The organism is Herbaspirillum sp. VT-16-41, from assembly GCF_001994935.1.
In the GTDB taxonomy this organism is placed as follows: Bacteria; Pseudomonadota; Gammaproteobacteria; order Burkholderiales; family Burkholderiaceae_D; genus Herbaspirillum; species Herbaspirillum frisingense.
In genome coordinates this window covers 1-52,830 of sequence record NZ_MUXB01000119.1, presented here as the reverse complement: position 1 = coordinate 52,830, position 52,830 = coordinate 1, and the positions used below count along the sequence as shown (strand labels likewise).

The following is a 52,830-nucleotide window of genomic DNA, read 5'->3' as shown; positions in this document are numbered from 1 at the left end:
AACCGGGAGTGGTTCCGCAGCCGGGCAGAGGCAAAAGTGCTGATTGAAAGATGGCGTCAGTTCTACAACGAGCGCAGGCCGCATAGCGCACATCAGTACCAACCTCCAGCTACGGTCCGTCGAGCCTGGCTGGAATCGAATATGATCGACAACCGACTCACTGCCTGACTGGCTACAAATTACCGACGCAGGTCACCCTCATCACCGGCCCGGATGCCTGACTGTTCATTGACACTCGCAAAGTCCCCTTCGACCCGACTGAGGCTGGTGAAGGTGGTGCATCGGGCCGATGCCTGGGCAGCCAGGGATTGCAGACGCTGATCGCGCATGTGCAGAACGCCATCATCGAGCGCGGCTTCACTACTACGCGCGTACTGGCACAAGCGCAGGATCTGAGCGCAGGCAAGCTGATACTGACGGTAATACCGGGCCGGTTAAACAAGGTGCGCATGGCTGAAGGGGCGGATGCGCGCGGCACTACCTTGAATGCCTTGCCGCTCTCCGAGGGGGACCTGCTCAATCTGCGTGATATCGAACATGGTCTGGAGAACCTCAAGCGTGTGCCCACGGCAGAGGCGGACATTCAGATCTCGCCTTCCGAGAGCGCGGACGCGCAAGCAGGCGACAGCGATCTGGTGGTGCAGTATAGACAGGCATTACCCCTGCGCCTTGCGGCCTCGCTGGATGATGGCGGCGCAAGGGCCACCGGCCGCTATCAGGCGGGCGCAACGATCTTCTACGACAACTGGTGGACGCTCAATGATCTTTTCTACGTCAGTCTGAACCGCAGCCTGGGGCGCTATGGTGACCGCGGCAGCAGGGGGCATACGGTGCATTACTCGCTGCCGTTCGGCTACTGGCTACTGTCGGCCACCAGTACCACCAGCTTGTATCACCAGACCGTGGCCGGTGCCTTCGAACCGGTAATCTATACCGGCCATGCAGAGAACAGCGAGCTCAAGCTGTCCCGACTGGTGCAGCGCGGTGCGGCCAGCAAGACCACAGTGGCTGGCAAGCTATTGCTGCGCCGCTCTTTTAATTTCATCGACGGGATCCCCCTGGAGCCTCAGCAACATCGCATGTCGGCCTGGGAGATCGGTGTGCACCACCGCAACTTCATCGGTGCGGCAGTCGCTGACATCAACCTGAGCCATCGTCGCGCCCTGGATCGCCAGGGCAAGCAAAGCGAAGATCCGCTGGATCTGCCTCAGATCGCCACCCGCTATGGTCTATGGCTGGCAGACGCTGCCTTGAACGCTCCCTGGCAGTTGGGATCGGCGCGACTCCGTTACAGCGGGAGCGCGCGCGCCCAATGGAACCGCGGCATATTGCCCACGCAGGACCAGTTCGCCATCGGTGGACGCTATTCGGTACGCGGCTTTGATGGCGAACTGACGCTGCAAGCCGAACGTGGCTGGTTCCTGCGCAACGAGGTCGCGCTGGCGTTGGGAGAGAGTGGGCAGGAAATGTACACCGGCATCGATACCGGCGCGGTATCGGGGCCGCTGGCGCAAAACCTGATCGGTCGCCGCCTGAGCGGTGCCGTGTTGGGCTTACGTGGGCAGGTCGCCGGGCTGGCATTTGATCTTTTCGCGGCCACACCGCTGGTCAAGCCGGAAGGCTTCCCGACGGCGATGTTGACCGGTGGTTTCAACCTGCAGTGGTCATACTGACCAGCTGACACCCGGCAAGCAGAATGGCGCGGGGCTGCCTTGAGCAGCCACCGCGCCATTGTTTATTCCTTATTGCGATTGCTCACAGCTCACTGCTGACGATAACGACGCAATCCGCGTACCGGCAACTTGTCGGCCTCGATCAGCGCCTTCTTCAAGGCGCGTTTGTGCAGCACAGCGCCGGCGATCAGTGCGACGGCAGCCAGGACGATGATGAGGACGTTGACCAGATCGAAGTTTTGCATGATTCCCCCCTGCGACAATTGACGGCTGATGAAACTCGGGCATGGCCCTTCCGGCTGAGCCGGACCCGCAACACGCCCCCGGTGGCGCCTGCTTGGCCTGTTTTACGCCAGGCTTGTGGAAAACATAGCACATGGTCGGGATAAGACAGTAAATCATATAAATAATTTCCTGAAATTTCCCATTCGCGCAACAAAAAGCACGATCGTTATATTTTTTCGACTTTTATCCTATAATCGTCCGACAAAAGCGGCCTTGTGCCTTGATATAACGACAACCAACGAGAGACGACCATGCCACCAGCCCCTGCTTACCCCAAAGCATTGCAAGATCTGCGCCTGCCCATCATCTGCTCGCCCATGTTCATCGCCAGTGGTCCCGCGCTGGTAGCGGCCCAGTGCAAGGCCGGGCTGGTCGGTTCGTTTCCCGCACTCAACGCCCGTCCGGCCGAGCAACTCGATGTCTGGCTGACCCAGCTGCAGGAAGAACTGGCGCAGTGGCAGGCGCAGCACCCGGAACGCAAGGTCGGTCCGATTGCGGTGAACCAGATCGTGCACCAGTCCAATGACCGTCTGGCCCAGGACGTGGCCACCTGCGTCAAGCATCAGGTCCCTATCATCATCTCCAGCCTGCGCGCACCTCCGCAGGAGATGCTCGATGCCGTGCACAGCTATGGCGGCATCGTGCTGCATGACGTGATTTCCCTGCGCCATGCCGAAAAGGCGCTGGAAGCCGGAGTCGATGGCCTGATCCTGGTGGCCGCCGGCGCTGGCGGGCATGCCGGGACGCTGTCGCCCTTTGCGCTGGTGGGCGAGGTGCGCAAGATGTTCAAGGGACCGCTGGTGCTGTCGGGTGCCATTGCCACGGGCGACGCCGTGCTGGCCGCGCAGGCCATGGGCGCCGACTTCGCCTACATGGGATCGCGCTGGCTGGCCACGCGCGAATCGAATGTCGATGAGGCCTATCGCCAGGCCATCGTCGACTCCTCAGCGGCCGATGTGGTGTACACCAACCTCTTCACGGGTGTGCACGGCAACTATCTCAAGAAGTCCATCGTCAACGCCGGGCTGGACCCGGACAACCTGCCCGAGGCCGACAAGACCAAGATGAACTTCGGCTCCGGCGGCGGCAGCAAGGCCAAGGCCTGGCGCGATATCTGGGGCGCCGGCCAGGGCGTGGGGCTGATGGACGACGTGCCTGGTGTGGCCGAGATGGTAGATCGGCTGGAGGCCGAATATCACGCCGCACGTACGCGACTGGCGCTGTAAGAACCTGCAACGCGACGTCGTGGTGGTTCAAGACAAGGCGGATGGGTGACCCCATCCGCCTTTCCCTTTTTGTGCAAGCCTGCACCAGCGCGGGGGAACGCGCCCAGTCCTGGCGCATCGAATGAACGAGTTCATCGCCCTGCCGCGCCCTTCCGGCGCGGGCTGTACGAATCCTCTGTCGGACAAATTCCTATTTTGCATCCTGCTTTGTAACTGGCGGCACTTCTTGTGCGAGGCCCGGTCGTATTTGTTCGCTTCCTGCATGCGCAAGGTAGCCGATGAGCTTGTAAGCCACTGTGCTCAAGCTCCTTGGTGCCGGCCCTGCGGCAAAAGAAGAGTCAACCATTTGATGCGAGGACCCCAACATGACCAGCTTCCTGAGAACCAGAAAAGATCGTCATCCCAAACACGACAAACCCCGACTGCCCCATGAGCAGGACCAGAATGCAGACCGTCAGGACCCGGCGCGTAGCGGCCATGCGGTAGACCGCCCGGAAATCCGCCAGGCCTACGACGATATCCGCAAGGGCCAGGTCGATACCGACCTGCGCGGCACCGGCGGTCTTGACGAAGTCAACAAGGGTGCGGGCGGCCGGGCAGCCGGCGCTCCGCGCAAGGAGCCCGACGAAGGTTGAGCAGGCGGGACGAAGTGCGGGCGCAATGCCCGCATCTCGCGCATCTCGCGCATCCGGGCGGGAGCGGGATTTCGGGACTTGGGGATTTGGAACTTAAGGACCTACAGACCCGAACGCGTAATCCAGTCCGAGAGGATGGCAAACAATTCCTGCGGCTTTTCCATCGGCGTCATGTGACCGCTATCGCCGATGATCTCCAGGCGCGATTGCGGTATCCGTCGCGCCATCTCTTCCGATTCCTCCACGCTGCGCAACCTGTCTTCGTCACTGCTGACGATGAGGACCGGGCACTGCAACTGTTGCAGTTCTTCCGCATTGCTGTCGCGCAGGGTCTGCAGCTGACGCAGGAAGACCTCCTTGCCGTTGGCCAGTGCCATGGACTGCAGCCGGTCCAGCAACGTGCGATCGGTGCTCCGTGCCGGATGCAGGGACGACGCCAGCGCCCGCGAGGTCAGGCCCTTGAAGGGCGTACGCTGGGCCATGTCGAGCTGGGCCAGCGTGCCTTGCGATTCACGCTCGGTCTGCGGGCGTGAAGAGGTGTTGAGCAGCCCCAACCCCAGCACACGCTCAGGCGCCTTCAGGGCAATTGCCTGGGCCACGAAGCCACCCATGGAAAACCCCAGCAGCACGAAGCGCTCCGGCGCCTGACGCAGGACCGCATCGGCCATGGCCTGGATGCCGATATCCTGGCCGAGGTCGCCAAAGGTCAGGGACCCCAGCGTGGCGAGATCGTCCTGCATGTCGTCCCACAGGTGTTCATTGAGCATGAAGCCCGGCAGCAGGACCAGGTTGCGCATCGTGATATTCCTTGCATCCGTTGTTTCAAGAGAGGCGCTATTGTAGGCGCCCGCGCCATCTACTGCAGCCACAGCGCGCGTCGGCTGGAGCCGGCCATGGCCAGGCACAGCACGCCCAGCAGCGCCAGCGCCGCCTGCAGACCCCAGCCATGCGCCAGGAAGCCGAACACCGGCGGTCCGATCAGGCTGCCGCTGTAGCCCAGCGTGGCCACCGCCGCCAGTGCCGTCGAGCCATGTCGGCCAGCAGCACTGAAGACGAAGGGAAACACCGCCGCCACGCCGGTGCCGGCAATGGCAAACCCCAGGATGGCCACGGCCATGCCGGGCGCGACCACCGCCAGCGCGATGCCGACACTGGCGACCAATGTGCCGACCCACACCACGCTGCGCGCGTCGTAGCGGGCCTTGAGACTGTCACCGACCATGCGCATGATCAGCATCATGCCGGCGAAGGCGGCGTAGGCCAGCGGCGTGGCCCCATCGCTGGCGCCGATGTGGTCCTTCATGTAGATGCCACTCCAGTCGGCCACCGAACCCTCGACGATGGCCCCGCAAAAAGCGATCACCCCCAGCACCACCAGATGGCCATGCGGTACCGCGAAGAGCTTGCGCTGCGGGTCGTGTTCCGGGCGGTCGTCGGGCAGGGCCACATAGGCCGCGTACAGGGGATAGAGGAACAGCGCCGCCACCAGCAGGAAATGCCACACCGGTGCGATGCCCAGCCCCGCCACCGCACTGGCAATCAGCGCGCCCGAGAAGGTCCCCACACAGAACCAGCCGTGCAGCATCGACATGATGGGCCGCCCGGCATCGCGTTCGGCCTGCGCACCCAGCGCGTTGATGGCGACGTCGAAGCAACTGGAGGCTGCGCCGTACAGGGTGCAGATCAGCATCAGGCTCGCCAGCCCCGGCGCCAGGCCCAGCAGCGGCAGCGACACCAGCAACGCCAGGCCGGCGTAGAGGGTGCTGTGGCGCGCGCCGTAGTGCCCGGTGATCCAGGCCGCCAGCGGGAACGAACCGACCGCGCCGATCCCGCCGCACAACAGCACCAGCGCCAGCGTGGCCGCGTCCAGCTGCAGATGATCCCGGATGGCGGGAATGCGTGCGGCCCAGGTGGCAAAGACGATTCCCAGCAGCAGGAAAAACAGGGGAATGGCAAACTTGCGCCAGATCAGGCGCGAAGGAGAAGCAGGACGAGAAGGGGACGGCTTGGTTGTCATCGATAAGTCAGGAATGTAAACTGCGCAAAAATCATTTCTTTCCTGAAATGAGTTTCAGTATTGCAAACCGCTATTATCCGACAACCGGGAAAGCGCATCGTCATGCGCTGTCGGACACCGCGGTGCAGGGCCACCCCCAGGGTGGCCATTCAGAAGCCAACGGACCTGCCAGCTTGCAAGAAGGGCGCATGCCGCCTTGCAGATCACGGATCGAACCGCACTCTGAGCGACCGACGCTGCCGGCGGCTGCAATCTCGCAGGGACAGGAATGCCAGTTTCAGAACCGAACAAGATCTATCAGGAAGTCATCGATGCATTGATCGCCATGCATCGGCTCACTGACGGCTATACGCCCAATCACGAGGACCAGACCGCCGAGCTGGCGGTCATGATCGGGCGGCATCTGCGCCTGCCCGCCGAGCGCATCGACGTGCTGCACATGGCGGCCCAGGTGCACGACATCGGCAAGGCCAGGATACCGCTGGAACTGCTCACCAAGCCGGGCCGCATCACGGCCGACGAATATGGCGTGCTCAAGACCCACGTGCAATTCGGCTACGAGATGCTCAACAAGATCAGCTTCCCCTTCAACCTGGCCGAGATCGTCTGGTGCCACCATGAATACCTCGACGGCAGCGGCTATCCGCGTGGCATCAGCGGCGACTCCCTGCCCTTCGAATCGCGCATCCTGACCGTTGCCGACATCGTCGAATCGATGTCGGCCGACCGCCCCTACCGCAAGTCGCTGGGCATGGCCGTGGCGCTGGAAGAAATCGAGCGCCAGCGTGGCAGCCGCCTGGACCCGGTGGTGGTGGATGCCTGTCTGCACGTGGTACAGGAACACAACTGGCGCCCCATCGCCAACTGAACCAACGCCTCCGCCCACCTCAGCGCATATCTCCCTGCTGCATCGGCTACACTGGGCACCATAACAAGACCGCCCGGAGACGCCATCCCATGACCAGCCACGCTGCGCATGCGCCCTCGCCCTTCATCCTGCGCCACCCCATCCTGACTGCCCTGGCCCTGTCGCTTGGCACCGCCGTGGCACTGGGCCTGGCGCGCTTTTCCTACGCCCTGCTGCTGGCGCCGATGCGTGCCGACCTCGGCTGGCCTTATCTGGTGGCCGGCGGCATGAATACCGGAAATGCCCTGGGCTACCTGCTGGGGGCACTGCTGACACCCATGCTGATGCGCCGCTACCAGGCACATCGGGTGCTTATCGCAGGCGCCTTCGGAACGGCGCTGCTGTCCTTCCTGCCGGCCCTGACCACGGACACGCTGCTGCAACTGCTGCTGCGGATGGTCACCGGCGTGACCAGTGCGCTCATCTTCGTCTCGGGGGGATTGCTGGTCAGCCGCCTGGCGGCGCTGCATGCACAACGTGCGGGCCTGCTGCTGGGGCTCTACTACGGTGGCACCGGCATCGGTATCGTCGCCGCCTCATTGCTGGTGCCGCCCGTGATGGACGCCGCCCTGGCGCAGGGCGCGGCCCATCCCTGGCAATGGGCGTGGATACTGCTGGGCCTGCTGGCACTGGTGGCCAGCATCGTCATGGCCTTGCCGGCAGCACTGATGCCGACCAGCCCGGCGCAGGCGGCCGGCCCCAGTCGTTGGCGGGCGCGCTCCCTGCAGTATGGGCTGGTCGGCTATCTCTTTTTCGGGCTCGGCTATATCGGCTACATGACCTTCGTGATCGCCCTGCTCAAGGAAGAAGGCATGGCACCGGCGCGCATCACGCTCTTCTTTGCGCTGCTGGGCGCAGCCACCTTTGCCTCCTCGCGCATCTGGGCGCGCATGCTGGACCGCTTCCGTGGCGGGCAGTCGCTGGCCATCCTCAACAGCCTGCTGTGCGTGGCCACGCTGCTGCCGGCCACGACCGACGCGACGGTGGCAGTGTTCGCCTCCGGCCTGCTCTTCGGGGGATGTTTTCTCTCTGCGGTGGCCTCGACCACGGCCATGGTGCGCCACAACCTGCCGTCCTCGGACTGGCCGGCCGGCATCAGCGCCTTCACCATCGTCTTCGCGGTCGGACAGATCATCGGTCCGTCCATCGTCGGCTGGATCGCCGATGGTGCCGGCGGGCTGCAACGCGGACTGGTGTTTTCCGCACTGATGCTGCTGGCCGGGTCCCTGGTGGCATGGCGCCAGCGGCCGCTCAGCTAAGGCTTGGGGACGGCGGACCGGCCGCCGTTCACCGTCGGACTTACTGTTGCCCCAGATGGCGCCCCAGTGCCTCCACCAGCGTGGCGCAATCCGCATCGGTACCGATGGTGATGCGCAGGAACTGCTTGATGCGCTCGGTCTTGAAGTGACGCACGATGATGCCGTCGCTGCGCAGCGCCGCCGCCAGGGCGGCCGCGTCATGTTGTGGATGACGCGCGAAGACGAAGTTGGCCGCCGACGGCAGGACCTGGAAACCCAGGCCTTCGAGCTGCGCCACCAGGGCGGTGCGGCTGGCGATGACCATGCCGCAGGTCTTCTGGAAGTAGTCCTCGTCCTCGATGGCGGCGGTGGCGCCGGCAATCGCCGGACGATCCAGCGGATAGGAGTTGAAGCTGTTCTTGACCCGTTCCAGTGCATCGATCAGGTCGGCGTGGCCGATGGCAAAACCGACCCGCATGCCAGCCAGCGCGCGCGACTTGGAGAAGGTCTGTACCACCAGCAGGTTGGGATAGCGCTGCACCAGCGGGATGGCGCTCTGGCCGCCGAAATCGATATAGGCCTCATCAACCACCACCACCCGCTCCGGATTGCCCTGCAGGATGCGCTCGATCTGGTCCAGTCCCAGCAGGCAGCCGGTGGGCGCGTTCGGGTTGGGGAAGATGATGCCGCCGATGGCCTCGCCCTGGCCGATGTAGTCGTCGGCGCGCAGCGTGAAATCCTCGGCCAGCGGCACGGCGCGATACTCGACCTGGTACAGGCCGGCATAGGTCGGATAGAAGCTGTAGGTGATGTCCGGGAACAGGATCGGCTTGCCATGCTGCAGCAGGGCCTGGAAGGCATGCGCCAGCACTTCGTCGGAGCCGTTGCCCACGAACACCTCGCGCGCGCTGATGCCGTCGGCGGCATGGCGGCGGGCGATGGCCAGCTTGAGCGGCTCGGCATCCGGATTGGGATACAGGCGCAGGCTGTCGCTGACTTCACGGGCGATGGCCTGCAGCGCCAGCGGCGACGGGCCATACGGGCTCTCGTTGGTATTGAGCTTGACCAGGCGCGCGATCTTGGGTTGTTCGCCGGGGGTGTAGGGCGTCAGGCGGCTGACGATGGGGCTCCAGAACTTGCTCATGAGAAATCGGCCCGCAGCGGGCCACACAGAATTGAGGGAAAGCGCAGATGGTAGCAAACTTGCCGCCGGGCGGCGGACTGCACCTCGGAAATCTCAGAAATAGGGCCGGTAGCGCGGCTTGCGCGCCTCATCCTGGCGCGACGGTACGACCTGCACGGGCGTGCTGCTGAGCAGCGAGATGGCGCGGCGGGCAATCTCCGGCGGCAACCCGATGGCTTCCTGGCAAGCCCGCTGCAGCGCCGCCAGCGAGGCAAATCCGGCCGCCGCAGGCGGTGCGCCTGCATCATCCATGCGCGCCAGCCCGGCCAGGACCCAGGCCACGCGCTGCTCGCGCACCAGGCTGCGCAGCGATTCCCCTTCGGCAAAAAGCAGGGCGCGCAAGCGCGCCGGGCTCATCTGCCAATCACGGGCAATGCCCTCGGCACGCCAGTCGGCCGCAGGTTGCGCGAAGATCGCGGCGGCCAGGCGACGTGCATGGGGCTTGCTGGCATCGGCCGCGCTTTCCATGTCGGCTGGGGATTGCGTCTCCAGCGCCAGCGACCAGACGGCCGGACGCATGCCCTGCGCCATCATGCGGGGATGGGCCAGGCAGGAGAAGCGCACGAAGGACGGGACGGTGAAGCTCTCGCCCTCCCTCAGTTCGATAGTGACATTGCCGCTCCTGAGCGTGGCTGCGCCCTTCCACACCCGCACACGCGCCGGCGCGGCGAAACGCAGTTCGCGCAATTGCAGGTGATGGTGGGTGACGATGGCCATGGGAATTCAGTTGCGGGAAGGTCGACCGATGGTATGCCAGGCCTGGCCGCCAGACTGTCGTTGCGGTGACAGGCTGCGCCGCCTCATAGCGAGGCCATGCCGAAGGCGCGCAGGCCATCGAGGTCGACCACGCGGATGCTCTGGTAGGAAATCTCTACCAGCCCCAGTTCGGCCAGGTGGCGCATGGCCTGGTTCACGCGCTGGCGTGACAGACCGGTCAGGAGGCCGATCTCTTCCTGCGACAGTTCCAGCACCTTGGAGGTACGTGGATACAGCATGGGATGGAACAGTTGCGCAATCGCCTGTGCCACGCGGGCATCCACATCCAGCAGACGCTCGTTCTGCACGGTGGCGATGAACTGGCCCATGCGTTCGTTGAGCTGGCCGATCACGAAGGCATTGAAGGGCAGGCTCTCGGCCATCAGGCGATGGAAGGTATCAGCCGGTACCAGCAGGATCTGCGAGGCGCGGATGGCGATGACGTCATAGCGGCGCGGCTCGCGCTTGATCACGCTGCCCTCGCCGCACCACCCGCCCTCGGGCACACCAGATAGCGTGCTGCTGCGGCCGTCGATGTTGTAGACCGCCAGCTTGATGAGACCCTCATGCACGCCGATCCAGTAATCGGAGCGCTCGCCCCGCCGGGCCACGAAGGCATCGGCGGCAAAGCGCGACAATTGCGTGGTCGCGGCCGCCAGCGCACGATGTTCGGCCGACAGGGCGGCGAACCAGTCGTATTGCTGCAGAAGCTGCGCCATCTTGCTGCTCATGAGGGGCTTGGGGGAAAGAGGAAAACGCCGGACATTGTCGCATGTCAGCCTTGTCGTCGTGATGACAAAGCGCAAGCCGGCTTCAGTGCTACCCTAGAGAACTGATCTGCGGCTGATAAAAAATGCACAAGGCCGCCGCCCCACCATCCCCGCCGCTAGGAGACAGACATGGCAGATTTCGACACCGGCCTCGGCCGCAACACCGCCAATTACGCGGCCCTCACCCCCATCGATTTCATCGCGCGTGCCGCCGCCGTCTATGGCAAGCGCACCGCCATCATCCACGGCGCACTGCGCCAGGACTGGGACCAGACCTACCGCCGCACGCGCCGACTGGCCAGCGCCCTGCAAGGCCTGGGCGTGGGCAAGAACGACACCGTGGCAGCCATGCTGCCCAATACCCCGGCGATGGTGGAGGCGCACTTCGGCGTACCGATGGCCGGCGCCGTGCTCAACGCGCTCAACATCCGGCTCGACGCCGAATCCATCGTCTTCATGCTGCGCCATGGAGAAGCACGGGTACTGCTGATCGACAGCGAATTCGCCGCACTGGCACAGCAGTTGCGCACGCAATTGCCAGCCCTGAAGATCGTCGAAGTCTTTGATGAACTGGGCCCGCCACCGGTGGCGGGTGAACGCTTCGGCCACCTGGAGTACGAAGCCCTGCTGGCCAGCGGTGACGAACAGTTTGACTGGCAGATGCCGGCCGACGAATGGGATGCGATTGCCCTGAACTACACCTCCGGCACCACTGGCGACCCCAAGGGGGTGGTCTATCACCATCGTGGCGCGGCCTTGAATGCGGTGTCCAACATCCTCGAATGGGACCTGCCCAAGCACCCGGTCTACCTGTGGACGCTGCCGATGTTCCATTGCAATGGCTGGTGCTTCCCGTGGACGGTCGCCGCACGCGCGGGCGTGAACGTCTGCCTGCGCAAGTTCGATCCCAAACTGGTGTTCGACCTGATCGCCGAACATGGCATCACCCACTACTGCGCCGCGCCCATCGTCCATGCGGCGCTGGCCAATGCGCCCGAGGGCTGGCGCGCCGGCATCCGCGGTCCGGTCAAGGCGATGGTGGCCGGGGCACCGCCGCCAGCGGCCGTGCTGGCCAAGATGGAGGCCATGCAGTTCGAACTGACCCACGTCTATGGCCTGACCGAGGTCTACGGGCCGGCGGCGGTCTGCGCCGAGCAGGATGACTGGAGCGGCCTGTCGGTGGACCAGCGGGCGGTGTTGAAGTCGCGCCAGGGTGTGCGCTACCACCTGCAGAGTGGCGTGACGGTGCTCTCGCCGGACACCATGGAAGCAGTGGCCGCCGATGGCGAAGAGATCGGCGAGATCATGTTCCGCGGCAACATCTGCATGAAGGGCTATCTCAAGAACGACAAGGCCACGCAGGAAGCCTTCGCCGGCGGCTGGTTCCACACCGGCGACCTGGGCGTAATGAATGCCGACGGTTACATCAAGATCAAGGACCGCAGCAAGGACATCATCATCTCCGGGGGCGAGAACATCTCCAGCGTGGAAGTGGAAGACGTGCTCTACCGTCACCCGGCCGTACTGGCGGCTGCCGTGGTGGCACAGCCGGACGAGAAATGGGGCGAGACCCCCTGCGCCTTTGTCGAACTGAAGGAAGGTGCCGACATCGGCGCGGCCGAACTGGCTGAGTTCTGCCGTGGCCACCTGGCCGGCTTCAAGGTGCCCAAGGCGATTTACTTCGGGCCGTTGCCCAAGACCTCTACCGGCAAGATCCAGAAGTTCGAACTGCGCAAGCGGATGAAGTCGGACAGCGCCATCAACGTCTGAGGCGCGTCGGCACCTTCACTGAGGCTTGCATCAGGCCTTGCGCACGGCGATGTGGTACAGGCCCCACGGGCATTGGCCGAAGCGCTCCGGCAAGGGGCGCGCGGTCATCTCCGGGAAGCTGTCGGCATCATAGACGGCCCACAGCGGACCGAGCCCGCCCAGTGGAATCGGCTTGCCATCCAGGTGGGTGGCGACGATGAAGCGGTACTTGGCAATATCGGCTGCGGACACCAGCACCGCATAGCCATCCACGGCGCGCAGGGCGCAGTTCTGCAGCGCGGCGGGGGCGCCACAGACGCGCAGCACCTCCGACAACAAGGGACCGCGCAGGCTATGGCGACGGCGGTCGTATTCCAGCGTAGGGTGGATTTCCACCGAAGGCAGGGCCGACAGGGCGGCAAAGTCGAAGGTATAGGCCTTGTCGAAACTCAGTTTCTGCTTGGCCATCATCTGATCCAGCGCCGGATCAAGGGCGCCGCGATTGCTGTTGCCGATGTCGCCGGTGACGGTCAGCAACACCGGCCCGGACCCACCGGCCTTCTTGTCCGCAGCCAGCGCCGGCAGGGCGGCCGGTGCGGCCAGCAGGGTGGCGCCCAGGCGCATGAACTGGCGTTTTTGCATGATGGTCCCTTCCTTGGATGATGAATGTGGCCGATTGTAGGCACATAACGGCCCATGAACAACGGCCCGCTTCCATCCGGGAGCGGGCCGCGTCGTTTCAGGCGAATATCAGGCGAATATCAGGCGAGTACAGTGCTCAGTCACGCGGCGGGCGACCGCGCCAGTAACCGGCCAGCAGCGAACCCGACAGGTTGTGCCACACCGAGAACAACGCGCCCGGCAAGGCCGCCACCGGGGTGAAGTAAAGCTTGCCCAGCGCAGCTGCCAGACCGGAATTCTGCATCCCCACCTCGATGGCCAGGGTGCGGCATACCGCTTCGTCGAAGCCGAGCAGGCGACCACCCCAGTAGCCACCCAGCAAACCCAGGCCGTTGTGCAGGATCACGCCCACCAGCACCACCAGGCCCACCGAGGCGATGCTGGCCTGGCTACCGGCAACCACCGCCGAGATGATCAGCAGGATCGCCACCATCGACACCAGCGAGAGGTAGGGTTCGATGCGGCGGATCAGGTTGCCGGCAAACAGGTTCAGCACCAGGCCCACGGCGATGGGCACCACCACGATCTGCACGATGGAGATGAGCATGGCATGCGCGTCGAAGTGGATGGAAGCGTCCACATACAGCTCCGTCAGCAGCGGCGTGGCAAATACCGACACCAGCGCCGACAGCGTGGAAATGGTGACCGACAGCGCCACGTCACCGCGCGAGAGATAGATCATCACGTTGGAAGCGGTACCGGAGGCAACGCTACCCACCAGCACCATGCCGGCGGTCAGGTCTGGCGGCATGCGCAACACCTTGGCGATGACCCAGGCGGCCAGCGGCATGACCAGGTAGTGCAGGATGATGCCGGCAGCCACCGGCGCGGGGCGCTTGATGATGCGCTTGAAGTCGTCCACCGTCAGCGTCACGCCCATGGTCAGCATGATCAGGGTGAGGAGCTGGGTGATGTACTTGCCCAGGGGCGTGAAGGTCGGTGGCGAGAAATAGGCGGCGGCGGAAAGCAGCAGCGCCCACACGGGGAAGAGGCGGGTAATCGTGGCGAGCATGTCAGGGCGGATGAATGATGGATACAGTCCTGGGACCCGATGGCAAACGTAGCCCGGGGAGCCAGGTGGCGCGAATTTTTTTATCGGGTGCGCGGATGACGCGAACGAGGAAGGAGAGATCATCGCGCCCGGGATAGGACGGCGGCCTCTTCTCGACCGGGCGCCTGGTGGGCGCGAGGGCGTGATTCTACCCGCGCAGGGCGTTTTCTGCCCGCTCCCGGGCCATGGGAACCGCTCCTATGGGGATGGATCACACTTGAAGGTCAACATCACCTTGGGCGGCATCACCCCGATCACGCCATCGGAGCGCTCACTGCCGGTCACGCGTGCGCGGCGCCCGCGCTGGCGACACCAGTCGTCGGCCTGCTGCAGGCCCTGGATGGCCACGCCCTCGTTGCCGTGCCAGCGCGAACTGGCCACCAGCAGATAGGTGTCCTTGTCGATCTGCGTGACCGGTTGCGAACTGGCGCAAGCACCCAGCAGCAGACAGATGGTCAGCACCTGGCGCGTCTTCATTGACGTTCCCCCCGAGGATTCCTGTGATGCTGGGATGGTAGCCATCGGCACGGGCCACGTCATGCATCCCTACAACTCTTTACACGCCATCCCTCCCGGCGAAAAAAACGCCGCTGACGTCAGCGACGTCCAGCGGCGTTTCCCGGGTACGGGTCGATCAGCGAGCGATCAGCGCGTGACCGGCTTGTAGCGGATGCGCTTGGGCTTGGCGGCTTCTTCGCCCAGACGCTTCTTCTTGTCGGCTTCGTATTCCTGATAGTTACCGTCGAAGAAGGTGACCTGCGAATCACCCTCGAAGGCGATGATGTGGGTCGCGATACGGTCCAGGAACCAGCGATCGTGGGAGATCACCAACACAGTGCCGGCGAATTCCAGCAGCGCGTCTTCCAGGGCACGCAGGGTTTCCACGTCGAGGTCGTTGGACGGTTCGTCCAGCAGCAGGACGTTGCCGCCCTGCAGCAGGGTCTTGGCCAGATGCAGGCGACCGCGTTCACCACCGGAGAGGTTGCCGACCACCTTCTGCTGGTCGCCACCCTTGAAGTTGAAGCGGCCCAGGTAGGCACGCGAGGGCATTTCGAAGCGGCCCACGGTGAGGATGTCGGCACCGCCGGAAACGTCCTCGAAGACCGTCTTCTTGTTGCCCAGGTCTTCACGCGACTGGTCCACCAGCGACACCTTGACGGTGGGGCCGAGCACCAGTTCGCCGCTGTCCGGCGTTTCGCGACCGGCCAGCATGCGGAACAGGGTGGACTTACCGGCGCCGTTGGGGCCGATGATACCGACGATGGCACCGGCCGGAATCTTGAAGTTCAGGTCATCGATCAGCAGGCGGTCGCCATAGCCCTTGCTGACGTTCTTGAACTCGATGACTTCATTGCCCAGGCGCTCGGCCACGGGAATGAAGATTTCCTGGGTCTCGTTGCGCTTCTGGTATTCGTATTCGGACAGTTCATTGAAGCGGGCCAGACGCGCCTTGCTCTTGGCCTGACGACCCTTGGGGTTCTGGCGTACCCATTCCAGTTCCTTGGCGATGGTCTTCTGACGCGCCGATTCGCTGGCTTCTTCCTGCTTCAGGCGGGCTTCCTTCTGTTCCAGCCAGGAGCTGTAGTTGCCCTTCCAGGGGATGCCGTGGCCACGGTCCAGTTCCAGGATCCATTCGGCGGCGTTGTCGAGGAAGTAGCGATCGTGGGTGATGGCCACCACGGTGCCGGGGAATCGCTGCAGGAACTGCTCCAGCCAGTCCACCGATTCGGCGTCCAGGTGGTTGGTGGGCTCGTCCAGCAGCAGCATGTCGGGCTTGGAGAGCAGCAGCTTGCACAGTGCCACGCGGCGCTTTTCACCACCGGAGAGCACGCCGATCTTGGCGTCCCAGGGCGGCAGGCGCAGCGCGTCGGCGGCCATTTCGAGCTGCTGGTTGAGGCTGTTGCCGTCGGCGGCGGCGATGATGGCTTCCAGGCGCGCCTGCTCGGTGGCCAGGGCATCGAAGTCGGCGTCTTCCTCGGCATAGGCGGCGTAGACGGCGTCCAGCTTGGCCTGGGCTTCGAAGACTTCGCCCAGGGCGCTTTCGACTTCCTGGCGCACGGTCTTCTCGGCGTCGAGTTGCGGTTCCTGCGGCAGGTAGCCGATGTTCAGGTTGGGCATCGGGATGGCTTCACCCTCGATTTCCTTGTCGATGCCGGCCATGATCTTGAGCAGGGTCGATTTGCCCGAGCCGTTCAGGCCGAGCACGCCGATCTTGGCGCCGGGGAAGAAGGACAGCGAGATGTCCTTGAGGATCTGCCGCTTCGGCGGCACGATCTTGCCGACGCGGTTCATGGTAAAGACGTATTGGGCCATGGTATGAGTTGCCAGTAAGAGGGAAACGATGAGCCGGTGCTCAGGCGCTGCCGGCGCCGGGCTCGGTCGAGCTTTGCGCGCGGGAGCGCATGTAGCGCCACAAGCCTTCGGCGGAGTATACCGCGAGCGCCGCCCAGATCACGCAAAAGCCGATGGCGCGGGCGCCGGTGAAGGGTTCGCCGTAGATCAGCACGCCGCCCAGCAACTGAATGGTGGGCGAGATGTACTGCATCAGGCCCAGCATGGACAGCGGGATGCGGCGCGCGCCATGGGCAAACAGCAGCAGCGGTACCACCGTGATGGGGCCGGACAGCATCAGCAGGACCTGGGCGCTGGTAGAGGCATGGGTAAAGGCATTGCTGCCGCGCACGGCATCGATGCCCAGCAACAGCAGCACCAGCGGCAGCATCAGCAGGGTTTCCAGCGACAGGCCTTCCAGCGGGCCCAGGTGGGCGGTCTTGCGCAGCAGGCCATAGAAGGCGAAGGACAGCGCGATCAGCAGCGAAATCCAGGGCAGCTTGCCGTTGGCGAAGGTCAGCCACAGCACCGCACCCAGCGCCAGCAGGACCGAGAGCCATTGCAGCGGACGCATGCGCTCCTTGAGGATCAGGTAGCCCATGAAGACGCTCATCAGGGGGCTCATGAAGTAGCCCAGGCTGGTATCGACGATGCGCCCGGCATTCACCGCCCAGACATACAGGGTCCAGTTGCCGCTCAGCAGCAGTGCCGAGAGCAGGCAACCGGCCACCACCCTGGGCTGACGCGCCACCTCCCCCAGCCAGCGCCACTGGCGCCGCCAGGCCAGCACACCCGCCAGGAACACGCAGGACCAGAACAGGCGCTGCACCACGATATCGAAGGAAGCAACCTCCTTCAACAACTTGAAGTAAAGCGGGAACAGGCCCCACAGGACGGAGGCGGCGACTGCGTGCAGCATGACGGTGACAGGAAAAAAGGAAGGCAGCCGCGACCAGCGCACATGACTACCAGGCGCAAGACTGATCGGGGCTGTGACAATCCGTCATTATTGCAGGATTCGCCTGGGGCGGCTTGCCCAGGCTCAACATGAGCCGCGTCAGCCGCGTCAGCCGCATCAGCCCAACCGCACTTCCACGCGCGTGTCCATGGCCATGACCTGGCAATCCTCGCTGGCCGCTGCGCGCTCGATCACCAGCACGTCGGCTGCGCCCACCGTGATCAGGGGGTGATGCCAGACGCCGCGCCGCAGCGTCACGCCCTGGCCGGGCTCGATCATGAAGGCGACGATGGCTGCCTCGTCGGGGGTGTCGCCACTGCCGGCCAACACCGCCAGGCAGCGACTGGCCCCCAGCGGGATGAAGCTCTGGCTGCCCAGGCAATGGCGCTCGAAGGCGCGCAGGGCATAGGGCGCCCGGTGGGTCTGCGCGTCGGTGCGGAACAGGGCCACGCAGGCGCGCCCGTCCTGCTCCTCTACATCCAGCCGGGCCACGTCATCGAAACGTTGGGTGGTGCCGAAGTTGATCTCACGCCCGGCCTCGCCCGGCGCGATCAGGTCGCCGTAGGGCGCAAAGGCCAGTGCCGTCAGCGGCTGCGCCAGCACCACCCGCGGCGTGGGCTCAGGCGCACTCATGCATCAGTCTCGCGGCATAGCGGATCAGGGAACGGTCGCTGCCGACCGGTGCGATCAGCGAGAATCCGAAGGGTGCGCCATCCAGGCGCATCAGCGGCAAGGATATCTGCGGGCAGCCCGACAGCCCGGCCAGGCAGAGCATGCGCACGGCCTGGTTGCGATAGTTTTCCAGGGACTGTTCGGAGTCGGTCAGCAGTGGCGCCACATCCGGCGCGCTGGGCAACAGCAGCACGCCATCCTGGCCCAGCAGGCGCTGGAAGACTTCGCGGAAGCCGGCGCGCACTGCACTATGCTGCTGCATCTGCTGCGGCGTGATGGTGGCCGACCAGGAGAAACGCTCGGCCACGCCCGGGCCGAGCTGGAAATCATGACGACGGATCTGCTCGCCATGGGCCTGCCAGGCTTCATAGCCCTGGATGTGGCGGAAGGCCCAGTACAGGGTATCGAAGGAAGGCGCCGCGGTCTTCACCGGTTGCGGGGTGCCGATTACGCCAGCCAGACGATCCAGCGTGTGCGAGAACACCTCCTGCACACGGGGCTCCAGCAGGGCCAGCACGTCTGCCGCCACCATGGTGCGTGGCTGCTCGGGCAGGGGCGCACTATCACGGCCCAGCAAGACCTCGCCGGCGCGGCTGAACACCCCCATGTCGCGGGCGAACCAGCCGCAGGTGTCGAAACTGCTGGCCAGGTCCATGACCCCGGCCAGCGATACGCGCCCATGCGTGGGACGCAAGCCGATCAGGCCGCAATGGCTGGCCGGCACGCGCACCGAACCGCCGGTATCGGTCCCCAGTGCCAGATCGGCCAGGTCGTTGGAGACCGCCGAGGCCGAACCGGAACTGGAGCCACCGGGAATGCGATCGGGTGCACCGCCGTTGCGCGGCGTGCCGAAGTGGGCGTTCTTGCCATTCATGGAGAAGGCCAGTTCATCGGTATAGACCTTGCCCACGAAATGGGCGCCGGCCTGCAGCAGTGCCTGCACTGCCGGCGCCGAAGAAGACTTGATGCCGGACATGGCCAGCATGTGCGGATTGCCGCAACCGGTGGGGTAGCCGGCCACATCGAAGATATCCTTCACGGCCAGGCGGACCCCGGCCAGCGGGCCGGCAGCGGCATTCTCCAGCGGCACGGGAGGATAGGGGACGAAACAGCGGGCGGAGACAGCAGCAGCGGCGTGGGCATCGGCGGTCATGCAAAGGTCCTTGTCAGGTCAGAGTGTTCGGGATAGTCGGGATGGTCGGGATGCAGGGCAGGCAGTAGCCGGCACTCAGTCGGCGAACTGTAGTTCCTGCGCACGCAGACAGCGTACCGCATGCTGCGCATCCAGTTTCAGCTCGGGGGGTTGCTGGTTCAGGCAATCCGGTCGGGCATGCGCGCAGCGTTCGGCGAAGGCACAGCCGGGCGGGAGATTGGCGAGATCCGGCGGCGCACCGGGAATGGTCTGCAGGCGCTGGCCCTTCTGCATGGCGCCATGACTGCGGCTTTGCAGCAGCGACATGGTGTAGGGATGGCGCGGCTGGGTCAGCAGCCGGGCGGCAGGTCCCTGTTCGACAATGCGACCGGCGTACATCACGGCGATGCGGTCGGCCACCTCGACGGCGGCGCCGATATCGTGCGTGACGAAGATGATCGACAAACCCAGCTCGCGCTGCAGTTCACGCAGCAACAGCAGGATCTGGATCTGCACCGTGGCATCCAGTGCGGTGGTGGGTTCATCGGCCAGCAAGACCTTGGGCGAGCACGACAGGGCCAGTGCGATCATGGCGCGCTGGCGCATGCCGCCCGACATCTCGTGCGGATAGGCATCCAGGCGGCGCTCCGGGCTGGGGATGCGCACCTTTTCGAACAGCGCCAGCGCCTGGGCGCGGGCCTCGGTCGCCGAGACCTTGCGATGGCGGCGGATGGTCTCGACGATCTGGGCGCCCACGGTATAGACCGGGTCCAGCGCCAGCAGGGGCTCCTGGAAGATCATGGCGACCGCATCGCCGCGCAGGGCCGAGAGTTCGCGCCCGTTCATGGCCAGCACGTCGCGGCCATCGACTTCCAGCCGGCCCTCGATGCGGGTGCGCGCTTCGGGATGCAGGCGCATGATGGAGCGCAGCGTGACACTCTTGCCCGAACCGGATTCGCCGATCAGCGCCACCACCTCGCCCTCGGCCAGTTCCAGGTCCACGCCGCTGACGGCGCGGATGGTCTTGCCGGGCGCCTTGAAGGTCACGCGCAGATCCTGCAGGCGCACCATGGATTGCTTGCCTTGTTCAGCCATGTTGGGGCTCCTCGATGATCATGCCGGCCTCGAAGGCGGTGGCGTCGTAACCACCGCCCGCTTCATAGCGCAGACAGGCCACGCCATGCCCGGGCGTCGCCTCGACGAAACTGGGGGCGCGCTGCTTGCAGACTTCCTGCGCGAACTGGCAGCGCGTATGGAAGCGGCAGCCGGAGGGCGGGTTGATGGGATTGGGCGGATCGCCCGCCAGCGGGGCTTCCTCGGTGCGGCGGGCAGGGTCCATGCTGGGCATGGACCGCAGCAGCGCCCGTGTGTAGGGATGGCGGGGCGCGTCGAACACCTGTTCGGCCGGACCGACCTCGACCACCTGGCCCAAGTACATGACCAGCACGCGGTCGGAGATGAAGCGCACCACGTTCAGGTCGTGGCTGATGAAGAGATAGGTCAGGCCGAACTCCTGCTTCAGGTCCAGCAGCAGGTTCAGCACCTGGGCCTCGACCGACTTGTCCAGGGCCGACACGGCTTCGTCCAGGATCACCAGGCGTGGTTCCAGGGCCAGGGCGCGGGCGATATTGACACGCTGGCGCTGGCCACCGGAGAGTTCGTGCGGATAACGTCCGGCGAAACGCTCCGGCTGCAGGCCCACACGCGCCAGCAGGCTGCGGGCGCGGGCGATGGCCTGGCGTGCCGGCAGGCCGTGCACGGTGGGCGCGAAGGCAATCGAATCCTCGATGGTCATGCGCGGGTTGAGCGAGGAATAACTGTCCTGGAACACCATCTGTGCCTGGCGCCGGAACTGGCGCAGGGGCAAGGCGCGCGAACCGACGGTCTGGCCGTCGAACACCAGCTCGCCGCTGTCCTGCTGGATCAGCTGCATCAGCACGCGGGCGGTGGTGGACTTGCCGCAGCCGGACTCGCCGACCACCCCCAGGGTTTCTCCCTTCAGGATGTCGAAGCTCACGCCATCGACGGCGCGCACGGCATTGGCCGGCCCCCGCTGGAAGGGCAGGCCCTGCTGCTTGAGCGGGAAGTGCTTGAGCAGCGCGCGCACGCCCAGCAGCGGCTGGCGCGGGCCGCCGATGTCTTGCTTGTCCTCGCTCAGGAGATGGGCAGTCAGGCTCATTGTTTGACCTCCATGGCCGAACGCAGGCCGTCGGACAACAGGTTGAAGGAAATCGACGTCACGAAGATGAAGGCACCCGGCAAGGCCGCCACCCAGGGCTGGGTATAGATGGCAGTGCGCAGGGTGTTCAACATCAGGCCCCATTCGGGCTCGGGCGGCTTCACGCCCAGGCCGAGGAAGGACAGGCCCGACGCCAGGATCATCGACACCGAGATCAGGCTGGTGGAATACACGAAGATCGGTCCCAGCACATTGCCCAGCACATGCGCCCGCACGATGGTGAAGGCGCCGGCCCCGGAGGCGCGTGCGGCATCGACATAGTCGCTGCGCCGCACCTGGGTGGTGACGCTCTCGGCGATGCGGGCGATCTGCGGCACGAAGACGATGGTCAGCGAGGTGAGCGCGTTGAAGATGCCTGCACCCAGGGCGCCGGACAGCGCGATGGCCAGCAGCACCGAGGGAAAGGCGTAGAGGATGTCGATGCTGCGCATGATGGCGGTATTGGTGAAGCCGCCCGCATAACCGGCCAGGATGCCCAGGGCGCTGCCGATCACGAAGGCCAGCAGCACCGGCGTGATCCCCATGAACAGCGACAGTCGCCCGCCCAGCAACAGGCGCGAGAACAGGTCACGTCCCAGTTCGTCGGTCCCCAGCAGGTGGCCGGCGGTACCGATGGGTTTCAGGCGCGCAAACATCGAGGTGGCGAAGGGATCACTGGGCATCACCCAGGGTGCGGCGACGGCGGCGAAGATCAGCAGCAGCAGGATGCCGGCGGCGATCATGGCACCGGGGTTGCGCACCAGGCGTGCGGCGACGTTGGCCCAGTGGCCGCGCGAGCGCCGCAGGGTAGCGCCCTGCGCATCGGCAGTGTCGAGGGCGGAGACGGGAGTGGTGAGATTCATGTCAGGCTCGCTCGATACGGGGGTCGAAGATGGTTTGCAGGATATCCACCAGCAGGTTCAACGCGACGAAGAACAGGGCCAGCACCAGGATGCTTCCCTGCAGCAGCGGCAGGTCGCGCTGGAAGATCGCCTGGTTCAGCAGGAAGCCGGTGCCTGGCCAGGAAAACACGGTCTCGATCAGGATCGAGCCACCCAGCAGGTAACCCAGCTGCAGGCCCATCACAGCCAGCGCGGTGGGGGCGGCGTTCTTGACCACATGGCGCAGCACACCGGCGTCGGACAGGCCGCGCGCCTTCAGGCCAACCACGAACTCCTGCGACAGGATGTCGGCCACCAGCGCCCGCACGGTGCGGGCGATGATGCCCATGGGGATGAAGGACATAGTGACGGCCGGCATGATCAGGTACTTCATGTGTTCCAGGTCCCACACCCACGCGCCAGAACCATCGGGCCCGGCCCCGGTGGCGGGCAGCCACATCAGCTTGGACGAGAACACGATCACCAGCACCATGCCCAGCCAGTAGTGCGGGACCGAGACGCCCACCACCGAGATGAAGGAAGCCAGCCGGTCGATCCAGGAATTGCGGAAGTAGCCCGCCACGAAACCGAACAGCGAGCCGAAGACGAAACCGATCAGGGTGGCCACGGCGGCCAGCATGAAGGTATTGCCGACCGCCTTGAACACTTCGGCGGCCACCGGCCGGCCGGTGGCGATCGAGCTGCCCAGGTCGCCATGCAGGGCGCGCCAGACCCAGCTCAGGAACTGCTCGGGATAGCTGCGGTTGAAGCCGTAGAGTTCCATCAACTGCTTTTGCAGGTCAGCCGAGGCATCCGGCGGCAGGATTGAGACCAGCGGATCACCCGGTGCGATATGGACCAGCATGAAACAGAGAAAGGCCACGCCCAGCATGATGGGCAGGGCGTAGAGGGTGCGTCGTATGAGGTAGGCGATCATGGCGGTTCCGGCGACGGGTCGGGATCAGCGGCACCAGCGCCGCAAACAGGGCAAGACAAGGGATGGTGCAGAAAACGTCAAGGTGCAAAAAACGTCAAAGTACGGGAAGCGTCAGCGGCGCCGGGTCGTGCAGGGTGGCGCCGCTGACGCGGTTCAGTCTCAGTCCATGCTCATGGTGGCGATATCGATGAACCAGCTTTGCGGCTGGACCACGCCCTTGACCTTGGCGGCGATGGCACGCGGACCGGTGTCGTGGGCCACCCAGACGAAGGGCGCCTCATCCACGATCTTGGCGTGCAACTGGGCCAGCAATGCATCACGTTGCTTGGGATCGAAGGTGGTGCGGGCCTTGGCGATCAGGGCGTCCACCTCCGGGTTGCTGTAGAAGCCCCAGTTGTTGGAGGTCGGCGGCGCAGCCTTGGTATCGACGAAACGCACCATGGCAAAGAACGGGTCCATCGAGGCGAAGCTGACGTTGATCGCATTGGCACCGTGCGCGCTCGGGTCCTTGGCGCCGATGCGCCAGTTGGTATAGAGCGTGTTCCACTCGATGACGTCGAACTGCACATCGAAGAAGCAATCCTTCAGGTTCTGCTGCATGAACTCGTTCATCGGCAGCGGTTGCATCTGACCCGAGCCGGAGGCCGAGATCTGCACCTTCACCGTCAGCGGCTTGGACGCCGAGTAGCCGGCTTCGCTCATGAGTTTCTTGCCGGCGGCAGGGTCGTACTTGATCTGGAAGCTGGGGTTGCCACGCCATGGGTGGCCGGGTTCCACGGTACCGGTAGCTTCACCCATGAGACCGCCCAGCAGCTGCTTCATGGCAGGACGGTTCACGCACAGGTTGGCGGCATGGCGCACGCGCTTGTCCAGCCAGGGCGAACCGGGGACGAAGGAGAGTTGCCACGGCCACACGTGCGGCTGCGGATTGGAATAGATCTTGAAGCCACGTGCCTTGATGGCGTCCAGCGCGTCAGGCGCCGGGGCCTCGATCCAGTCCACCTGGCCCGACATCAGGGCGGCGGTGCGCGAGTTGGCCTCGGGCAGCGGCAGCATCACCACGCGATCGATCTTGGGGCGGCGCGCCGGGTCCCAGTAGCCGTCATTCTTGACCACTTCCAGGCGCTCGCGCGGGACGAACTTGGCCATGCGGAACGGGCCGGTGCCGGACGCGTCAGCGGCGAAAGCGGCCCAGGCCTGCTTGGAGCGCTCGGCCTTGTCGGTCACCGAGGCCGGCACGGCGGCCAGCTTCTTGTCCCACTGCGCAGGCGAGGCCATGAACAGGTTGGTCAGGTTGATCGGCAGGAAGGAATCGGGCTCGGAGGTGGTCAGTTCCACGGTCAGATCGTCGATCTTCTTGGCGCCGCGCAGGGTGGGCATGCGCGAGGCAGTCACGCCGACCTGGCTGGGGTCGAACTGGGCGGCGTTCTTGTCCAGCACCTTGTTGACGTTCCAGACCACGGCATCGGCATTGAAGGCCGAACCGTCATGGAATTTCACGCCGGGACGCAGCTTGAAGATCCACTTGGTCTTGTCCTTGGCATCGACCTGCCACGACAGGGCCAGGTCGGGAATCAGTTCACTGGCCTTGTCGGCCTTGGACAGGTCCCATTGCGTCAGGCCGTCATACATGGGGATGCCGGTGAAACGGTTGCCCTCGAAGCCCTGGTCGGGCTGGCCCAGCGTGCGCGGGATGTCGCCGGCGGTCATGGCGATGCGCAACACCTTTTCGGCGTGGGCGGGCAAGGCAGCCAGACTGGCAAAGGTACCGAAGGCCAGGGTACAGGCCAGCGTCAGGGTAGCGGTCTTGGGAAATTTCATGGCAGTGCTTTCCTTGTTGAGGGACGACGATGGAAACGACAGATGAAACGCAAAGGACTTGATGGCGACCTTGCCAGGTGAGTGCGGTTGGCCGACATCAGGGCGGGGAAAAACCGAGACCGACCCGCTCGGCGGCATTGGCGATGTGTTCCTGCATGGCGCGGCGCGCACCCTCGATGTCGCCTGCCGAGATGGCCGCGGCGATGACGCGGTGCTCAACGGCGGGCGCCCAGATGCGTTCGCGATCGGCAAATGGCACGCGCAGGCTGTGGCTGATGGGACGTTCGAACTGGCGCACCACCTGGACAAAGGCGGGGTTGCCGGAGAGTTCGGCGACCAGTTGATGGAATTCCAGGTCGGCATGCGAAGCGCTGACCAGATCAAGATTCTTGAGCGCATCCTCGAAGCGGGCCTGGATGCCCCACAGGCGCGGCGTGGCATGGGCGGTGATGTGGCGCGCGGCCAGCGCGGCGGCCGCCGATTCGAGGACATGGCGCAGCTGGAACACGGCCGCCAGATCCAGTTCGGGGGCGCTGCTGTCTTCCTCGCCCACGGAGGGTAGCGGCGGTGCGATGCGACCATCCTGGCGCTCGGTGACCAGGGTGCCCTTGCCAGGCACGGAGCGGATGAAGCCCAGCGCTTCCAGCATCGACAGGGCCTCACGCAGGGACGCGCGGCTGATGCCCATCGACTCGGCCAGCTCGCGCTGGCTGGGCAGCATCTCACCGGCGGCATAGGTGCCGCTGAGAATCTGGCGCTGCAAGGTCTGTGCTGCGATATTGGGCATGCTCATGGTGGCGTCCTCGGATTGGCCTGACTGGTCAGACCGCGAAGACCTCTACAGCAACGAGCGTGCCACCTTCCCCCACGCAAGCCGCAAAGCCTTGTGCAACAAGGCCTTGGCATGCATGCAGGGAAACCGCACGAGGGCCGGCGTGCCATGCACCATGAGCGCTATTGATGCAGTGACGCACCTCATGCGTGAGGTGCCATCCCAGAAATCGGGCAGGCCGCGCCCAAAAAAGACCCGGCGCATGGCCGGGTCGCATGAGTACTACCAGCAGGATCGTGACCTTACTGGACTGCCGGTGTCACCGGCTCATGCTTGGCCACCAGGTGATACAGCAGGAAGGCGGCGATACCGCAGATGGCCATCACCGAGACCAGCGGCAAGGCGGTGCCGTCATGCCACAGGCTCATCACCACGCCGGACAACACCCCCATACCGAATTGCAGGGTCCCCATCAGCGCGGCCGCCGTGCCGGCCTGACGGCCCTGGTGCTTCAGTGCGATGGCGGTGGCGTTGGGGCCGGTGAAGCCGTAGGCGGTGAGGAAACCGAAGAAGCCGAACAGCAGCAGCGGCAGGCTTTCAAGACCCGCCAGCACCATCAGTACCACCAGCAGGGAGAGGCCGGCCGGCACCCACAGCACCTTGCCCAGCACGCGCTCGGCCGAGCGCTTGACCACCAGCCGTGCATTGATCTGCGAGGCAGCAATCAGGCCAATGGCATTGGAGGCAAACACGAAGCCGAAGTATTGCGGCTTGATGCCGTGCAATTCGATCACCACGAATGGGCCGCCGGCGATGTAGGCAAACATGCCGGCCTGCACCAAGCCACCGCACAGCACATAGGACATGAACTGGCGATGCCGCAGCAGGCCCCAGTACTGGCGCAGCGTGCGTCCCAGGTGCAACGGTTCGGCCCGGGTGACATCCACGGTTTCGGTCAGGTATTTGCGTGTACCTGCCATGCACAGCAGCCCGAAGATGGTCAGTACCACGAAGATGCCGCGCCAGCTGGCGAAGACCAGCATCAGGCCACCGATGAAGGGAGCGAGGATGGGCGCCAGGCCAAACACCAGCATCAGCATCGAGAAGGCCTTGGCCGATCCTTCCGCGCCCATGCGGTCGCGCACCATGGCCCGCGGGATCACCATGCCGGCACTGCCGCCCAGGCCCTGGAACAGGCGCAGCACGATCAGGGTCTCGATGTTCTGGGCGAAGATGCACAGCAGCGAACAGACGAAGTACAGCGCGATACCGAAGAACAGCGGCGGCTTGCGCCCGAAGCGGTCCGACAACGGGCCATAGAACATCTGGCCCACCGCCAGGCCGATCAGGAAGGAGGCCAGGGTGAGCTGCACCAGATTGGTCCCCACACCCAGGTCCTGGGCGATGGCGGTGAAGCTGGGCAGGTACATGTCGATGGCCAGAGCGCCCATGGCCGTGAGCGCGGCCAGGACTGCCAGCCATGGAGGAAATTTGCCCGTCGAGAGCGATTGATCGTTGTTGTGCATGTGGAATTGTCGAGGCAGCCGCATTGCGCGCGAAGGCGTGGATCATACGAAGTGAACCGCTGCGGCCTGATGGCGTGAGGGCCGTATTATAAAGTGCCGGCCTGCTTCCATCAGCGGACTGCATCAAGTAATGCGAGCTTGCCGCCAAGAAAAAACTGAGCCCGGACAATAAAATCAAACAGCGCTCGTGCAGGTTCGCACAAAAGCTGGCACACTCGTTCGCATCGTTTTCAGATCACGGGACTCCATGCAAGGAGCGGCAGGTAGGCGCAGTACGAGCCACACGCCGACGATACGGTGCGGCACGTTGCTGTAGAACAAAAAAGATCTTTGCCGCAGGGGAAATCAATGCGTGGCCGATTTACGCCATCAACTACACGCGCGCCCGTCGGGAGCCATCGATCAGGCGGCTGGCCGGCGGACTTGACAGGACAGACCCTCGCCGGCCTCAAGCTCGTCATTGCCGGGGTGGCTGCCGCATTGCTGCTGGCCGCTTGCGGAGGCGGCGATGATGGCGCTGCCGAGCCGGCGTCCAGCCAGGCGGTCGATCGCGCCGAGTCGTCCGGACCGCTGGTGCTGACGGCACTGGTGTGGGCGCCGGACTGGTCGGAGGAAATGCATCGGGTGGCCGATGCATTTGTCCGCGATCATCCCGATGTGCGCATCGACTTGCAGTTCATGATCGGCAATTCCGTCGAGGAAAACCTCAAGCCCCGTGCCGCCACCGACAGCCTGCCCGACATCATCTCCGTCAACGCCAGCCCCTACACCGCCGAGCTGGCCGATCAGGGCATGCTGGCCGACCTCGGGCAGACACATGCCTGGAACAATCTGCTGGACATCCTGCAACGCGAGTGGACGGCCCCGGGCGGGCGCCGCTACGGCATCCCCTCGGGTATCGCCACCACGCTGATCTACTACAACCGCGACATGTTCGAGCGCGCCGGCATCACGGCGCCGCCAACCGACTTCGAGGCCTTCCTGGCGACTGGCGCAGCGCTGCGAAAGGCCGGCTTCACGCCCCTGGCCCTGTCGGGCGCCTTCCCCAACATGTTGGGCAATGGACCGTTCAGCTATGGCTTTGCCAATGCCGTTGCGGCCAATGTCCCGGACTGGCGCGCCCGTATCGCCGATGGCAGCTTGCAGCTGGACAACCCGCAGGGCATTTCCATCTTCAGTCGCCTGCGTACGCTGGTGGAGCAGAAGATGGTCCAGGCCGACTGCCTGCGCGCCGGATACGATGCCACCCTGAACCAGTTTGCCGAGGGCCGTGTGGCGATGACCTTCCAGGGAACCTGGGCGGCAGGCGTGCTGATGCATGGGCGCGGGATGCGGGTGGGCGTCTTCCTGCCTCCGTGGAACGACAAGGGCCAGCCCATCAGGCCGGTCATCGGCAGCGAGACCGGTTTTGCCGTGGCCCAGGGCAGCAGCGCGCGGCACCGGGAAGTCGCGGCGCAGTTCCTGGATTTCCTGTATGGCCCGGGCATGAGCATCTGGCAGGGCAAGCGCCAGAACATCCCGCCCTTCCGCGTGATCGCAGGCGACGTCAAGGGCGACCGGGCGCTGTTTGCGCTGGTGGACGAGATGACACGCGATGCGGCGCGCACCAATGCGCCCGGTCTGTACTACTCGCTGTTGCCGGTCAATACCATCGAGGTCTTGCACAAGCAGCTGCAGGCAGTCCTGGCGGGCAGCACCATGCCGGCGCAGGCCGCGCGTGCAGTACAGGATTCCATCGCCGAACAGGCCGGCCTGGCGGGCAAGTGAGGCGGGAGACAGGATATGTTCCATGCATAGACGGCTAGACTTCCTCTCCCTGGGTTTCCTGCGCAGGATCGAGATCCGCTATCGGCTGATCAATTCCTTCATCCTGGTGTCGCTGGTGCCGCTGTTGATCTCGGGGCTGCTGGCCTACCGTGAGACCAGCCGCGCGACCCAGGACAAGGTGCGCGCCTACTCGGTGCAGGTAGCCCGGCAGATTTCACAGAACCTGCTGCTGCGCATGGAAAAGATCGAGGACACCAGCGAGGAACTGGCGCTCTCGGACAAGCTGCAACGACTGCTGGGCGATTATTACAGCGGCCATGAGGCCGCCAGTGCGGCGGCCCGCAGCGGCGTAGCTCGGGTGCTGCTCGATACCTATGGGGCCTTGCCTGACGTCAACCAGAAATACCTGCTGGACCGGCGGCGCCAGGTCATCGATCCGCAGATCTTCGCGCCGCTGGCCGGCAGCATCAGCCGCGTGGCCGAAGAGGCCCCCGACCTGGGTGGGCGCGCCTGGTGGACGCTCTATCACGCCGGCCACGGCCAGAAGAGCGTGGCCATGCTGCGTGAGATCCGCTTTACCGGCAACAACCGTCCGGCCGGCTATCTGTTCGTGGGAGTGAGGCCGAGCTATTTCTTCAGCATCTTCGAGGGCGTGGAACTGGGCTATGACTCCAGCATCTTCATCGTCGACGCCAGCGATGGCACGGTGGTGGTGCAGGGGCGCGACGGCAGCGCCAGCACCGCCGATCCGGCCTTGCTGAGCGGCATCTCGGAAAGCCTGTCGCAACGGCGCACCAGCGACTTCATCGCCTATACCGGGCTGGACAAGACACGCTACTACGCCGCCATCGCCAAGCTGCCACACTCGTCGTGGTGGGTGGTCAGTACCACGCCCAGCGACAAGCTCAACGCCGACACCCGTTCGGTACGCGACAAGATCATCGCCATCGGCCTGGGCTGCTTTGCGGTCTCGCTGCTGCTCTCGGCGCTGATCGCGCGCAGCATCAGCGTACCGCTGCAGCGGCTGGTCGGTGCCATGAAGGAAGCCGGCAGCGGCGATACCACGGTGCGGGTGGCGCAGGAAGGGGGCGACGAGATCGCCGTGCTCTCGCGCAAGTTCAATGAGATGGCCGGCAAGCTGCAACAGAACAAGGAAGAACTGGAACAGCAGGTGGCGCTGCGCACGCACGAGCTGGAGCGCGCCAACCGCAAGCTGGAAGCGCTCTCGGCCACCGATGGGCTGACCGGCGTGGCCAATCGGCGACGCTTCGACGAGGTGCTGGTCAATGAGCTGCGGCGCTCGGTGCGCTCCGGTCATCCGCTGGCCTTGCTGATGCTGGACGTGGATTACTTCAAGAAATACAACGACCGTTATGGCCATGTGGCCGGCGACGAATGCCTGCGCATCGTGGCGCGGGTGCTGCAGAAGAGTTCACGCCGGGCGACCGATCTGGTGGCCCGCTACGGTGGCGAGGAGTTCAGCGTCATCATCGCCGAGAGCGATACCGCGCATGCCCTGCAGCAGGCCGAGAACATCTGCCAGGCCATCTTCGAACTGAAGCTGCCGCATGCCGATTCGCCCTCCGGCTACATCACCGCCAGCATCGGCGTGGCCGCCCTGCAGGCCGACGACAGCACCACCGCCGAGCAGGTGGTACGCATTGCCGACCAGGCGCTGTATCACGCCAAATACCAGGGCCGCAACCGGGTGGTGCTGGGCAGCGATGCCACGCGCAACCTGTGATTCCGGCGCCTGCCTGCTGACAAAGCGCTGACGATGGAAGTCGCTTTGTAAAGTTTGATAAAGCGCGGCTGTTCCGCCCTGAACCATTGACCGTGCGCTGCATCATACCGCTATGCCAACCCGTCACCCTTGAGAGAGGTATAGCAGATGAACCCGAGTCGCCAAGAAAAAAAACACTGGACCATTGAAGACATCGACCTGAACCGCATTGACCTGGAGCGCGTACGCCACGATGAAGACCTGTTCTATCTGGTCGCCTGTGCCTCCTTCGTGGAAAGCGGTTCGGACCTTTACACGCACAACCTGGTGGAATACTACAAGGGCGATGCCGAGGTCGAGAGCTGGCTGCGCGAACAATGGGAAAAGGAAGAACTGCAACACGGCGCGGCGCTGCGCGCCTATGTCGAACACGTCTGGCCGGAGTTCGACTGGCAGCGTGCCTATCAAAGCTTCCTCGACGAGTATTCCGGTTACTGCAAGGTCGAGCTGCTCGAACCCACCCGCGCCCAGGAGCTGGCGGCGCGCTGCGTGGTCGAGACCGGGACCTCCACCTACTACCGCGCCCTGGCGCGTGCCACGGACGAGCCGGTGCTCAAGCACCTGGCGGGCCTGATCGCCACTGACGAGGTCAACCACTACAAGCACTTCTACCAGTACTTCCGCCGTTACCGCCGCCAGGAAAACATCGGCCGCTCGCGCGTCTTCGGCACCCTGAGCCGGCGTACGCTGGAACTCAAGAACGAGGACGCCGACTGCGCCATCCGCCATGTGGTGATGGTGCACAAGCCGGAGCTGGCAGCCGACCCGGTGCGGCTCAAGGAACTGGCCTCGCGCATGAGCCGCACGGTGCGCATGAATCTCAAACCCGAGACCACCATCAAGATGATCATGCGGCCGCTGGAGCTGCCGGTGGCGCTGCAGAACATGATCGAGTTTCCCCTGCGGCAATTCATGCAGCACGTGCTGTTGCGCTGAACGCCCTGCAATGGATGGTCCGGCTGCAGGGGCCGCAAGGAGCCCATGAAGTGCAGTACCCCGCATCCGGCCGGATCCCATTGTTAACAATCCTGACGGCCCGCCTGCTGCCCGGTGCGATCCTTTCCAAATCACGCCAAACCCGCCTGGGCTGGCGCCTGGCGACTTGCCCCAAGATCGGGCATCAAGAAGCGCCAGCTTGGTGAATATTGCCGTTGCACCATGACGCTGTCGACAATTGCGCTCGCCTTTGGTGCGCAAATCTGTTCCGGCTGACAACATTTCTCCCTCCTGCCGTCTCGTCCCGCCCCGCTTTGATGCAGGCCTGCGCCCGTGGCGCGCCATTGGCACGCATTCTGCTAAAGCGACTGGGCAGTGAAAAAAATCTTCCAAAACTTTTCTCGAGGGAGCACCACATGTCACGTCGTACCGTACTGAAAGCCACCGCACTGGGCGCATTCGCACTGGCCGCATCCTCCTGGCTGCCCTCCGCCTTCGCGGCCGACACCATCAAGGTCGGTATCCTGCACTCGCTGTCGGGCACCATGGCCATCTCCGAAACGTCTCTGAAGGACGTGGCCCTGATGACCATCGACGAAATCAACGCCGCCGGCGGCGTGATGGGCAAGAAGCTGGAACCGGTGATCGTTGACCCCGCTTCCAACTGGCCGCTGTTCGCAGAAAAGGCTCGCCAGCTGATTTCGCAGGACAAGGTGTCGGTGGTGTTCGGTTGCTGGACCTCGGTGTCGCGCAAGTCGGTGCTGCCGGTCTTCAAGGAACTGAACAGCCTGCTGTTCTACCCGGTGCAATACGAAGGTGAAGAGCTGGAGAAGAACGTCTTCTACACTGGTGCTGCGCCCAACCAGCAGGCCATCCCTGCGGTCGAATACCTGATGTCCAAGGAAGGTGGCGGCGCCAAGCGCTTCGTGCTGCTGGGTACCGACTATGTCTACCCGCGCACCACCAACAAGATCCTGCGCGCCTTCCTGCACAGCAAGGGCGTGAAGGACTCCGACATCGACGAGGTCTACACCCCCTTCGGTCACTCCGACTACCAGACCATCGTGGCCAACATCAAGAAGTTCTCGGCCGGTGGCAAGACCGCTGTGATCTCGACCATCAACGGCGACTCCAACGTGCCCTTCTACAAGGAACTGGGCAACGCCGGTCTGAAGGCGACCGACGTGCCGGTGGTGGCATTCTCGGTGGGTGAAGAAGAACTGCGCGGCGTGGATACCAAGCCGCTGGTGGGCCACCTGGCTGCCTGGAACTACTTCGAGTCCGTCAAGAATCCGGTCAACGCCGCCTTCATCAAGAAGTGGAAGGAATACGCCAAGGCCAAGAACCTGCCCAACGCCGATACCGTCGTGACCAACGACCCGATGGAAGCCACCTACGTCGGCATGCACATGTGGGCGCAGGCCGTGGAAAAGGCCAAGTCCACCGACACCGACAAGGTGATCGCCGCCATGGGTGGCCAGACCTACAAGGCACCGTCGGGCTACACGCTGGAAATGGACAAGACCAACCACCACCTGCACAAGCCCGTGATGATCGGCGAAATCAAGGCCGACGGTCAGTTCAACGTGGTCTACAAGACCAAGACCACCATCCGCGCGCAACCGTGGAGCCCGTACATCCCGGGTAACGAAAGCAAGCAGAAGAACTAAGCTTGTTGTAGTTGCAAGGCGTTCTTTCGGAGCGCCTTCGATACGCCGCGTTGCGGCTACTCAGTCCGAACGGGTCCTTGTTGCACAACCCACGGACCGTCCGATCTGAGTAGCCGCGTGGGCGGCGTATCGAAGGCGCTCCAACCGCCGCACGTTCCTCCCTCCACAAGAAGAACGCCCGACGATGCGCATCGGCCACGGCTTCGTGTCCGGCTCGCGCTTCGAGGCGCACACCATCATGACACCAGCCATCCAGTTCCTACGCGGGCTCCTCGCGACCTGGCTTTGCGTCCACGCCCTGACGGCGGGCGCGGCCATCGCACCGGACCTGCTCAAGCCCCTTGGCGGAGACGACCCCGACGCGCGCATCACCGCCGTCAACCAGATTGCGGCGCTGGCCAACGACGACGCCCTCAAGATTCTCAATGCCCTCAACAGCGACGCGCTCTATGTCACCCCTGCCGGTGACGTGCTCATCGTCGATGATGCGGGCAAGGCCTTCAACCCGGCCACCGACCAGACCGGCCCGGCACCTGATGATGCCGAGGGCATCACCGTCAACAACCGCCTGCGTGGCGCCGTCGACGGCGCCCTGTCGGGCTTGAAGCTGCTCTCGCCGCAACGCGACCAGCGCCTGGCCGCCGCCAGCGAGCTCCTGAAGAATGCCGACCCAGCGCAGATCCCGCTGATCGAAAAGGCGCTGGCCAAGGAGAGCGATCCCCAGATCAAGGACGTGCTGCTGCAGGTACAGGCCACTGCCAACCTGCATGCCACCGACCCGGCCGCGCGCCGTGCTGCGGTGAAGACGCTGGCCGAGACCACCAATGCCTCACTGAAGCCGGCGCTGGAAAACATGCTGGCCAAGAATCCGGATGGCTCCTATATCGAACCCGATGAAGGCGTGCGGGTGGAAGCCGTGCGCACCCTGTCGGCGCTGGACCGCCACCTGGCCATCGTGGACTTCGCCGGCAAGCTGTTCTATGGCGTCTCGCTGGGCAGCGTACTGCTGCTGGCCGCGCTGGGCCTGGCCATTACCTTCGGCCTGATGGGCATCATCAACATGGCCCATGGTGAATTGCTGATGATCGGCGCCTATACCACCTATGTGTGCCAGCTGGTGTTCCGCAAGTTCTTCCCGGGCGCCATCGATGCCTATCTGGTGGTGGCCCTGCCGGCGGCCTTCATCGTCGCCGCGGCCGTCGGTATCGCGCTGGAACGGCTGGTGATCCGCTGGCTCTACGGCCGTCCGCTGGAGACCCTGCTCTGCACCTGGGGCATCAGCCTGATGCTCATGCAAGGCGTGCGCTCCATCTTCGGCGCGCAGAACGTGGAAGTGGCCAACCCGAGCTGGATGTCGGGCGGGGTCACCGTGCTGGGTTCGCTGGTGCTGTCCTATAACCGCATCGTGATCGTGTTCTTTGCGCTGTTCGTGGTGTTTGCGGTGTGGCTGATCCTGAACAAGACCCGCCTGGGCCTTTTCGTGCGCGCCGTCACGCAGAACCGCCGCATGGCCGATTGCGTGGGCGTGTCCACCGGCAAGATCGACATGATGACCTTCGGCCTGGGCTGCGGCATTGCCGGTCTCGGTGGCGTGGCGCTCTCGCAGCTGGGCAACGTCGGCCCTGACCTGGGCCAGGGCTATATCGTGGATTCCTTCATGGTGGTGGTGCTGGGAGGCGTGGGCCAGCTGGCCGGTACCGTGATTGCCGCCTTCGGCCTGGGCGAAGTCAACAAGTTCCTGGAGCCGATGGCCGGCGCCGTGCTGGCCAAGATCGCCATCCTGGTCTTCATCATCGTATTCATCCAGAAGCGTCCGCAAGGTCTCTTCGCACTCAAGGGAAGGAGCGTCGAATGAGCACCATGATCATGCGCCCCTCGCTGTTCAATCGCCCGGCCTGGGCCGGGATCGTCATCTGCACCGTGGTATTGGCGCTGCTGCCGATCTGCAACCTGCTGTTCCCGGCGGACAGCAGCCTGCACGTGTCGTCCTATACCATCGCGCTGGTCGGCAAGTTCATGTGCTACGCCATGGCGGCGCTGGCGCTGGACCTGGTCTGGGGTTACACCGGCATCCTGTCGCTGGGCCATGGCGTGTTCTTCGCGCTGGGTGGTTACGCGCACGGCATGTACCTGATGCGCGCCATCGGCCGTGACGGCGTCTACCAGAGCGACCTGCCGGACTTCATGGTGTTCCTGAACTGGAAGGCCTATCCCTGGTACTGGTGGATGACGGACCATTTCTGGTTCTCCATGCTGCTGGTGGTGCTGGTGCCGGGTCTGCTGGCTTTCGTGTTCGGGTACTTCGCCTTCCGCTCGCGCATCAAGGGCGTGTATTTCTCCATCATCACGCAGGCCATGACCTTCGCCTTCATGCTGCTGTTCTTCCGCAACGACACGGGCTTTGGTGGCAACAACGGCTTTACCGACTTCAAGCGCATCCTGGGCTTCACCATTACCGCGCCGTCCACCAAGGCGGTGCTGTACCTGGTGACGCTGGCACTGCTGGTGGGCGCACTGCTGGTCTGCCGCATGATCGTCACCTCCAAGCTGGGCCGGGTGCTGCAGGGCGTGCGCGATTCCGAATCGCGCCTCATGTTCATCGGCTACAACCCGCTGTGGTTCAAGCTCTTCGTGTGGACGCTGTCGGCCGTGATCTGCGGTATCGCCGGTGCGCTGTACGTGCCGCAGGTGGGCATCATCAATCCGTCCGAGATGTCGCCGGCCAACTCCATCGAGATGGTGATCTGGGCCGCCGTCGGTGGCCGTGGCACGCTGATCGGCCCCATCATCGGCGCCTTCACCGTCAATGGCCTGAAGAGCTGGTTCACCGCGGCCTTCCCCGACCTGTGGCTGTATGCACTGGGCCTGATCTTCATCCTGGTGACGCTGTTCCTGCCGCAGGGCATCCTGGGACTGGTACAGAAACTCAAGAAACGCGCTGCCTCGGCGGCTGAAGCGAGCGCATCCAAGGAGGCCGCATGAGCGCCATCGAACCTGGCAAGAGCATGGGCAAAAACGCCGTCGTCATCGGCGGCCTGGGCGGCAATGTCGATACGCCGCGCGCCGACCACGGCACGTCCTACGATCGCATCAAACCCGAGGGCGTCGATACCACCCACGGGGCCATCCTCTACCTGGAAAACATCACGGTGTCCTTCGATGGTTTCAAGGCCATCAACAACCTGAACCTGGATATCTCGGTGGGCGAGCTGCGCTGCATCATCGGGCCCAATGGCGCTGGCAAGACCACGATGATGGATGTCATCACAGGCAAGACCCGGCCCACCGCCGGCACCGCCTTCTTCGGCCAGACCATCGACCTGACCAAGATGACCGAGTATGAAATCGCGCACGCCGGCATCGGCCGCAAATTCCAGCGTCCTACCGTGTTCGAGCAGCACACCGTGTTCGAGAACCTGGAACTGGCGATGAAGATGGACAAGCGTGTGAAGACCACGCTCTTTGCGCGCCTGTCGTCGGAACAGATCGGCAAGATCGAGGAAATCCTCAAGCTGATCCGCCTGAACGGCCAGGAACATCGCATCGCCGGCCTGCTCTCGCACGGCCAGAAGCAGTGGCTGGAGATCGGCATGCTGCTGATGCAGGAGCCGCAACTGCTGTTGCTCGATGAACCGGTGGCCGGCATGTCCGACGCCGAGACAGCGCGCACGGCAGAGCTCTTGAACGAGCTGCGCGGCAAGCATTCCATCATGGTGGTGGAACACGACATGGGCTTCGTCGAAGAGATTGCCCAGGGTGGCAAGGTGACCGTGCTGCACGAGGGATCGGTACTGGCCGAGGGCAATATGCGCCAGGTGCAATCCAACGAGCGCGTCATCGAAGTCTACCTGGGACGATAAGAGCGGAGACCATCATCCATGCTGCAAGTCAATGAACTGAACCAGTACTATGGCGCCGCGCATACGCTGCGCGGTGTCTCGCTCGATGTGCAGAAGGGCCGCGTGCTCTCGCTGCTGGGCCGCAATGGCGTGGGCAAGACCACGCTGCTGAAATGCCTGATGGGGGTGCTGCCGGTAGCCCGTGGCAATGTCATGTTCGAAGGCCACGACATCACCAAACTGAAGCCCCACCAGCGCGCACGGCTGGGCATCGCCTATGTACCGCAGGGGCGCGAGATCTTCGCGCGCCTGACTGTGGAAGAGAACATGCTCATGGGCATGGCCACGCTGTCGGGTCGCCGTGCCTCTACCATCAAGGGCGAGGTCTATGAACTCTTCCCGGTATTGAAGGAAATGTTGCACCGTCGCGGCGGTGACCTCTCCGGCGGTCAGCAGCAACAGCTGGCAATTGCCCGGGCGCTGCTGGCCGAGCCCAAGCTGATCATCCTGGATGAGCCGACCGAAGGCATCCAGCCCTCCATCATCAAGGATATCGGGCGCGTCATCAGCCTGCTGCGCCAGCGCGGCGATATCGGCATCCTGCTGTGCGAGCAATACTTCGACTTCGCCCGCGAACTGGCCGATACCTTCGTGGTCATGTCGCGTGGCGAGGTGGTCGCGGCCGGTACGCAGGACCAGATGGATGGCGATGATGTGAGGAAGCATCTGGCGGTCTGAAGTGCCTCAGCTGTCTGAGAAGCCCCGTCCACCAGATACCGTTCGGACTGAGTAGCGGCAAAGCGGCGTAGCGCCTTCGATACGACCCTGCAGGTCTACTCAGTCCGAACGGGGAGCGATGCACGAGACGAAGCTGCGCATTTGCGGCGGGTCTGCTATAAAGTCGCATGTTCGCGGCCGGCAGACCCGGCGCACGCTGCCCACCACGCAATGAAGAACCAGGTATGAAACGATTCCCCGGCCATCCGGAACCCGCCAGCATGCCGGCCCCTGCGACCCCGGGCGCGCCCCTGCGGCATGCGCCGGACCAGGCACGCCTGACGCTGGGCTTTGCCGACGATGGCGGCACCACGCGCCTGCTGCGACGTCAGCACTTCGGCCCCTTGCGCGTGCAGAAACCGCTCTACCCCGAAGACCCTTCCATCTGCCATGCCATCATCGTCCATCCCCCGGGCGGGATCGTGGGCGGCGACCAGCTCTCCATCACGGCCGAGGTGGGCGAACGCGCCCATGCCCTGCTGACCACGCCAGGTGCGGGCAAGTGGTATCGCGCCAACGGGCAGCATTCGCGCCAGGTGGTGCGTCTGGATGCTGGCGCAGGTGCAAAGCTGGAATGGTTGCCGCAGGAAACCATCTTCTTCGATGGTGCCGATGTGCGCATGGAACACGAGGTGACGCTGGCGGCCGACGCCGCTTACCTGGGTGCGGAGATTCTCTGCTTTGGTCGCACCGCCTCCGGCGAAACCTTCACCACCGGCGCGGTGAGCCAGCGCACCAGCATCCGCCGTGGCGGCAAGCTGGTCTGGTTCGAGCAAGGCCGCCTGCAGGCTGAGGCGGGTGCCATGCAGGGGCCGCTGGCGCTGGACGGACAGACCATCTGCGGTACGCTCATCGCCGTGGGTGATGGCATGGATGCCGCCCTGCTGGGCCGCCTGCGCGAGACCATCGGCGCGCTGCAACTGGAAGGGCGCAGCGGCGCCACCCTGATGAAGCAGGTGCTGATCGCCCGCTACATGGGCCAATCCAGCCTGGTGGCGCGACAATGGCTGCATACGGCCTGGCAGGTGCTGAGGCCTGCAGTCACCGGCAGGGAAGCGGCGATCCCCCGTATCTGGAATACCTGAGCTGCATCGTAGACACTGCATCAAGCAACGAGCAAAGTCATAGAAACTGAAGGCCGCCAGCCGGCCGGGAGCCAACATGGAACTGACACCAAGAGAAAAAGACAAGCTGTTGATCTTCACCGCCGCGCTGCTGGCCGAACGCCGCAAGGCGCGTGGCCTGAAGCTCAACTATCCGGAAGCGGTGGCGCTGATCACGGCCGCCATCATGGAAGGCGCACGCGACGGCAAGACCGTGGCCGAGCTGATGTCCGAGGGCACCACCATCCTGACCCGCAACGATGTGATGGAAGGCGTGCCGGAGATGATCCCCGACATCCAGGTCGAAGCCACCTTCCCCGACGGCAGCAAGCTGGTCACCGTCCACCATCCGATTCCTTGAGGAGCGCGTCATGATTCCAGGCGAAATGCTGGTCGAACCCGGCGACATCGAACTCAATAGCGGCCGTCCCACGGCCACCGTGACGGTGGCCAACAGCGGCGACCGGCCCATCCAGGTGGGTTCCCACTTCCATTTCTACGAAACCAATCCGGCGCTGCGCTTCGAGCGCTCCGTGGCCTATGGCATGCGCCTGAACATCGCCGCCGGCACGGCAGTGCGCTTCGAGCCGGGCCAGGAGCGCACGGTGGAACTGGTAGCGCTGGCGGGGGACCGCCGCGTCTATGGTTTCAATGCACTGGTGATGGGCAAGCTGAAAGCCAATGTCGGCACGGAGAAGAAGGGACAGTCCAAATGAGCAAGATTTCCCGCTCGGCCTATGCCGAGATGTTCGGCCCCACCGTCGGCGACCGCGTGCGCCTGGCCGATACCGCGCTGTTCCTCGAAGTCGAGAAGGACTATACGATCTATGGCGAGGAAGTGAAATTCGGCGGCGGCAAGGTGATCCGCGATGGCATGGGCCAATCGCAGCGCGCCCACGCCGACGTGATGGACACCGTCATCACCAATGCGCTCATCGTGGATCACTGGGGCATCGTCAAGGCTGACATCGGCATCAAGTCGGGCAAGATCGCCGGCATCGGCAAGGCCGGCAATCCGGACATCCAGCCCGGCGTGACCATGGCCATCGGCGGCGCGACCGAAATCATTGCGGGCGAAGGCATGATCGTCACCGCCGGCGGCATCGACAGCCACATCCACTTCATCTGCCCGCAGCAGATCGAGGAAGCGCTGATGAGCGGCGTGACCACCATGCTGGGCGGCGGCACCGGTCCGGCCGTGGGCACGGCGGCGACCACCTGCACGCCCGGCCCCTGGCACATCCATTCGATGCTGGCAGCCGCCGATGCCTTCCCGATGAACCTGGGCTTCCTCGGCAAGGGCAATGTCAGCCTGCCGCTGCCGCTGGAAGAACAGATCCGCGCCGGGGCCATCGGCCTGAAGCTGCACGAGGACTGGGGCTCGACCCCGGCGGCGATCGACAACTGCCTGACGGTGGCCGACCGCATGGATATCCAGGTGGCCATCCACACCGATACCCTGAACGAAGGTGGCTTCCTGGAGCACACCCTGGCCGCCTTCAAGGACCGTACCATCCACACCTTCCATACCGAAGGCGCGGGTGGTGGTCACGCACCGGACATCATTGCGGCCGTGGGCGAAGGCAACGTGCTGCCGTCCTCCACCAACCCGACGCGCCCGTTCACGGTCAATACGCTGGACGAGCACCTGGACATGCTGATGGTCTGCCATCACCTGGACCCGGCCATTGCCGAGGATATCGCCTTCGCCGAATCGCGCATCCGCCGCGAGACGATTGCGGCCGAGGATATCCTGCATGACATCGGCGCGATCTCGATGATGTCTTCCGACTCGCAGGCCATGGGCCGCGTGGGCGAGGTGATCCTGCGCACCTGGCAGACCGCGCACAAGATGAAGGTGCAGCGCGGTTCGCTGAAGGAAGATACGTCGCGCAACGACAACTTCCGCATCAAGCGCTACATCGCCAAGTACACCATCAACCCGGCCATCACCCACGGCATCTCGCACGTGGTGGGGTCGCTGGAGGTGGGCAAGATCGCCGACATCGTGCTGTGGAAGCCAGCCTTCTTCGGCGCCAAGCCCTCGATGATCCTGAAGAGCGGCATGATCGCGGCGGCCCAGATGGGTGACCCGAATGCCTCCATCCCGACGCCGCAGCCGGTGCATTACCGGATGATGTTCGGCGCCTATGGGGGTGGCCTGAAGACGTCCATGACCTTCGTTTCGCAGGCTGCCTTCGACGCCGGTATCGGCGAGCAACTGAAGCTCAACAAGCCGGTAGTGGCGGTGAAGAACATGCGCAACCTGCGCAAGCGCGACATGATCCACAACGGCGCCACACCGAAGATGGAAGTCGATTCCGAGACCTATGAAGTGCGCGCCGATGGCGAGCTGCTGGTGTGCGAGCCGGCGGTGTCGCTGCCACTGGCGCAGCGTTATTTCCTGTTCTGATTTCTTTAGAATTTTTCATGCTGACTCTCAATACCAAGATAGACCAGGCCGCGCAGATCGACGGTGAACTGGAACTGCCCTACGACCAGCGCGAGAAAAGCCGCCTGCGCGCCACGCTACGCTCGGGCGAGGATGTGGCGGTGTTCACCGTACGCGGTACCGTGCTGCGCGATGGCGACCTGCTGCGCGGCGACGATGGCCGCGTAGTGAAGATCATCGCCAAGGCCGAGGCCACCTACCGGGTCGATGCGGCCGACGCACACCTGCTGCTGCGCTGCGCCTTCCACCTCGGCAATCGTCACACCCAGGCGCATATCGGCCATGCGGGTGGCGTGGGCTTCCTGCGCATCCGCAAGGACCCGGTGCTCAAGGAAATGCTGGAGGGGCTCGGCGCACGCGTGTCGGAAGAAGAAGCCGCCTTCGAACCGGAAGCCGGGGCCTACGGCGGTGGTCATCACCATCACGGTGACGACCATCATCACAATCCGCTGGCGCCGATCCCGCTGCGCCAGAAGATCCACCGGCCCAGCGACAAGAAGGACGAGGGCTGATCCATGCACGCCAGCGCCTTGCTGCATCTGCTGCAACTGAGCAGCCCGTCCCTGCCGATTGGTGCCTACAGCTATTCGCAAGGGTTGGAGGCGGCCATCGAGAACGGGCGGGTCAACAGCGAAGCGGCGGCACGCGACTGGATCGGCCATGCGCTGCATGAGGTGGTGGCGCGCTTCGAGGCGCCTATCTTTGCGCGACTGGTGGCGGCCTTTGAATCTCGCGATGCCGAGGCGGTCACGCGCTGGACCGAGCGCTTCGTGGCGGCACGCGACACCTCGGAGTTTCGCGCCGAGACCATCCAGATGGGTTATTCGCTGGGCAAGCTGGTCGCCGACCTGAAGCTGGGCGATGCCGAGCTGCTGGCGCTGTTGCAGGCACAGCCGGAAGTACCGCTGCCCACAGCACTGGCCTTTGCCACGGTGGCGCTGCAGGTACCACGGGAGGCGGCGGTGCTAGGCATGCTCTTCGCCTGGGCCGAGAACCAGGTGCTGGCCTGCGTGAAGACGGTGCCGCTGGGTCAGGTGGCAGGGCAGCGCATCCTGCTATCGTTGCAGCCTGAACTGGAGCAGGCGGCCGCGACCGCGCTGACGCTGGAGGACGATGATCTGTGCAACTGGGCGCCGGGACTGTCGCTGCTGTCGATGCAGCATGAGGTGCAGTACAGCCGCATCTATCGCTCCTGATCATTTATATCATTAACGTAGCTACACGAACCAAGAGACAACCATGAGCAATTCCACTTCCAATCCGCTGCGCGTGGGCATCGGCGGCCCGGTCGGTTCCGGCAAGACGGCGCTGTGCGAAATGCTGTGCAAGCGCATGCGCGACCATTACGACATGGCCGTCATCACCAATGACATCTACACCAAGGAAGACATGGAGATCCTGCTGCGCGCCGATGCGCTGCCGGCCGATCGCCTGATGGGGGTGGAGACCGGTGGCTGCCCGCACACGGCCATCCGCGAGGATGCCTCGATCAACCTGGAGGCGATCGCCCGCATGAGCGCCGACTTCCCCGACCTGGACCTGATCCTGGTGGAGTCCGGTGGCGACAACCTGGCGGCCACTTTCAGCCCCGAGCTGTCGGACCTGACCATCTACGTGATCGACGTGGCCGGTGGCGAGAAGATCCCGCGCAAGGGCGGCCCCGGCATCACCCGCTCCGACCTATTGATCATCAACAAGACCGACCTGGCGCCCTATGTGGGCGCAAATCTGGATATCATGGCGGCCGATGCCAAGCGCATGCGTGGCGAACGCCCCTTCGTGTTCACCAACCTGCGTAGTGGCGAGGGTGTGGAGAAGGTGATCGAGTACATCCGCAAGCAGGGCTTGCTGGACCAGAAGCCAGTTCAATGAACGCGGCTTGAATCAATGACTACCGTTCGGACTGAGTAGGCCCGACAGGGCCGTATCGAAGACGTCACGACCGAGCGCCTTCGATACGCGGCAGAGCCGCTACTCAGTCCGAACGGAAAGCGCATCGTATCGACTGTGCGACGCTGCCCCTACAACTTAGACCCGCCTGTCATTTTTTACAGAATCTGCCCAAGGAGAAATCATGTTTGCACTCACCACCAAGACCCGCGCCCGTCTGGGCGTGCTGGCCGTCACCGCACTGGCGGCCGGCTCCGCGCTGGCCCACCCGGGCCATCCCGGTTCGACCATGGATGCCACGGCCAGCATGGCCGCCGGCTTCGCCCACCCGTTCTCGGGCGTGGATCACCTGCTGGCCATGCTGGCCGTGGGCCTGTGGGCGGCACAAAGCAAGCAGCGCGCCCTGTGGGTGCTGCCGCTGGCCTTCCCGCTGATGATGGTGGTGGGCGCGTTGCTGGCCTTCACTGGCCTGCAGGTGCCGGCCGTGGAAACGGGGATTGCTGCTTCGGTGGCGGTGCTGGGTCTGCTGATCGCGTTTGCGGTGCGCATGCCGCTGTGGGGCAGCACGCTGGTGGTATCGCTGTTCGCCATGTTCCATGGCTATGCCCACGGTGCAGAACTGCCGCACGGTAGCTCGGCCGCCCTGTATGGCGCCGGCTTCATTGCCGCGACCGCGCTGCTGCATGCGGCCGGTCTGGGTATCGGCCTGGTGGCCGGCCAGAAGATGGCCGACCGCGTGGTGCGCATCGGCGGCGTGGGTATCGCCGCCGTGGGTGCCTACCTGCTGGCGGCCTGAAGCGCTTGTTCTGCCTCCGGCTGGCCGCCGCGCGCGGCCAGCCAGGCGTCCAGCACGGCCTCGCTGCCCTTGGGGAAATGCAGGCCGAGCTTGGAACGCCGCCACAGGATGTCGGCCGCGCTGGTGGCCCATTCGTGGCGCAACAGATAGTCCACCTCGGCGGCGTAGAGTCCGCCCAGAATCTCTTCTCCCATCTCTTCCAAGCTCTTCTTTCCTTCCAGCAGCCCATGCGTGCGGCTGCCGTAGGCGCGCGCGTATCGCTGCAATAGTGATGCCGGCAGCCAGTGGTACTGCTGCTGCAGACTTGAAACGTATTGATCGAACTCGCGCACAGAACGGTTGGCCGGCTTCGTGCCGAACAGGTCGCCGCCCGGCAGGCAGCCGCCCTCGGTCCAGGCGCCGCGCTGGTTGCCCAGTGTGGGGGCGATCATGTCCACCGCCTCCTCAGCCAGCTTGCGGAAGGTGGTGATCTTGCCGCCGAAGACGGAGAGCAGCGGGGCGCCCTGGGTGTTCAGGTCGAGCTGGTAGTCGCGGGTGACGGCCGAGGCGTCGGCGGCGGCATCCTCCAGCAATGGACGCACGCCGGAGTAGGACCAGACCACGTCGGCCGGGGTAATGGGCTGGTCGAAATAGCGATTGGCGAGCTGGCACAGATAGCCGATCTCGTCCTCGGAAATGGCTACGTTTTCCACCTTGCCTTTGTATTCGATATCGGTGGTGCCGATCAGGGTGAAGTCGCGTTCGTAGGGGATGGCGAAGACGATGCGGCCATCCGGATTCTGGAAGATGTAGGCATGGTCGTGGTCGAACAGGCGCTTGACCACGATGTGGCTGCCCTTGACCAGACGTACCGATTTGCTGGAGTGCACGTGGGCTGCGTCGCCCAGGAACTGGGCCACCCAGGGACCGGCGGCGTTGACCACGCAACGTGCGCGCACCTGCATGGCATGACCATCGGCGCGCCGCAGCACGGCTTGCCAGCCCTGGTCCTGGCGGCTCAGGGATTCACACCGGGTGCGGGTCATGATGTGGGCGCCTTTTTCGGCGGCGTCCATGGCGTTCAATACCACCAGGCGCGCGTCGTCCACCCAGCCATCGGAATAGACGAAGCCACGGGTGAACTGCGACTTCAGGGGCGCACCCGAGGGGTGACGGCGCAGGTCCAGCGCACGCGAGCCGGGCAACAGTTCGCGCCGGGCCAGGTGGTCGTAGAGGAACATGCCCAGGCGGATCAGCCAGGCCGGGCGCTGGCCCTGGTCGTGCGGCATGACGAAGCGCAAGGGCCACATGATGTGGGGGGCGCTGCGCAGGAGTACTTCGCGTTCAATCAGGGCCTTGCGCACGAGGCCGAACTCGTAGTGCTCCAGGTAGCGCAGGCCACCGTGTATCAGTTTGCTGGAGGACGACGAGGTGTGCTGCGCCAGGTCGTGCTGCTCGCACAGCGCCACCGAGAGGCCGCGTCCGGCGGCGTCTCGGGCGATGCCGGCGCCGTTGATGCCGCCGCCGACCACCAGCAGGTCGTATTGCGGGGGATAGGTGATGCCTTCGGTGCCACGTGCTTTCATGCAGGCCTCGCTTCAGGATTAGAGAATGCGCTTGCGGATCTGGGTCACCACCACTTCGGTGACGATCACGATGGCGAAGATGGAGACCAGCACGGTGGCCACACGCGGCCACTGGAACAGGTTCAGGGCAGTGTCCAGCACCATGCCCACGCCACCGGCGCCGACGATGCCCAGCACGGCCGATTCACGCACATTGATATCCCAGCGCAGCAGCACGATGGACATGAAGGCGGGCTTCAGCTGAGGCCAGTAGCCGTACCAGATCTCGGAGAACTTGCTGGCACCCGAGGCCTGCAGGGCTTCGATCGGACCACGCGGCATCTGCTCGATGGTTTCGCCGGCCATCTTGCCGACGAAGCCGATGGAGCGGAAGGCGATGGCCAGGGTGCCCGCCAGCGGGCCGGGTCCGAAGATGGCCAGGAACAGCAGCGCCCAGACCAGCGAATTGACCGAGCGGCTGGCCACCAGCACGATGCGGGCGAACAGGTTCAAGGCACGGTTGCGGGTCAGGTTGGGCGCGACCAGCAGACCGAAGGGAATGGCCAGGACGATGGAGAGCAGGGTGCCGAGGGTGGCGATGTGCAGGGTTTCGATCAGGCCGGCCTTCACGTCGGTGCCGAAGTATTCCCAGTCGACAGGCCACATGCGGGAGAGCATGTCGCTCATCTGTTCCGGAGCATCGTAGAGGAACTCGGGGATGATTTCGATATAGCGCAGCGACTGCACCACGGCCAGCGCGATGACCAGCCACACCGTGAAGCGCAGCACGCGCTGCAGCGGCGTGTGACGCTGCCATTCGCGCTCGGCCGGAGTGAGCGCGGCCGGGGGACGGGAGAGGACGGTATCAGACATTGAAGACCTTCTTGACCGAGTTCGCCAGCAGTTCGCCGACGACGATGATGGTGATGATGGTGACCAGGATGGTGAGCACGAAGTCGTAGTCGAAGCGCTGGAAGGCGGAGAACAGCACGCCGCCCACGCCACCGGCGCCGACGATGCCGACCATGGTGGAGTTGCGCAGGTTGGAGTCGAGCTGGTAGGTGGAGAAACCGACGAAGCGCGACATCACCTGCGGCAGTACGCCGAACAGGATCACGTTCATGAAGGACGCACCGGTGGCGCGGATGGCTTCGACCTGCTTGATGGAGATTTCCTCGATGGCTTCGGCGAAGAGCTTGCCGATGAAACCGATGGACGCGACGATCAGCGCCAGCACGCCGGCCAGGGCGCCAAAGCCGACCGCCTTGACGAACAGGATGGCCACGATCACCGGGTGCAGCGAACGGCAGACCGACACCAGTGCGCGTGCGGGCCAGGAGATCCATGCCGGCATCAGGTTGCGTGCCCCCATGAGGCCGATGGGCAGCGACAGCAGGATACCGAAGAGCGAGGCCAGCACGGCGATCTGCAGCGTTTCCTTGATGCCGCCCCAGAGGATGTCGCCCTTGGACAGGTCAGGCGGGAACATGCGGCCGAGGAACTTGCCGCCATTGCCCAGGCCGGACGAGAAGCGCTCCCAGGAGAATCCCAATTGGGTGGCGGCGTAGATCGCGTAGAGGGCGATCAGCCAGATCACCACGCGGGTGACCAGCTGCGGCTTGAAGGCCAGGCTCACGCGGGCGCCGGCGTTGTGTGGGGAGGGGGGAGTTGCGGTTGTCATGCCAGCCAGTCCTCGCCACCGTAGATCTGCTTGAGGAAGTCATCCGACAGGTTCTCGGCATTGCCGTCATAGATCACGTGGCCGCCGGACATGCCGATGATGCGGTCGGCGTAGCGCTTGGCCAGTTCGACATCATGGATGTTGACGATGACGGGGATCTTTTGGGCGCGACCTTGTTCCTTGAGCAGCGAGATGATCTCGAAGGAGGTCTTGGGGTCCAGCGAGGAGGTCGGCTCGTCGGCCAGCAGCAGGCGCGGGCGCTGCATCAGGGCGCGGGCGATGCCCACGCGCTGGCGCTGGCCACCGGAAAGCGCATCGGCGCGCTGGTTGGCGAAATTACCCAGGCCGACGGTGTCCAGCAGCTCGAAGGCGTGGGCGATGTCTTCCTTGCTGAAGTTGCGGCGCCAGGCGGTGAACGCGTTGACGTAGCCGAGGCGTCCGCACAAGAGATTTTCCATCACAGACAGGCGCTCGACCAGGTTGTATTCCTGGAACACCATGCCAATGTGACGGCGCTGCTCGCGCAGGGCGCGACCGCGCAACTCGGCCAGGTTCACGCGCTTGCCTTCGCCTTCGAACCAGATCGCGCCGCGGCTGGGGTCAACCAGGCGGTTGATGCAGCGGATCAGGGTCGACTTGCCGGTGCCGGAAGGGCCGATGATGGCGACCAGGCCGGCATCGCCGATCTTCAGGTCGATACCCTTGAGGATGGGATGGCCGGGCTTGTATTCCTTGACCAGGCCCTGGATTTCGATGGCGTGTGACATGGGAGGCGCTTTCTCTGGTGATGCGCGGCCATTCGCGGGATGCGAGGGGCCGCAGCCCGTGCGGTGGGCACGGGCCGTGTTGCTTGGTTCGGTGTAGGTCGGGTACTGCGGCACCCGGGCCAGGACGGCTACGGGTGGGAGGCTCAGGCCACGTGCTTACTTCTTGCCGGCGTTCTGCTTGTCGTAGGCGGCGCGGTTGAAGGATTCACCTGCGGAATGGGCGACGAAGCGCACCATTTCGAAATCCTTCTTGTAGTTGATCGGGTAGAAGCGATCGGAACCGGCGAAAGCCTTCTTCAGCTCATCGGTGAAGCGGTAGTCGTAGAAGCACTTGAGCATCTTGTCGCGGAAGTTCGGCTCCAGGTCATGCGCGTAGGCGAAGTCCTGGGTCGGGAATTTCTCGCTGTGCCAGATGACACGGAAGTTCTCGGCCTTGATCACGCCGCGCTCGACCATGCGGTCGAAGACGTCGGATGCGATGGCGGCTGCGTCGTAGTCACCCGAGTTCACGCCCAGGATGGACTGGTCGTGCTTGCCGGAGAAGATGACCTTGTAGTCCTTGTCCGGGGTCACGCCCAGCTTGGGGAACAGGGCCATCGGCGCCATGTGGCCGGAGTTGGAGGAGGGTGCGGTGTGCGCGACCTTCTTGCCCTTCAGATCGGTCATCTTCTGGATGGGGCTGTCCTTGCGCACGATCACGTTCAGGGTATAGCCCTGGTAGCCCTTGGCGTCGCCAATGACAGCGAACGGCACGGCGCCGGCGATGTTGACGGCGAAGTTGGTGGGGCCGGGCGAGAAGCCGCCGACGTGCAGGCGACCGGAGCGCATGGCTTCGATTTCAGCCGCATTGGACTGGACCTGGAAGAACACCACCTTCTTGGCGGTGCACTGCGACAGGTAGTCGGTGAAGGGCTTGAAGATCTTGTCGTAGACGGCCGGGTCTTCCACCGGGGTGAAGGTGAAGACCAGGGTATTGGGGTTCTTCAGCTTCTTGGGATCGGTGGGGGTGTCGGCCGTGAGGTCGTTATTGGCGTCGCAGTATTGCTGGTCGAGGTCACCGCGGTTGGTGCAGGTGTCCTGGGCGAAGGCGATGGCCGGTGCGGCCAGGGCGAGTGCCAACAGGGTCTTGATCAGACGCTGGGTCATGCTGTCTCCTAGAGATGGTTTTGGTCTTGGTGCCGGTCGCGACGGCTGACAAATTCAGGTGCTGGCCGGCGATGTGCGGGAGTGTAGGCGAGGGGCGCGGCTTTTACTACTGCGGCACCTTGCCAAAACGAGGGTTTCCTTGCAGCTGCCTTTCCGGTGGCTTTCAATCTGCTTTCAAAGCGCATCCGCACAGGGCTCGCGCTGGGGGAGGTTTGGCGGTATAAAGGCGGCTTACCAACGATAACGACATGGGACATCATGCATATCCTGCTGGTGGAGGACGACATCGACATGTCGCGTGCGCTGCTCAGGGCGCTGGAGCGACGGGGTTTTCAGGTCACGCATTGCGGCGACGGCATCAGTGCGTTGTCGCACATCAAGGATGGGGTCGGCGACCTGGTGGTACTGGACCTCAACATTCCCGGGCTGGACGGCCTGCACCTGCTGCAGCGGATCCGCTCGCAGGATATCGGCACGCCGGTGATCGTGCTGACCGCGCGCGGCGCGGTGGGCGATCGCGTGGTGGGTCTGAATGCGGGCGCTGACGACTACCTGGCCAAGCCCTTCGACCTCGATGAACTGGATGCGCGCATCCGCGCCTTGCTGCGGCGTCGCACCAATGCCGATGATGGCGTGCAGCGTTGTGGCGGGCTGCGCTTCGATCGTGGTTCCGGGGCCTTCTATCGTGGTGACGATCCGCTGGAGTTGACGCCGCGCGAGCATACGCTGCTCAAGGCGCTGATTGCCAAGCCGGGACATGCGGTGACCAAGGAAAAGCTGTTCCGGCTGGTATTCCCGATGGAAGAGAATACGCAACTGGAGGCCATCGAAGTGGTGGTGCATCGGGTGCGCAAGAAGCTCATGGAGACCGGTGCGGAGATCATGACCTTGCGCGGCCTGGGTTATCTGTTGCGCGACAGGCAGCAGCAGGGCGGCGGGGACTGAGGACGTGGCGCATCTGTTTTCGAGGCGCCGCTCGGTGCGCGCCTATCTGCTGGCATGGATCATCTCGCCGATTGCCCTGTTCATCATCATTGATTCCTTCTCGTTGTATCGCAATACGCTGGAGTCGGTGAACACGGCCTATGACCGCATGCTGATCGCCTCGGTGCATTCCATCGGTGATCTGCTGCGTATCGAGAATGGCGAGCTGAAGGCCTCGCTACCCTATGCGGCGCTGGAAATCTATGAGGCGGATTATTCGAGCCGGATGATCTATCGCATCAATGACCTGGAAGGCAAGTTCTTCGACGGTGATGCCGACTTGCCATCCTATAAGGGCAAGGCGGACAAGGAGGCCATCTATCCGGCGTTGGCGCATATCTACGAAGACAATTACAACGGCGTCCCGGTGCGGGTGGCCGCACTGTTCCAGCCGGTAGTGACCAATGACCCGCGTGGTGCGGCCCTGGTGCAGGTGGCGGAGACCATGGAGAACCGCAGTGCATTGGCCCGCAAGATCTTCTGGGAAACGCTGATCCGGCAGGCGGCCTTGCTGGTGGTGATCGTGTCGGTGACCCTGTATGTGGTGCGGCGTGCCTTGCAACCTGTGGATGCCTTGCGCCGTCAGCTGGATGAACGGCCTGCAGACGATCTGTCTCCGGTGGCGCCGCCGATGGCGCCGCGTGAGTTGCAGCCGTTCATCAATGCACTGAACCAGTTGATGGCGCGCTTGCGGCGCCTGCTGGATCACCAGCAACGCTTTGTGGCAAATGCATCGCACCAGTTGCGTACTCCGCTGGCAGTATTGAAGACGCAGTTGCAGTCTGGCTTGCGCGGGGATGCACCGGCGCAGGAGATCCTGCAGGAGATGTCGGGAACGGTGGAGCGGGCAACCAACCTGGCCAACCAGTTGCTGTCGCTGGCCAAGGTCGAGCAGATACGGGGACGGGGTGCGCAGGAGGTGTGTGATCTGGGCATGCTGGCGCGTGAGACGGCAGTGGACCTGTCGCCGTTGATTGCGGAGAAGGACCTGGACTTTGAACTGGAAGCCGAGAAGATACTGGTGATGGGGCATCCGTGGATGATCGGAGAGCTGATCTCCAATCTCTTGCACAACGCCATACGGCATACGCCGATGCGGGGACGGTTGGGGATTCGCATCAGCGCAAGGGACGAGGTGGCGGAGTTGCTGATCTGGGATAGCGGGGAGGGTATCGACGCACCGGCCATGGAAAATGTCTTCAAGGCGTTTTCCTCGAATGGATCTTCGTCAGGCGGACTGGGACTGACGATCTGCGGTGAGATCGTGGACTCGATGCAGGCGACCATCAGCTTGCGCAATCGGATGGGCGATGCTGGCCAGGTCGAGGGGCTGGATGCGTTAGTGCATTTCAGAGCGGTGACTGGCTGAGTTTGAAAGGGCTGTGGAAAACTTAATTTTTCCCCCGCTCTGGGCTGCAAAGTGCTCTGGTTGCAGGTCGTTGTCGAAGATGCGGTGTATAAGTATTTCTCTTGCCTGGGTTCTTGTGCCTGTTGTGGACAACTTGGCTGGAATCCAGTCTGGAGGCGGACTTGTGGATGGATCAACGTAATACTGTTGATCTGCTTATGCGCGTGAATTGTTAGAGATGCCGGTCATGCCGGCATTTTTATTGTCTCGCGGGATTACGGGCCTGATAGGCGAGTGTTAGTAATGTCGGTGCTGTGGTCGTATAGGAAGACTATGCGAAGGCAATTTTATTTTTGCTTGTGCATAAGATGATCGAGCGGGTGTGCCAGATCATTCTGGCTGTGGATAAGACATCGACGCAGGTGCAACGGACGAGATGCTCGTCATCAATCACTGTGTATAAGTCTGATCGACCACGTTGGCCCTGGTTGTTGCGAACTGTGGAATAACTCAGCAGGAAGTCGCGTCGGTGGGTTGATGGACGGGAAGCAAGCTTGGCTGCATGCTGATAACGGTGAGGATTGGGACATCGCCAGGGAGTGTTGGCGGTGATATCCCCAGTGCTTGTGGATGATATTTTGTCCCGCGCACTCGCGGTGTAGCGCAATGGGTAGGGCACTACTAACACAAAGGCATGGCCTCTTACAGCGCAACGCCAGCTGATCAGTAGGCGGCCGGCGGAGTGTCCGCGCCTTACCAGCTCTTCAATCCGCGTCACTGGAACCCAAGTCAAGGTCAGCCTAATGAGAGCAGGGAGCGCGATGCTCATCAGCGCGGACCTGTTGAGTTGCATGCAGCCGGGTGGGATGGGTGCGTGTTTTTGCCGCCGCAAAGCAAAAACCCTCGCTACTTTCGTAACGAGGGTTCT

The 52,830-nt window shown here is 64.0% G+C and carries 50 protein-coding genes; 25 read left to right on the top strand and 25 right to left on the bottom strand.

The window, feature by feature from the left end; all coding sequences use genetic code 11:
* Both BTM36_RS17585 and BTM36_RS17580 read left to right on the top strand, forming a co-directional pair.
* Positions 1 to 168, top strand: a 168-nt coding sequence (locus BTM36_RS17585; RefSeq protein ID WP_083747989.1) for an integrase core domain-containing protein, incomplete at its 5' end; no start/stop codon positions are given.
* Between the two features lie 53 nt (positions 169 to 221).
* Positions 222 to 1,673 carry a ShlB/FhaC/HecB family hemolysin secretion/activation protein gene (locus BTM36_RS17580; protein WP_077237303.1) on the top strand — a complete coding sequence of 484 codons (1,452 nt, stop codon included), beginning with the start codon at positions 222 to 224 and terminating at the stop codon, positions 1,671 to 1,673.
* An 89-nt stretch (positions 1,674 to 1,762) separates the two neighbouring features.
* On the opposite strand, the gene BTM36_RS28385 is transcribed toward BTM36_RS17580, so the two are convergent.
* The gene (locus tag BTM36_RS28385) at positions 1,763 to 1,918 is read right to left on the bottom strand and encodes a hypothetical protein (protein ID WP_166757989.1); all 156 of its coding nucleotides are present in this window, start codon (positions 1,916 to 1,918) and stop codon (positions 1,763 to 1,765) included.
* A gap of 291 nt (positions 1,919 to 2,209) precedes the next feature.
* Here BTM36_RS28385 and BTM36_RS17575 point away from each other — a divergent pair, with 291 nt between their 5' ends.
* The gene (locus BTM36_RS17575) at positions 2,210 to 3,184 is read left to right on the top strand and encodes a nitronate monooxygenase family protein (RefSeq protein WP_077237302.1); all 975 of its coding nucleotides are present in this window, start codon (positions 2,210 to 2,212) and stop codon (positions 3,182 to 3,184) included.
* Positions 3,185 to 3,549: 365 nt separating this feature from the next.
* The gene (locus BTM36_RS17570) at positions 3,550 to 3,819 is read left to right on the top strand and encodes a hypothetical protein (RefSeq protein ID WP_077237301.1); all 270 of its coding nucleotides are present in this window, start codon (positions 3,550 to 3,552) and stop codon (positions 3,817 to 3,819) included.
* A 101-nt stretch (positions 3,820 to 3,920) separates the two neighbouring features.
* Here the strand turns inward: BTM36_RS17570 and BTM36_RS17565 are convergent, their stop codons facing one another.
* Together BTM36_RS17565 and BTM36_RS17560 are read right to left on the bottom strand one after the other, a co-directional pair.
* Positions 3,921 to 4,616: an alpha/beta fold hydrolase gene (locus tag BTM36_RS17565; RefSeq protein ID WP_077237300.1), complete on the bottom strand. Its 696-nt coding sequence runs from the start codon at positions 4,614 to 4,616 to the stop codon at positions 3,921 to 3,923.
* Between the two features lie 59 nt (positions 4,617 to 4,675).
* Positions 4,676 to 5,836, bottom strand: a complete 1,161-nt coding sequence (locus tag BTM36_RS17560) for an MFS transporter (protein ID WP_077237299.1) — start codon at positions 5,834 to 5,836, stop codon at positions 4,676 to 4,678.
* Positions 5,837 to 6,104: 268 nt separating this feature from the next.
* Between BTM36_RS17560 and BTM36_RS17555 the strand changes: the two genes are divergently transcribed.
* Entirely contained in the window at positions 6,105 to 6,704 is a 600-nt protein-coding gene (locus BTM36_RS17555; RefSeq protein ID WP_077237298.1) for an HD-GYP domain-containing protein, read from the top strand.
* 89 nt (positions 6,705 to 6,793) lie between these two features.
* A complete protein-coding gene (locus BTM36_RS17550) occupies positions 6,794 to 8,002 on the top strand; it encodes a YbfB/YjiJ family MFS transporter (protein WP_077237297.1) in 1,209 nt (402 codons plus the stop codon).
* A gap of 40 nt (positions 8,003 to 8,042) precedes the next feature.
* Here BTM36_RS17550 and hisC read toward each other — a convergent pair whose 3' ends face one another.
* The 3 genes from hisC to BTM36_RS17535 all read right to left on the bottom strand — a co-directional run bounded on the left by hisC (position 8,043) and on the right by BTM36_RS17535 (position 10,639).
* Entirely contained in the window at positions 8,043 to 9,125 is a 1,083-nt protein-coding gene (hisC, locus tag BTM36_RS17545) for a histidinol-phosphate transaminase (protein ID WP_006464603.1), read from the bottom strand.
* 93 nt (positions 9,126 to 9,218) lie between these two features.
* A complete protein-coding gene (locus BTM36_RS17540; protein WP_077237296.1) occupies positions 9,219 to 9,881 on the bottom strand; it encodes a hypothetical protein in 663 nt (220 codons plus the stop codon).
* An 83-nt stretch (positions 9,882 to 9,964) separates the two neighbouring features.
* Positions 9,965 to 10,639 carry a Crp/Fnr family transcriptional regulator gene (locus tag BTM36_RS17535; protein WP_077237306.1) on the bottom strand — a complete coding sequence of 225 codons (675 nt, stop codon included), beginning with the start codon at positions 10,637 to 10,639 and terminating at the stop codon, positions 9,965 to 9,967.
* A 180-nt stretch (positions 10,640 to 10,819) separates the two neighbouring features.
* On the opposite strand from BTM36_RS17535, the gene BTM36_RS17530 reads away from it, so the two are divergent.
* On the top strand, positions 10,820 to 12,460 hold the full coding sequence (locus tag BTM36_RS17530; RefSeq protein ID WP_077237295.1) for an acyl-CoA synthetase: 1,641 nt from the start codon (positions 10,820 to 10,822) through the stop codon (positions 12,458 to 12,460).
* A gap of 30 nt (positions 12,461 to 12,490) precedes the next feature.
* On the opposite strand, the gene BTM36_RS17525 is transcribed toward BTM36_RS17530, so the two are convergent.
* The 14 genes from BTM36_RS17525 to BTM36_RS17455 form a co-directional block, all read right to left on the bottom strand.
* A complete protein-coding gene (locus tag BTM36_RS17525; RefSeq protein WP_006464608.1) occupies positions 12,491 to 13,081 on the bottom strand; it encodes a hypothetical protein in 591 nt (196 codons plus the stop codon).
* Positions 13,082 to 13,217: 136 nt separating this feature from the next.
* The gene (locus BTM36_RS17520) at positions 13,218 to 14,132 is read right to left on the bottom strand and encodes a bile acid:sodium symporter family protein (protein WP_077237294.1); all 915 of its coding nucleotides are present in this window, start codon (positions 14,130 to 14,132) and stop codon (positions 13,218 to 13,220) included.
* 237 nt (positions 14,133 to 14,369) lie between these two features.
* Positions 14,370 to 14,648 carry a hypothetical protein gene (locus BTM36_RS17515; RefSeq protein WP_006464610.1) on the bottom strand — a complete coding sequence of 93 codons (279 nt, stop codon included), beginning with the start codon at positions 14,646 to 14,648 and terminating at the stop codon, positions 14,370 to 14,372.
* A gap of 168 nt (positions 14,649 to 14,816) precedes the next feature.
* Positions 14,817 to 16,484 carry an energy-dependent translational throttle protein EttA gene (ettA, locus tag BTM36_RS17510; protein WP_077237293.1) on the bottom strand — a complete coding sequence of 556 codons (1,668 nt, stop codon included), beginning with the start codon at positions 16,482 to 16,484 and terminating at the stop codon, positions 14,817 to 14,819.
* Positions 16,485 to 16,524: 40 nt separating this feature from the next.
* Positions 16,525 to 17,421 carry an EamA family transporter RarD gene (gene rarD, locus BTM36_RS17505; protein WP_077237305.1) on the bottom strand — a complete coding sequence of 299 codons (897 nt, stop codon included), beginning with the start codon at positions 17,419 to 17,421 and terminating at the stop codon, positions 16,525 to 16,527.
* Between the two features lie 156 nt (positions 17,422 to 17,577).
* Positions 17,578 to 18,093, bottom strand: a complete 516-nt coding sequence (locus BTM36_RS17500) for an ureidoglycolate lyase (RefSeq protein ID WP_174616873.1) — start codon at positions 18,091 to 18,093, stop codon at positions 17,578 to 17,580.
* The gene (locus BTM36_RS17495) at positions 18,080 to 19,285 is read right to left on the bottom strand and encodes an amidase (RefSeq protein WP_077237291.1); all 1,206 of its coding nucleotides are present in this window, start codon (positions 19,283 to 19,285) and stop codon (positions 18,080 to 18,082) included. The genes BTM36_RS17500 and BTM36_RS17495 overlap by 14 nt, the downstream gene beginning before the upstream one ends.
* Positions 19,286 to 19,360: 75 nt before the next feature.
* A complete protein-coding gene (locus tag BTM36_RS17490) occupies positions 19,361 to 20,359 on the bottom strand; it encodes an ABC transporter ATP-binding protein (RefSeq protein WP_077237290.1) in 999 nt (332 codons plus the stop codon).
* Complete coding sequence (locus BTM36_RS17485; protein ID WP_077237289.1) at positions 20,352 to 21,443, bottom strand: ABC transporter ATP-binding protein; 1,092 nt, start codon at positions 21,441 to 21,443, stop codon at positions 20,352 to 20,354. The genes BTM36_RS17490 and BTM36_RS17485 overlap by 8 nt, the downstream gene beginning before the upstream one ends.
* Positions 21,440 to 22,345 (bottom strand): ABC transporter permease, encoded by a 906-nt coding sequence (locus BTM36_RS17480; RefSeq protein ID WP_077237288.1) that lies wholly within the window; start codon positions 22,343 to 22,345, stop codon positions 21,440 to 21,442. Before BTM36_RS17480 ends, BTM36_RS17485 begins: the two co-directional genes overlap by 4 nt.
* Position 22,346: 1 nt before the next feature.
* Positions 22,347 to 23,300: an ABC transporter permease gene (locus tag BTM36_RS17475; RefSeq protein WP_006464618.1), complete on the bottom strand. Its 954-nt coding sequence runs from the start codon at positions 23,298 to 23,300 to the stop codon at positions 22,347 to 22,349.
* 159 nt (positions 23,301 to 23,459) lie between these two features.
* Positions 23,460 to 25,121 carry an ABC transporter substrate-binding protein gene (locus tag BTM36_RS17470; protein WP_077237287.1) on the bottom strand — a complete coding sequence of 554 codons (1,662 nt, stop codon included), beginning with the start codon at positions 25,119 to 25,121 and terminating at the stop codon, positions 23,460 to 23,462.
* A 97-nt stretch (positions 25,122 to 25,218) separates the two neighbouring features.
* Positions 25,219 to 25,914 carry a FadR/GntR family transcriptional regulator gene (locus BTM36_RS17465; protein WP_006464620.1) on the bottom strand — a complete coding sequence of 232 codons (696 nt, stop codon included), beginning with the start codon at positions 25,912 to 25,914 and terminating at the stop codon, positions 25,219 to 25,221.
* 281 nt (positions 25,915 to 26,195) lie between these two features.
* Positions 26,196 to 27,419 (bottom strand): Bcr/CflA family multidrug efflux MFS transporter, encoded by a 1,224-nt coding sequence (locus tag BTM36_RS17455; RefSeq protein ID WP_077237285.1) that lies wholly within the window; start codon positions 27,417 to 27,419, stop codon positions 26,196 to 26,198.
* Between the two features lie 423 nt (positions 27,420 to 27,842).
* Between BTM36_RS17455 and BTM36_RS17450 the strand changes: the two genes are divergently transcribed.
* From BTM36_RS17450 to BTM36_RS17375, 16 genes are all read left to right on the top strand, one after another.
* Positions 27,843 to 29,186: an ABC transporter substrate-binding protein gene (locus BTM36_RS17450; protein WP_077237284.1), complete on the top strand. Its 1,344-nt coding sequence runs from the start codon at positions 27,843 to 27,845 to the stop codon at positions 29,184 to 29,186.
* Between the two features lie 22 nt (positions 29,187 to 29,208).
* Entirely contained in the window at positions 29,209 to 30,930 is a 1,722-nt protein-coding gene (locus tag BTM36_RS17445; protein WP_006464623.1) for a sensor domain-containing diguanylate cyclase, read from the top strand.
* Positions 30,931 to 31,077: 147 nt separating this feature from the next.
* Positions 31,078 to 31,905 carry a ferritin-like domain-containing protein gene (locus BTM36_RS17440; protein ID WP_077237283.1) on the top strand — a complete coding sequence of 276 codons (828 nt, stop codon included), beginning with the start codon at positions 31,078 to 31,080 and terminating at the stop codon, positions 31,903 to 31,905.
* Between the two features lie 416 nt (positions 31,906 to 32,321).
* Positions 32,322 to 33,575 (top strand): urea ABC transporter substrate-binding protein, encoded by a 1,254-nt coding sequence (urtA, locus tag BTM36_RS17435; RefSeq protein ID WP_006464625.1) that lies wholly within the window; start codon positions 32,322 to 32,324, stop codon positions 33,573 to 33,575.
* A gap of 238 nt (positions 33,576 to 33,813) precedes the next feature.
* Positions 33,814 to 35,430, top strand: coding sequence for an urea ABC transporter permease subunit UrtB (urtB, locus tag BTM36_RS17430; RefSeq protein ID WP_077237304.1), 1,617 nt, complete (start codon positions 33,814 to 33,816; stop codon positions 35,428 to 35,430).
* Positions 35,427 to 36,557, top strand: a complete 1,131-nt coding sequence (urtC, locus tag BTM36_RS17425; protein WP_077237282.1) for an urea ABC transporter permease subunit UrtC — start codon at positions 35,427 to 35,429, stop codon at positions 36,555 to 36,557. Before urtB ends, urtC begins: the two co-directional genes overlap by 4 nt.
* The gene (gene urtD, locus BTM36_RS17420) at positions 36,554 to 37,435 is read left to right on the top strand and encodes an urea ABC transporter ATP-binding protein UrtD (RefSeq protein ID WP_077237281.1); all 882 of its coding nucleotides are present in this window, start codon (positions 36,554 to 36,556) and stop codon (positions 37,433 to 37,435) included. Before urtC ends, urtD begins: the two co-directional genes overlap by 4 nt.
* Positions 37,436 to 37,453: 18 nt before the next feature.
* Entirely contained in the window at positions 37,454 to 38,152 is a 699-nt protein-coding gene (urtE, locus tag BTM36_RS17415; protein WP_006464629.1) for an urea ABC transporter ATP-binding subunit UrtE, read from the top strand.
* Between the two features lie 260 nt (positions 38,153 to 38,412).
* Positions 38,413 to 39,276 carry an urease accessory protein UreD gene (locus BTM36_RS17410; protein WP_077237280.1) on the top strand — a complete coding sequence of 288 codons (864 nt, stop codon included), beginning with the start codon at positions 38,413 to 38,415 and terminating at the stop codon, positions 39,274 to 39,276.
* Positions 39,277 to 39,352: 76 nt separating this feature from the next.
* On the top strand, positions 39,353 to 39,655 hold the full coding sequence (locus BTM36_RS17405) for an urease subunit gamma (RefSeq protein ID WP_017452803.1): 303 nt from the start codon (positions 39,353 to 39,355) through the stop codon (positions 39,653 to 39,655).
* Positions 39,656 to 39,665: 10 nt separating this feature from the next.
* On the top strand, positions 39,666 to 40,010 hold the full coding sequence (locus tag BTM36_RS17400; RefSeq protein ID WP_077237279.1) for an urease subunit beta: 345 nt from the start codon (positions 39,666 to 39,668) through the stop codon (positions 40,008 to 40,010).
* The gene (gene ureC / locus BTM36_RS17395) at positions 40,007 to 41,707 is read left to right on the top strand and encodes an urease subunit alpha (protein WP_006464633.1); all 1,701 of its coding nucleotides are present in this window, start codon (positions 40,007 to 40,009) and stop codon (positions 41,705 to 41,707) included. Before BTM36_RS17400 ends, ureC begins: the two co-directional genes overlap by 4 nt.
* Before the next feature lie 17 nt (positions 41,708 to 41,724).
* Positions 41,725 to 42,258, top strand: coding sequence for an urease accessory protein UreE (gene ureE, locus BTM36_RS17390; protein ID WP_006464634.1), 534 nt, complete (start codon positions 41,725 to 41,727; stop codon positions 42,256 to 42,258).
* 3 nt (positions 42,259 to 42,261) lie between these two features.
* Positions 42,262 to 42,942 carry an urease accessory protein UreF gene (locus tag BTM36_RS17385; protein ID WP_077237278.1) on the top strand — a complete coding sequence of 227 codons (681 nt, stop codon included), beginning with the start codon at positions 42,262 to 42,264 and terminating at the stop codon, positions 42,940 to 42,942.
* A 43-nt stretch (positions 42,943 to 42,985) separates the two neighbouring features.
* Complete coding sequence (gene ureG / locus BTM36_RS17380; protein WP_077237277.1) at positions 42,986 to 43,618, top strand: urease accessory protein UreG; 633 nt, start codon at positions 42,986 to 42,988, stop codon at positions 43,616 to 43,618.
* A 202-nt stretch (positions 43,619 to 43,820) separates the two neighbouring features.
* Positions 43,821 to 44,432 carry a HupE/UreJ family protein gene (locus BTM36_RS17375; protein ID WP_006464637.1) on the top strand — a complete coding sequence of 204 codons (612 nt, stop codon included), beginning with the start codon at positions 43,821 to 43,823 and terminating at the stop codon, positions 44,430 to 44,432.
* Here the strand turns inward: BTM36_RS17375 and glpD are convergent.
* The 5 genes from glpD to phnD form a co-directional block, all read right to left on the bottom strand.
* Positions 44,414 to 45,997: a glycerol-3-phosphate dehydrogenase gene (gene glpD / locus BTM36_RS17370; RefSeq protein WP_077237276.1), complete on the bottom strand. Its 1,584-nt coding sequence runs from the start codon at positions 45,995 to 45,997 to the stop codon at positions 44,414 to 44,416. The genes BTM36_RS17375 and glpD overlap by 19 nt on opposite strands.
* 18 nt (positions 45,998 to 46,015) lie before the next feature.
* On the bottom strand, positions 46,016 to 46,849 hold the full coding sequence (phnE, locus tag BTM36_RS17365; protein WP_006464639.1) for a phosphonate ABC transporter, permease protein PhnE: 834 nt from the start codon (positions 46,847 to 46,849) through the stop codon (positions 46,016 to 46,018).
* Positions 46,842 to 47,657: a phosphonate ABC transporter, permease protein PhnE gene (phnE, locus tag BTM36_RS17360; RefSeq protein ID WP_077237275.1), complete on the bottom strand. Its 816-nt coding sequence runs from the start codon at positions 47,655 to 47,657 to the stop codon at positions 46,842 to 46,844. The genes phnE (BTM36_RS17365) and phnE (BTM36_RS17360) overlap by 8 nt, the downstream gene beginning before the upstream one ends.
* A complete protein-coding gene (phnC, locus tag BTM36_RS17355) occupies positions 47,654 to 48,424 on the bottom strand; it encodes a phosphonate ABC transporter ATP-binding protein (protein ID WP_006464641.1) in 771 nt (256 codons plus the stop codon). The genes phnE (BTM36_RS17360) and phnC overlap by 4 nt, the downstream gene beginning before the upstream one ends.
* Before the next feature lie 156 nt (positions 48,425 to 48,580).
* Positions 48,581 to 49,570, bottom strand: a complete 990-nt coding sequence (gene phnD, locus BTM36_RS17350) for a phosphate/phosphite/phosphonate ABC transporter substrate-binding protein (protein WP_006464642.1) — start codon at positions 49,568 to 49,570, stop codon at positions 48,581 to 48,583.
* A 258-nt stretch (positions 49,571 to 49,828) separates the two neighbouring features.
* On the opposite strand from phnD, the gene BTM36_RS17345 reads away from it, so the two are divergent.
* Entirely contained in the window at positions 49,829 to 50,515 is a 687-nt protein-coding gene (locus tag BTM36_RS17345) for a response regulator transcription factor (RefSeq protein ID WP_077237274.1), read from the top strand.
* 4 nt (positions 50,516 to 50,519) lie between these two features.
* A complete protein-coding gene (locus BTM36_RS17340; RefSeq protein ID WP_077237273.1) occupies positions 50,520 to 51,923 on the top strand; it encodes a sensor histidine kinase in 1,404 nt (467 codons plus the stop codon).
* The last annotated feature ends 907 nt before the right edge of the window (positions 51,924 to 52,830 follow it).

Bases quoted from the DNA above. Each gene is read 5' to 3' on its own strand.
- phnC (WP_006464641.1), bottom strand. From the start codon at position 48,424: ATGTCACACGCCATCGAAATCCAGGGCCTGGTCAAGGAATACAAGCCC.
- BTM36_RS17490 (WP_077237290.1), bottom strand. From the start codon at position 20,359: ATGGCTGAACAAGGCAAGCAATCCATGGTGCGCCTGCAGGATCTGCGC.
- ureC (WP_006464633.1), top strand. From the start codon at position 40,007: ATGAGCAAGATTTCCCGCTCGGCCTATGCCGAGATGTTCGGCCCCACC.
- BTM36_RS17455 (WP_077237285.1), bottom strand. From the start codon at position 27,419: ATGCACAACAACGATCAATCGCTCTCGACGGGCAAATTTCCTCCATGG.
- urtE (WP_006464629.1), top strand. From the start codon at position 37,454: ATGCTGCAAGTCAATGAACTGAACCAGTACTATGGCGCCGCGCATACG.
- ureE (WP_006464634.1), top strand. From the start codon at position 41,725: ATGCTGACTCTCAATACCAAGATAGACCAGGCCGCGCAGATCGACGGT.
- urtB (WP_077237304.1), top strand. From the start codon at position 33,814: ATGACACCAGCCATCCAGTTCCTACGCGGGCTCCTCGCGACCTGGCTT.
- phnE (WP_006464639.1), bottom strand. From the start codon at position 46,849: ATGTCTGATACCGTCCTCTCCCGTCCCCCGGCCGCGCTCACTCCGGCC.
- BTM36_RS17500 (WP_174616873.1), bottom strand. From the start codon at position 18,093: ATGAGTGCGCCTGAGCCCACGCCGCGGGTGGTGCTGGCGCAGCCGCTG.
- BTM36_RS17405 (WP_017452803.1), top strand. From the start codon at position 39,353: ATGGAACTGACACCAAGAGAAAAAGACAAGCTGTTGATCTTCACCGCC.
- BTM36_RS17570 (WP_077237301.1), top strand. From the start codon at position 3,550: ATGACCAGCTTCCTGAGAACCAGAAAAGATCGTCATCCCAAACACGAC.
- urtA (WP_006464625.1), top strand. From the start codon at position 32,322: ATGTCACGTCGTACCGTACTGAAAGCCACCGCACTGGGCGCATTCGCA.
- BTM36_RS17515 (WP_006464610.1), bottom strand. From the start codon at position 14,648: ATGAAGACGCGCCAGGTGCTGACCATCTGTCTGCTGCTGGGTGCTTGC.
- BTM36_RS17445 (WP_006464623.1), top strand. From the start codon at position 29,209: ATGCATAGACGGCTAGACTTCCTCTCCCTGGGTTTCCTGCGCAGGATC.
- BTM36_RS17550 (WP_077237297.1), top strand. From the start codon at position 6,794: ATGACCAGCCACGCTGCGCATGCGCCCTCGCCCTTCATCCTGCGCCAC.
- BTM36_RS17530 (WP_077237295.1), top strand. From the start codon at position 10,820: ATGGCAGATTTCGACACCGGCCTCGGCCGCAACACCGCCAATTACGCG.
- BTM36_RS17475 (WP_006464618.1), bottom strand. From the start codon at position 23,300: ATGATCGCCTACCTCATACGACGCACCCTCTACGCCCTGCCCATCATG.
- BTM36_RS17575 (WP_077237302.1), top strand. From the start codon at position 2,210: ATGCCACCAGCCCCTGCTTACCCCAAAGCATTGCAAGATCTGCGCCTG.
- BTM36_RS17540 (WP_077237296.1), bottom strand. From the start codon at position 9,881: ATGGCCATCGTCACCCACCATCACCTGCAATTGCGCGAACTGCGTTTC.
- BTM36_RS17495 (WP_077237291.1), bottom strand. From the start codon at position 19,285: ATGACCGCCGATGCCCACGCCGCTGCTGCTGTCTCCGCCCGCTGTTTC.
- BTM36_RS17440 (WP_077237283.1), top strand. From the start codon at position 31,078: ATGAACCCGAGTCGCCAAGAAAAAAAACACTGGACCATTGAAGACATC.
- BTM36_RS17485 (WP_077237289.1), bottom strand. From the start codon at position 21,443: ATGAGCCTGACTGCCCATCTCCTGAGCGAGGACAAGCAAGACATCGGC.
- urtC (WP_077237282.1), top strand. From the start codon at position 35,427: ATGAGCACCATGATCATGCGCCCCTCGCTGTTCAATCGCCCGGCCTGG.
- glpD (WP_077237276.1), bottom strand. From the start codon at position 45,997: ATGAAAGCACGTGGCACCGAAGGCATCACCTATCCCCCGCAATACGAC.
- BTM36_RS17345 (WP_077237274.1), top strand. From the start codon at position 49,829: ATGCATATCCTGCTGGTGGAGGACGACATCGACATGTCGCGTGCGCTG.
- BTM36_RS17410 (WP_077237280.1), top strand. From the start codon at position 38,413: ATGCCGGCCCCTGCGACCCCGGGCGCGCCCCTGCGGCATGCGCCGGAC.
- BTM36_RS17565 (WP_077237300.1), bottom strand. From the start codon at position 4,616: ATGCGCAACCTGGTCCTGCTGCCGGGCTTCATGCTCAATGAACACCTG.
- BTM36_RS17465 (WP_006464620.1), bottom strand. From the start codon at position 25,914: ATGAGCATGCCCAATATCGCAGCACAGACCTTGCAGCGCCAGATTCTC.
- BTM36_RS17385 (WP_077237278.1), top strand. From the start codon at position 42,262: ATGCACGCCAGCGCCTTGCTGCATCTGCTGCAACTGAGCAGCCCGTCC.
- BTM36_RS17375 (WP_006464637.1), top strand. From the start codon at position 43,821: ATGTTTGCACTCACCACCAAGACCCGCGCCCGTCTGGGCGTGCTGGCC.
- urtD (WP_077237281.1), top strand. From the start codon at position 36,554: ATGAGCGCCATCGAACCTGGCAAGAGCATGGGCAAAAACGCCGTCGTC.
- phnD (WP_006464642.1), bottom strand. From the start codon at position 49,570: ATGACCCAGCGTCTGATCAAGACCCTGTTGGCACTCGCCCTGGCCGCA.
- ureG (WP_077237277.1), top strand. From the start codon at position 42,986: ATGAGCAATTCCACTTCCAATCCGCTGCGCGTGGGCATCGGCGGCCCG.
- BTM36_RS17400 (WP_077237279.1), top strand. From the start codon at position 39,666: ATGATTCCAGGCGAAATGCTGGTCGAACCCGGCGACATCGAACTCAAT.
- BTM36_RS17520 (WP_077237294.1), bottom strand. From the start codon at position 14,132: ATGCTCGCCACGATTACCCGCCTCTTCCCCGTGTGGGCGCTGCTGCTT.
- BTM36_RS17560 (WP_077237299.1), bottom strand. From the start codon at position 5,836: ATGACAACCAAGCCGTCCCCTTCTCGTCCTGCTTCTCCTTCGCGCCTG.
- ettA (WP_077237293.1), bottom strand. From the start codon at position 16,484: ATGGCCCAATACGTCTTTACCATGAACCGCGTCGGCAAGATCGTGCCG.
- BTM36_RS17525 (WP_006464608.1), bottom strand. From the start codon at position 13,081: ATGCAAAAACGCCAGTTCATGCGCCTGGGCGCCACCCTGCTGGCCGCA.
- BTM36_RS17480 (WP_077237288.1), bottom strand. From the start codon at position 22,345: ATGAATCTCACCACTCCCGTCTCCGCCCTCGACACTGCCGATGCGCAG.
- rarD (WP_077237305.1), bottom strand. From the start codon at position 17,421: ATGCTGCACGCAGTCGCCGCCTCCGTCCTGTGGGGCCTGTTCCCGCTT.
- BTM36_RS17555 (WP_077237298.1), top strand. From the start codon at position 6,105: ATGCCAGTTTCAGAACCGAACAAGATCTATCAGGAAGTCATCGATGCA.
- BTM36_RS17535 (WP_077237306.1), bottom strand. From the start codon at position 10,639: ATGGCGCAGCTTCTGCAGCAATACGACTGGTTCGCCGCCCTGTCGGCC.
- BTM36_RS17470 (WP_077237287.1), bottom strand. From the start codon at position 25,121: ATGAAATTTCCCAAGACCGCTACCCTGACGCTGGCCTGTACCCTGGCC.
- phnE (WP_077237275.1), bottom strand. From the start codon at position 47,657: ATGACAACCGCAACTCCCCCCTCCCCACACAACGCCGGCGCCCGCGTG.
- hisC (WP_006464603.1), bottom strand. From the start codon at position 9,125: ATGAGCAAGTTCTGGAGCCCCATCGTCAGCCGCCTGACGCCCTACACC.
- BTM36_RS28385 (WP_166757989.1), bottom strand. From the start codon at position 1,918: ATGCAAAACTTCGATCTGGTCAACGTCCTCATCATCGTCCTGGCTGCC.